We start from the raw sequence: 57,671 nt of genomic DNA, 5'->3' as shown, positions 1-57,671 counted from the left end.
CAAGAGCTCTAGGATTAGGATATCCGGGAGGACCTAAAATAGATAAATTAGCTAAAGAAGGAAATGAAAATGCAATAGAATTTCCAAAAGCTAATTTTCATGATGAAACACTGGATTTTTCATTTAGTGGAGTAAAATCAGCTGTATTAAATTATTTAAATAAATGCAAAATGCAAAATATAGAAATAAATAAAGCTGATGTTGCCGCATCATTCCAAAAGGCTGTTGTTGATGTGTTAAAACAAAATGTATTAAAAACTTGTAAGAAAAAGAAGGTTAATAAAATTGCAATAGCTGGTGGTGTAGCATCAAACTCAGCACTTAGAGCATCCCTTATTAAGGCAGCAGAAGAAGAAGGGATAGACGTATTATTTCCTTCACCAATATTATGTACAGACAATGCAGCTATGATAGGTAGTGCAGCTTATTTTAATTTTATTAGAGGAGAAGATAGTTCTTTAGATATAAATGCAAAGCCAAATTTAAAGCTATAATCTATAAGGGGGAGTGGTATCGTGAAACTTTTACCACATTCAAATGGTGTTTATAAGGTAAATATGAAAAATAAATTAAAGCCAAAGGATATAATAAGAAATGTAGTAGTAGGCATAGGAATATTAATTACTATAGGATTCCTGTATCAAAGAATAAGTAACTTCGTAGCAAAAGAAAAACTTAAGCAAAGAGTAGATTATGCTAGAGTAGACGATAAAAGATTAGATTATAGAATGAGTGGTGAGGGAAAATATACTGTTATATTTGATGGAAATATAGGAGCTAACTTAAATCAATGGAATAGTATAACAGATACGTTAACTACAGATTATAGTGATATAACTACATTTGTTTATAATAGAAGAGGATATGGATATAGTGATGGTGGTAGCATAAGAACTCCAAAAGAACAAGCAGAGGATTTAAGAATATTACTTAGAAAGTCAGCTGCTCCAGCTCCCTATATATTAGTTGGAGAAGAATATGGAAGCTTAGTGTTAACTGAGTTTGCAAAGGCTTATCCAGATTTAGTAGCAGGGGTTGTTTTAGTAAATCCATTAGTTGAAGATAATATTAATACTGATGAATTTAGAAAGAGCCTTATTGTAGAGAATATAAGAAGAGATATAGAAAAGGTTGGTTCAAGCATAGGATTTACTACATTAATATACAAATTGAATTTGGCTTGTGATACAGAAGAATTTGAAAGTAAACTAGATGAAATAAATTTAGAAGAATTTAAAGTACATAGAACAAAAAGAGATTATACAAGTGCAGTTTGCAATGAGTTAGAGAATATAACTAGTGGGAATAATAATAGTCAAGAAGATAGCATATTTAGTGGAAAGCCATATTATTTAATAGCTAAAGAAGGTCAGGAACAGTTAAAATCACTAGGAGATGAATCTTTAACAAAGGTATATAATACTACATCTAAAAGCAATATATTATCTATGTACGAGCCGGACGCAGTTATAACAGGAATAAGGCAAGTTGTTAAGCAAGCAAATGAAATTGAAAGAGCAGAGAAAAAAATAAATAAGAATTAATTACTATAGAGTATATGTCATATAATTGTCACAAAAAAAGGGTATATTAATAACTGTAAAAGTGATTTATAAATGCTTAGGAGGAGTTTGTGATGAGTGATAATAACATATATGATGTAGACAATTATGAAGAGGTTAGTAATGAAAGGTCTTCTTTAGAGAATACTACAAAGGAAGATTATATTGAGGAAGATACATTACTAGAAAAAAATACTACTTTTGATATGAATAAAAGTAATGGGAATAATAAAAAGGAAAAGAAAAAGGGAAGCTTTAAAATAATAGCAATAGCGCTTATAGCAGGTCTTCTAGGAGGAATTATAGGTGGAGGAAGTATATATTATGGAATGAAGGATAGTAATATAAAGAATCAATCTAGTAACCTTACACCTAATCCGCAAACATTTAATACTCAAGAAGGGGCACTAACTGCAAGTGAGGCTTTCGAAAAAGTTGCTCCAGCAGTAGTTATTGTTTCAGCAAATGGAGTAACAGATTATAGTGGAATTATACCTCAACAAGTAGATGGTATTGGATCAGGATTTATAATAAATGAGGAAGGTTACATACTAACTAATTACCATGTTATAAAAGGAGCAAAAGAAGTTGTTGTAACTTTATCTGATGGTAGGGATGTAAAAGCTAAAGTTATTAATTATGATGAAAATCAAGATATTGCAATGTTAAAGCTAAATGATGATAATATTAAGGTACCAGCAATAGTTCAACTAGGTGATTCTGATGTATTAAAACCAGGGGAACAAGTTTTAGCTATAGGAACCCCTTTATCTAAAGATTTTAACCAAACTATAACAGGAGGACTTGTTAGTGCTGTTAATAGAACTGTTGAAACAAGTAATGGAGTTAAACTTAATTTAATACAAACAGATGCAGCTATTAATCCTGGAAATAGTGGAGGACCACTTATAAATACTAAAGGTGAGGTAGTAGGAATAAATACATTAAAAATGTCAGGTGGAGCAGAAGGAATAGGATTCTCAATTCCAATAAATGAAGTTAAAGATAGAATAGATGCTTTATCTAAACCAATATTAAATTTAGGGGTATCAATAAGAGAAATAGATCAAAAACTTGCAAAGCAATATGATATGCAAGAAGGGTTATATATAGTTGAAGTATCAGATTTTTCTCCAGCAGAAAAGGCAGGATTAAAGAGTGGAGATATAATAGTTAAATTCGATGGACAAAGAGTTAAGACATTTAATGAATTAAGAACTATTAAGAATACTAAAAAGGACGGCGATGTAGTTAAAGTAGAAGCTGTTAGAAATGGTGAAAATAAAACTTTCGATGTTCAATTAGAAGCAAAACAATAATAGTTATATAGTATTAATAACTTAAATATTAAAAAGACTAGTATTTAGAAATAAAATATATCTAAAGATAGAGTATATTTTATTAAGACTAGTCTTTTTTTATTAAAACTATTATTACTTAAATCACAATTTATGGATAACGGAATAGATTATACTATGAGAATTTAAAATTTAAACTTAGGAGGCAAAGTTATGAGCGGAAGAATAGCATCATGCGAATTAAAAACAGGGTGTAATGAACAAATAGAAGCAATCGTTAGATTACCAGAGGAGAAGAGATCAGTTATATTTGGAACAGTTTTGGACAGTAACAGAATGCCTGTAGCAGACGCAGTAGTAAAATTATTACAAATAGTTGATGGATGTAGATATCCTTATCCACTAACTCATACCTTTACAGATTGTCATGGTCAATTTTTATTAGGACCTCTATGTCCAAATACAAAATATATGCTAAAAATATATAAAGACAATATAGTGATAAGATGTGCAGAATTAGAAACTTCATCATACAACGGAAAATGTATAGGCAAACCAGATAATGGTGGACACAAATCTCCGAAACTATTTCAAGACAAAACCTCAAGTGAATGTGATTGTTAGATAACTGAATAGGTAGTAACAAAAAAAAGCTTCTTAATTAATTTAAGAGGCTTTTTTATTATTAGAAATTTTGGTAGAATTGTTTTAGATTAATTAAGGGGAGATAATATGGAAAAGATAATGCTATATATAGTAGGGGTATTCTTTGCAATAGGAGTAGTAGATTATATATTTGGAAATAGATTTAATTTGTTTAAAGGAATAGAAGATGGAGTGAAAAGTATGGGATCATTAGCTTTATCTATGATAGGAATACTTTCTATAATACCTATTATTTCAGATGGTATTACTAAATATATGTTACCTATTTTTAAAAATAGTTTAGTAGATCCATCAATAGTGATATCTTCGTTTATTGCCGTCGATATGGGAGGATATAAAATTACACAAGCTATAACTATGGATAAATCAATGATATATTTTTCAGGAATTTTAATATCATCAATATTAGGATGCACTATAAGTTTTACTTTACCATTAGCATTGGGAATTATTGATGAGAAGTATTTAAACATATTATGTAAGGGTATTCTATGTGGAATAGTTACATTGCCAATAGGATTATTTATTGGTGGGATTTTATTAAAGATGAATTTAAGTAATATAATAATTAATCTTTTACCTATTATTGTAATATCTATATTAGTAGCTGTAGGATTATATAGAAAGCCAAATAAAATGATAAAATACTTTACTTATTTAGCAAAAATGATTGTTATATTAGGGGTAATAGGGTTAGGAATACAAGGTTTTTCATCAATAACAGGAATAGTAATAATAAATAATTTGCTTCCACTTGAAGAAACATTAACTATAGTTGGAAAAATAGCAATTTTTTTAGGTGGAGCCAATGTAATGCTAGAGATTATAAAAAGAGTATTTAGAAATAGTATAAGTAATTTAGAAAAAATTTTAGATATTAATTCAGACTCAGTTGCTGCATTAATTGGAAGTTTAGCTTCAGCAGTAATAGTATTCACTGATTTTCATAAGATGGATGATAGAGGAAAACTAATATGTTCAGCCTTCTCAGTTTCAGGTGCTTATGTATTTGGAGGACAGTTAGCATATGTTGCCATAGAGGCTAAAGAAATAGTATTAGTATATGTATTAGTAAAACTAATAAGTGGATTTTTAGGACTAGCATTAGCACTTAAAATAAGTAAAAAAGAGTTAAGAAAAGTTTCTTAACTCTTTTTAGACTAATTAGCTAATGTAAAATCTGTATTAGTTAATTTAAATATATCTCTGATTCCATCAGTAATATAAATTTTATTATCTTTTGTTACAAAGATTGCATCTGTATTTGGTAAAGTATTTACAAACTTCATTCCTTCCTCAACACCCATTGCAAAAACAGAAGTTGATAAAGCATCACCATCAATTGATTTATCACTTACAATGGTTATTCCAGCAATTTCATTATCATATGGATAGCCATTTTGGGGACTTAATATATGGTGATATTTAACTCCATCTTTTTCAATATATCTTTCGTAAATACCAGAAGTAACTATAGATTTATTTTTTACTGTAATGGTACCAATTATATCACCACGATCGGAAAATGGATTTTGAATACCTATTTTCCAGGACTCACTATTAACTTTTTCACCGTGAGCATATATATTTCCACCTAAATCTATAATTGCACTTTTAACATTATTATTTGAAAGTATGTTAGAAATAACATCAGCAGTATATCCTTTAGCTATACCACCAAGATCGATCATCATACCTTTTCTTTTTAGAAATATAGTTTTCTCAGTATCATTTAACTCTAAATCGTTGTAACCAATAAGCGGAAGTTTGGAGTTTATTTCTTCCTGAGTAGGAACTTTAGCCTCTGGTAAGCCGATATTCCAAAGTTTAACTATAGGACCTACTGTTATATCAAATAGTCCATTAGAAAGCTTAGAATACTCTAACCCTTTTTTTATTAATGTGTATGTATCGGAATCTACTTTAATAGGTTCTATTCCAGCAGATTCATTAATTTTATCTACTAATGTACCATTCTCATTAATACTTAAAGTGCTTTCCAACTTTTTAACTTTGTTAAAAACTTCATCTAAAATTTTCTCATCTTTATTATCGTAAAGAGTAACACTAACAACTGTTCCCATTAAAAGTTCGCTTTTAGAAAGGGGCTCAGAGGCTTTGTTATCTTTTGAACAACTAGTCAAAAGTGAAAGAGAAAAAATTAACAAAATAGATATAGTGAAAAGGTTTAAATGTTTTTTCATCATAATTGATCCTCCTAAATAATATGTCGTTTACCATATATATTATAAATAAAAAACTTTAAAAATACAAAAGACTTTAGGTAAAAACCTAAAGTCTAATATGTTACTAATTATTATTTAGCACCTTCTAAAGCTTTTTCAGCTAAAGTTTTGAATTGATTACTTGAATTTGTAGCACCAGTTACTACATCAACTTTAGAAGCATCTTGCTTTTCAACTAATGAAGCTTCTAATTTTGGGAAAGCTTCTTTTGGATTAGTCTTACTTTTTTCTTTCATTGACGTATTGTAGCCTTCATTAGTAAGCTTGCTACCGTCTTTATCACTAGCTTCATCATATTTAACTGTAGCTATTTTTCCATCTTTAACTTCGATTTCTATAGATCCCTTGTATCCTCTGTCATCAGCTTCTGATTCTTTTTTATATGTTCCGTTTTTTAATCCAGCCTCTTTTTTAGCTTCTTCTTTTTTGTCTCCGCATCCTACAAATACAGTAGTAGCTAATGCAGCAACTGCTAATAAGCTTATAATTCTTCTTGATTTCATTGATAAAATCCCCCTTAAACTTATTTTAAAATATTGAAATATTTCCAATTACTAAATAATTATACACAATATTAAGATAAGTTGATATTCAAATTTCTTATAATACATAAGAAAAACTGATAACGTTAAAAAATATACAATCGATACAACTTATTGTAACATAAGGGTTTAAGCTCAAATATAGGTTTATTTTTCTTGAAAAAAATTGTTAAAAAAACCACAAAAAATAATGTGACCTATATAGACATATTATAAAATAGTGTATAGAATTAAATATGCTATTTTAGAATTATTTATAATGAGGGGATGATGTGCAACATGTCAAAAAATAAGATACTTGTTCTTGGTGCTGGATATGGTGGTGTACGTACTGCTAAAAAGCTAGCTAAGAAGTATAAGAAAAACAATGATGTGGAAATTACATTGATAGATAGAAATCCATATCATACATTAATGACAGAATTACATGAAGTTGCAGGGGGAAGAGTTCACCCTGAATCAGTTCAAGTAGAACTATGCAAAATTTTTGGAAAATCAAAAGTTAACGTAGTTACTGACTTTATAGAAAAAGTTGATACAGATAAGAAAGTAGTTAAAACAACACATGGAGAATATTCATATGACTACTTAGTAATAGGTACAGGTAGTGAACCAGCATTTTTCGGAGTGCCTGGAGTAAAAGAAAATGGATTCACTTTATGGTCATTTGAAGATGCACTAAAAATAAGAAAGCATATACAAGACATGTTTGCTAAGGCAAGCTTAGAAAGAAATGCTGGTAAGAGAAAAGAAATGCTTACATTTATAGTTGCAGGATCAGGATTTACTGGTATAGAAATGGCTGGAGAACTTTTAGAATGGAAAAGTAGATTAGCAAGAGAGTATAATGTTGATGAAAACGAAGTCACTCTAAAAGTTGTAGAAGCTATGGGAACTATCTTAAATATGTTAGATAGAAAACAAGCAGATAAAGCAGAAAAATATATGGTTAAGCATGGTATGGAGATTTTAAAGAACTCTCCAATTACAGAAGTAACTGAGGATAAAATAATACTTAAGAGTGGACAAGAAATTAAAACAAGAACATTAATATGGACTTGTGGAATACAAGCAAATCAAGATTCTAAAGAGTATGGATTAGATACAGCTAGAGCAGGAAGATTACAAACTAATGAGTTTATGCAAGCTGTTGGAAAGAAAGATGTATTTGTAGTTGGAGATATGGCTTATTTTGAAGAAGAAGCAGGAAAAGGAACTCCTCAAATAGTTGAAGCTGCAGTTCAAACAGCAGATACAGTAGTTAAAAATATAATTGCATCAATAGAAAATAAAGAAATGCAAAAGTTCTCAGGAAAATATCATGGATTTATGGTTTCAATTGGTGGAAGATATTGTGTTGCTAACTTAATGGGACTTAAATTATCAGGCTTCTTTGCAATGATAATGAAACATTTAGTTAATATACATTATTTATTTGAAGTAAATGATGTTCATGCTATATATAGTTACCTACAACATGAGTTCTTTACTATGGAAGATAGAAGATCTATAATGAGAGGTCATTTATCATCTAAGGCAAATAGATTGTGGTTAGTTCCATTAAGATTATATATAGGATCATTATGGTTAATTGAAGGTTTAAAGAAATTACTTGGTGAAGGTACATGGGATTCAATGTGGAAAGCTAATAACATAAGCGATTTCTTTAACAGAGTAACTATTGGTGCTGATAGCTGGACTAAGGCTGGAAATGTTAAAATGCCATTTACTTGGTTACAAGATGCAACTTCAGGAGCATCAGCAGGAGCTTCAGCTGGAGAAGCTGCAGCAGAATTTGCAAAACCAATTATAAAGGAAATTCCAGGTTGGTATTCAGCAATAATGCAAGTAATGATGCCAAATCCTGAAGTAGCTGTATGGTTCCAAAGAATTGTTGTATTAATGGAAATAGGAATGGGATTATGTTTAATTGCTGGATTATTTACATTTATATGTAGTGGAGTATCAGCTGGTATGGTAGTAAACTTTATTTTATGTGCTATGGCTGGTTGGGATATTTTATGGTTCTTCTTTGGTTCAATTGCATTAATGGGTGGTGCAGGTAGAACATTTGGATTAGATTATTATATAATGCCATGGATTACTAGGCTTGCAGATAATTTCTGGCATGGCAAGAAGCAACCAATATATAAATAGAATGATATAGGGATTATTAGTTAAAAATATTCTCATATTGCATAAAGATTTTATGAGGTAGAGTTTTTGCTCTACCTTATAAAATTACAAAAGTTTATGTTACAAATTCATCCAATTATATTATAATGGAGATGATAAGTTTATGGTTAAAAAATTAGATTTTGTTATAATAGCAGTGCTAATGTTATTATCCTTTTTACCTGAGATTATTTTAGGTGCTTCAGTAGGTAGGGGGTATAGCAATACATATGCAGAAATAACGATTGCTGGAAAACTATATAAGAATGTTCCTTTATCTGAGCATAGAGGTGAGGACATTATAGAATTAAAAACCAAAGAAGGACTAAATATTATAAAGATAAAGGATGATAAAATAGGTATAATAGAGGCAGATTGTGCTGATAAAGTATGTATGAATCCAGAGTATATAGATAAAGCAGGACAAAGCTTAGTATGCCTTCCTCATAAAGTTATGATTGAAATAAAAGGAAAAAGTGAAGATGATATTATACTATCACATTAAGGAGGAGTTATGAAAAAGACTAGTAAAATAGTATATATAGGATTGTTAGTAGCTCAAGCCTTAGTATTACATATTTTTGAGAGAATGATTCCTGTACCTTTTGTAACACCAGGAGCTAAACTAGGATTAGCAAATTTAATTACTGTTATTGCTTTATATACTTTAAATAGCAAAAAAGATGCTTTTTTAGTATTATTTTTAAGGCTTACATTAGCAACAATGTTTGGTGGTAATTTATCATCATTTATGTATAGTGCAACAGGTGGAATTTTAAGTTTCCTTGCAATGGTTTTGGTAAAGGACTTATTTAAAGATAAAGTTAGTATTATAGGTGTAAGCTCAGCAGGTGCAATATTTCATAATGTTGGACAGCTGGTAATTGCATCATTAATAGTTAGAAACATAGGAGTTATGCTATATTTACCTATACTATCAACAGTAGGTATAGTTACAGGTATCTTTATTGGAATAACTGCAAATTACGTTGTGGAACACTTAAAGAAATTACCGATGTTTAGATAACAGGGGAAAATAATTATATTAACTAGGTGAAATAATACTAAATATATTATTTAGATTGTCACTAAGAAGGTGGATTATAATGGACAAGATTTGGAATAAGTATCCTGAATTAAAGCAAGAACTTGTTTGTGTAATAAATTTAATGAAAAAAAATGTTAAATGCAAAGACAAAAGGATTGAAAACTCCATATTAGAATTAATAGAATCAGGTGGTAAGTTATTAAGACCTGCTTTTGTTTTAATAGGATCAAAATTTGGAAATCCTGATAAAGAAAAGTCTATTCCAACTGCAGCAGTAATAGAAATGTTACATATGGCAACATTAGTACATGATGATGTTATAGATGATTCAAAGCTTAGGAGAGGACAAGAAACTATTCAATCTAAGTATGGAAAGGATTATGCTGTTTATATAGGAGATTATCTTTTCTGTGTATGTTTTAAAATCTTAGCAACAAATTCTTCATTACAGGCTATAAAAATGGATTCAAGAGCAATGTCAAAGATTTGTATGGGAGAAGTTAATCAGTTAAATTCAAGATTTTCTATGAAATTATCTGTAAAAGACTATTTGAGTAGAATATCAGGAAAGACTGCTGAATTATTTTCAATATCACTATATTTGGGTGCAGCTGAATGTGATGCAGATAATAAGATTTGTAGGGAACTTGGAAATATAGGACATAATTTAGGGATGGCCTTTCAGATAATAGATGATATTTTAGATTATGAGGGTAGCGATAAAAGTATTAAGAAGTCTGCAGCAAATGATTTAAAGCAAGGAATATATACAATTCCGTTTATATATGCATATAAAAATAATAAATCTGCATTTGAAGAAATTTTAGAAAAAGACTTTTATACTGAAGAAGAGATAGGCAAAATAATAGACTTAGTTAAAGCAAATGATGGAATTAAAATGGCTAAGGATTTAGCTGAAAAGTATATGAAAAAATGCTTTAAGGGTATAGATAAACTTCCTGAAAATGAATATAAGAATGTATTAAAAGAAATAGCAGAATGGCTATTATTAAGAACATATTAAAGGGTTACTTAGGATAAGTAACCCTTTAATATGTTATTTAATGATTTAATAAAGTCTGAATTAGTTTTATAAAATGATTCAGTATAGCTTATGTATATTGGAAGTGAAACTGAAAAGTCTTCTATTTTAATTCTCTTTATATTAGTTGTAGAGCAGTAGTTATTATATATACTCATAGGTATAAAAGCTACAGCTTTACTTGATAATACGCCATTTAAAGCCGAAAAATAAGAATTAGAACTATAAAGAATATTTACATGCTCTAAATCTTCTTCATTAAAGTTTAAGGCTGAATATAGTGAATTTTTTAAGCAACTTTTATTAAAAGTAAATATTAGTGGCAAATCAAATAGCTGTTCCTTTTTTATAGTGTTAATTGGGAAATTAGAATTGCTTATCAAAACGATTTCGTCAAATCCTATTTGCTTTGTTATAATGCCTTCAAATTCTTCAGGCTTTTTATAACATATATAAATATCACAAATATTATTAGGTAAATTCATGTTTGAACAGCATTCAATAGTATCTGAATTTATTGTGTAGAAATCATATACTTTTTTCAGCTTAGATATAGCTACTGGTAAAATAGTCAGACTTATTGATTCCACAGCTTCAATTGATATGTATTTTTTTTTATTAATAGAGCTTAATATCTCTTCTTGCATTTTATTATAAGCACTAAGTATAGTTTCGCAATGCTTAAATAGAATTTCTCCTTCAGTAGTTAGGGTAACACCTTTATTACTTCTATTTAATAGTTTTACATTTAACTCATTTTCTAATTTTAGTATTTGTTGACTTAGTGCAGATTGGGATAGATGTGCATTTTTCGCTACAGTTGAAATACTTTTAGAATTAGCAACTTGGAAAAAATAATTTAAATTATCTATATGCATAACAATCTCCTAACTAATAATCTGTGTATTTAATTATTATAGTATAATAATCTTTAGAAAGCAAAATTATTTAATATTAATAAATGTATAGGAATAGAGTATAATTTTATTAGATATAATTTTAGGATGTGTTAAAAATGAAGATTAGAAAGAAAATAATAGTTTATTTATTAATAATAGTATTTATTATGGGAGGAATAAGTGTATTTATAAGTAAATCTAATACTAGTTTAATAAAAGGAGATATAGTTATATGGACAAACGATAAGTATTTTTCCTATTTTAATTCCATTTCAAGGGAATTCAAAAAGAATAATAAAAGAGTTAATATAGAAGTAGTTAGTATAAAAGAAGAGGATTATCTAGATAAAATTTTAAATACAGAAAAAAAATTGTTACCTAATATAGTTCATTTAAACTTTATGGAGATAGAGAATATAAAGGATAAAATTAATTTTACAGCTGAGAATAAAGAAATAATAGAAACATATAGTAAAAACTTTAATAAAAGTAGGCTGCAAGAAGTGAAAATAGATGACAATTACTACGCAGTTCCTTTTACATCTAATCCAATAGGGTTGTTTTTAAGAAGTGATATATTAAGCAAATTTGGATATAGTATAGAGGATGTTAGTACTTGGGAGCAATTATTAAAAATAGGAGGCGATATATATAATAAGAGTAATGGTGAAATAAGTATATTCTCAAGCAAGGATAGAGACAATATAAATCTTTTATTAGCGGCTCAATTAGTAGATTTACAAAATAAAAATTATTCAAATAGGGAAATTATAGATAATATAAATTCAATATATAATAGTAATTTTACGAATGATAATAATTATATATGTAGATTAGATTCTTTAAATTTTTATAAGGAGTTAAATGATTCAAATATAGATGGGGTATGGGAATGTAGGAACCCTCCAACATTTAATATAGGTGAAAATAGATTTTATGATATAGGTGGTGAAAACTTAGTAGCATTAAAAATTGACAATGAAGAAGCTATAAAAAGTTTTATTTCATATGCTGCTACTAATAAAGAGCTACTTTCCAAGGAATTATTAAATTCTAATTTTGTTCCAAGTTCCTTATATTCATTAAAGATAAAACAGTTAAATAAAAATATGGATAATTCAGGAAATAACCCTTTCTTAGTATTAAGTAATATAGTAGAAAGGGCACCTGAAATAACGAACTATGAGCTTTTTAAAGATATAGTTTATGATATATACCATTAGAGCCTAAGTATTTTTTCATAGGCCTCTAATGTTTTCATGGCAGTTTGTCTCCAAGAAAATTGGAGACTTCTTTCATATCCTTTTTTAGATAAATCTAATTTTAGATCATTATTATTTAGTAGATTTAACAAGGCACTTTCAAGATCAGACATATTAAAAGGATTTATTAATATACAAGCATCTCCAGTAACCTCAGGGATAGAAGTTATATTAGAGGTTATAACAGGAGTCATACAACTCATTGCTTCTAATGGGGGGAGGCCAAATCCTTCATAAAGTGAAGGATAAACAAAAGCTTCAGCTCCATTATATAGTGTAGGTAAAAGGGAATCTTCTATAAATCCTGTAAAGAGTATATTTTCCTTGGATGATAACTTTTCTACCATATTAACAAGTTTTTTTCCTTCATCTTTAATAGAGCCAGCTAAAAGCAATATATGAGGCTCTTTTAAATCTTTATTTATTTTATCAAAAGCTAAAATAAGTTCTCTAGCATTTTTACGTGCACTAAATCCACCTATGTATAGTATATATGGTTTATCAAAATTAAATTTTTCTTTAATATAGTTTCTACATTGGGCTCTATCTAATGGTTTAAAATTTGAGTTAGCGGCTAAAGGAGTAACAATTATTTTTTCTTCAGGAATATGATTAAAAAACTTTAAAATATCCCTTTTAGAATACTCAGAAACTGTAAGTATTCCTTTAGAGTTATCTATTATAGAAGGCATATTTCTTAAAAATCTCTCTAAGTATCCTCTACCAGTAGTTTCTGGTAAAGTATATGGAATTAAGTCATGAATAGTAACTATACAATTATTCTCATAATTTTCACAATATCCAATTCCATTTTGAGGAATATGATGAATTTGGATATCATTATTTTTTATGAAATTGGGAAAATAGTAGTTCTCATAAAATCCACCATGTTTTTTAGAGGTAAATATTATTTTACTATTTTCTTTTTTAAATCTTTCATAGTTTTTCCCTGTCCAAAATAATGAATAATTATTTTTCTTATCTATATTAAGCAATTCGGTAACTAGATTTTCTGTATAAGTTCCAATACCAGTTCCGTTATATAAATTGATACCTCTAGCATCTATAGATATTTTCATAGTAATCCTCCTAAAATTATCCTATATATTATAGATATTATGATTTTCGTTATATATAACAGGATATTATTAATAATTTAATTATGTGATAGTAAACACAATAAAATATGTATTTTCATATAATGGCATAGAATAAGTCTTAAGGAGAATTACATGGAGATTTCATATATAAAAAATAAGATTCAATCTGAGTATTCCTTAAATATAGATAGTATAGAAAAAGTTAAAAATAGTTATAGACTTAAAACAAATGAGGGAGAGTACGGTATTAAAGTAGTTAAGTACCAATTTCCTCATTTTTATTTTATATTTTCAGCTATAAAGCATTTGGAAAAGAGAGGTTTTAATAAAATACCTAAAATTATTAGTACAAAAGATGACTTTGGTTATATAAAACTTGGAAATTGTTATGCATATTTAACAGAATGGATTAACTCTAGAAATTGTAGCTATAAAAATTTAGATGATTTAACATTAGCAGCAAAAAAACTTGGGGAATTGCATAAGTGTAGTGAATGCTTTACTTTAAGCGAAAATATGATGCCTAGAATAGGATGGTATTCTTGGATTACTGTGTTTGAAACAAGATGCAATGAAATACTAGATTTCAAAAATAGAATTTATCAAAAAGCTTATAAATCTGAATTCGATAATATATATTTAAATACTATAAATGAAGAACTGGATAGAGGAAAGAAAGCAATAGATGAGATAAAATCAAATAGATATATAGAGATAATGGATAAAGAGGTGCTAAAAAGAGGCTTTTGTCATCATGATTATGCTAATCATAATATATTGATAGATACTAATGGAGAGTTAAATATAATAGATTTTGATTATTGTATGCTAGATTCACATATACACGATTTAGCATCGCTATTAATTAGAAGTATGAAAGATGGAAATTGGAATAACGATAAAGCTCAATTAATATTAGAAAATTACTCTAAAACGCACCCTTTATACGATGAAGAAATAAGACTTATGAAAGGCTTTATTAGATTCCCTCAAGGTTTTTGGCAAATTGGTCTTCAATATTATTGGGAACAGCAACCCTGGGGAGAGGAATTTTTAGTTAATAAGATAAACAAATATTTAAAAGATAGAAATGAAAGAGAAAAATTTGTTGATAATTTCTTTAGTTGAGGTGATGAAATGCAAAGTTTAGAACTAAAGTCATATCTAGAAGAAAAAAATATTTATATAGTAAATGACAAAGTAAATCAATCTAAGTATAAAAGTTCTGAGGATATATTGAAACAAGTTGAAAATATAATTTGTTTTCATAATAAAATAGGGGAATATAAGGAAAATTTATTACCTAGAATAGGAGCTTCTATTGGAAGAGAGATTGATAATTATACGGCACAGATATTTTTAATTAGTAAGTATCTTAAAGAAATAGAAAATAAAGATAGTTTAAATTCAATAGATTTTTATTTAATAAAAAATGGAGAACTCTTGCTAAATAAAGGTAAGAAAGCATTAAATCATTTATACTCTAATAACTATAGAAAATTAATTGAACGAAGTATGAAAAACTATGAAATTTGCTTAAGTAGAGTAGATGAAAGTAATTTAACTGTATCAGATGATAATAAAATATTTATAGGAACTATAAAATATTTAACATACAACATTAAAGAACATGATATATATTCATATATAAAGAAAATGAAGAGAAAAGATATAGATATAAGTATAGAAAAAATAATAGATTTTTATGTTAATGAGGAAAATTTAGGAGTTGATAGCAGAGAATATTTAAGGGCACTAAGTTCTTATCCAAATGAGGAACTAAGGGTTTTAGAAAAATATATAATTGGAAAAACAAAGTTGAGTGAAAATGAAGTTTTAGAGAGCTTAAGTAAAGCAAAGAGTATGGATTTTAGGTGTTTAATAATTTAATGGGGGATCTAAGAAATGAATAAATTTAGATATGTAGATAAGGATATATTGTGTCAATATGACTTAAATGAAGAATTTTTAGGAAAACTATCCTTAGAGATAGAAGATATAATACCACTAAGAAAGGTATTTGTTTTACTAACTAATAAAGGGAAGAAGATATTAAAGATTACAGATTCAAGTGAAGACAGAATAAAATTTATAAATGAAGCCCTAAAATATATATCTGAAGAATATAGTGATGTACTTAGTTATTATATAAGTGACAAAGGAGATATAACTTATAAATTTGGTGATAAAACTTATGTATTATTAGATATGATAGAAGGAAGAGAGGCTACATTTACTAATCCAGTAGAAATTGAAATGTGCTCAAAAAGTATAGCAAGTATGCATAAAGCTTCAAAGGGAATATTTAATAAATTAAGTGGAGAAGTTATTAAGGGAAACTTAGGAGAATATTTACCATATCAATTTAGTAAAGCTAAGGAAGATTTGGTGAGTATTAAAGGATATGTTGAAAGATTTAGGCATAAAAGTGAATTTGATAAAATATTTTTAGAGAATGTAGATAGCAATATTAATCAAATACAGAAATCTATGGAGCTTTTAGCTATGTGTGAATATAATTTCATTTTAGAAGATTATAATAAAAGAGTTCTATGCCATAATGACTTAGCGCATCATAACTTTATCGTTGATGGAGATAAGATTAAAATAATAGATTTCGATTATTGTAAAATAGATACTAGATCAATGGATATAGCTAACTATTCTATTAAGGTAATAAAAAATAGTTGCTACGAAATTAATAAGTTTAAATCCATAATAGATTCATATAATTCTATAGAAAAATTAGATAAACAAGAGATAAAATTAATATATGCAATTTTATGTTTTCCAAAAGACTTTGTTACAATATCAAGAGATTATTACTATAAACAAAAGAAATGGGAATATGAAGTATTTATAAATAGGCTAAAGGATAAGATTAGCAATGAAAATTATAGGTTAGATTTCATAAATAGTTTTATATTAGAGATGAATGAATATTTTTATTAATAAACTAAAAGGACATCACTTATTATCTTAAGAAGATGTCCTTTTAGTTTTGCTTTATTATTTTAAGATTTAATAACTTTTTCATAAGCTTTTAAGGTAGTTTCAGCAGTTATATTCCAAGAGTAGTTAGAACTCTTAACAAGTCCTTGCTTAATCATTTCTAACCTAAGTGAATCATCTGTCAAAACTTTTTCTATTGCACAAATCAACTCATCTATATTATAGGGATTGATAAGTAGAGCTGAATCATTACAAACTTCTGGGAGAGAAGTTACATTAGAAGCTATCACAGGTGTGCCACAAGCCATGGCTTCTAGTGGAGGCAATCCAAAACCCTCATAAAAGGATGGATATGCCAATAATTCAGATGCATTATAAAAAATAGGCAAACTTTCAAGGGGAATGAAATCAGTAAAAATAACTTCATTTTCTATATCAAGGTCTATAGTTCTTTTTTTGTATATTTCATATGAAATTCCCTTTTTCCCTGTTATAACTAATTTTAAGTTTCTTTTTATGCTTTTAGAAATAAGAGAAAAAGCTTCTATAAGTCCTAATATATTTTTTCTAGGGCTGAATCCACCTACATAAAGAACAAAATCATCCTTTATGCCATATTCCTTTTCGATTATTTTCTTGCATTCATACTTATCTAATGGTCTATATATATCCTCAGCAGCAAGATGTGTAACAAAAATTTTATCTTGTGGAAAATTAAACTCTTTTGATATATCTTGCTTTGAAAATTCAGAAACTGTTAAAATACCATCACAATCATTTATTATTTTAGGTAGTTCGTTATTAAATATATACAGATATCTATCACTAACGGTTTCTGGCATTCTCAATGGGATTATATCATGCAATGTAATAATTTTGTGACAATTTATGTGGGGAGAGAGACCAACACCATTTTGAGGGACATGATAAATATCTATATTCGTATCATTTAAAATATTAGGAATTCTAACTTCATCCCAAAAGTTAGAATTCGAAGTGGCCTTTACTGGTTCAACTTTAAAATTGTCACTTAAATCTAGAGCTGAATGTTCAGGTAGAAAAACTAAGTAGTCATTAATTTTATCAACCTTATTTATACTGTTTATAAGTTGATAAGTATATGTGCCAATTCCAGTCCCTCTATACCATTTTGCAGCCCTGCCATCTATGCCTATCTTCATGATTTAATCCTTTCACATTGTTTTTAATTTATTATATTAAAGATAGGAATAAAATGTTAATAAAAGAATACATATAGTCATATAAATATAAAGGGGGTGAGCGTTATGATGAGAGAATTTGAAATCGAAAGGCAGTTTGACATTAAAATTGAAGTTATAAAAGCGAATAAAGGAGTTTATTATTTAAAAACTAATAAGGGAGAGAGATGCTTAAAAAAGATAAATTATGGGCCTCAAAAGCTATTATTTGTTTATGGTGCTAAAGAACATTTAATAAATAATGGTTTTAAAGGAGTGGATAAGTATTTTTTAAACATAGACGGGGATCCATACGCCCTAGTTAATGAAGATCTTTATACATTATCAGAATGGATAGATGGTAAAGAGTGTGATTTTCATAACATAGACGAGGTGAAATTAGCATCAAAGACTCTTGCTAGCTTACATGAGGCATCAAAGGGATATGATCCTCCGGAAAATTCTAAGTTAAAGAGTGATTTGGGTAGGTGGACTCACCTTATGAATAAAAGAATAAAATCCTTTGATAAAATGAGAGATATGGTAAGAAAGAAGAATAATAAAAATAATTTTGACTTGCTATATTTAAAATCAATGGAATTCTATAAAGATATAGGTAAAAAGGCTCTAAAAACATTAGAAGAATCAGATTATATTAAGTTATGTGAAATAGCAGAAAGTGAAAAAAGTTTTTGTCACCATGATTTCACATATCACAATATAATTATAGATAAAAATGATAACTGTAATGTTATTGATTTTGATTACTGTAAAAGAGAAGTAAGAACCTTTGATATATCTAATTTTATGATAAAAGTTCTTAAAAGGGTTGATTGGGATATTAATTTTGCTAAAGCAATAATAGAGTCCTATAATGAAGTTTCACCGCTTTTAGACTGTGAGTATAAAGTACTATATGCATATTTACAGTTCCCACAAAGATATTGGAGACTTGCAAATAGGTATTATTATAATGAAGTAAATTGGGGCCAAAATACCTTTGGAAATAAAATAGAATCTATAATAAGTGAACAGGAACTTATGCTTAGATTTTTAGAAGAGTTCAAAAAAGAATATAAGTTAGATTAGAAAAAGTGCCGTGAGCACTTTTTTTATGTACAAATAATTAAAATTCGACATAGGATAATATAAAGCAATATACTAAGAGGTAAAAAATGCAGATAGGAGATTTAGTAGTTAGAAAGTCATATGATAAAGATATCACCTTTAAAATAATAGACATCAAAGAAGATGAAAATGGGAGACCAGTTTATGTATTAAAGGGAATTAGTATTAGAATTATAGCAGATTCAAAAAAAGAAGATTTAGAAAAGGTTGATGGGCAATATATTGGAAGTAAAGAAAAAATATTAAATACAAGAGTTGATGAAGCCATAAAAAAAGCGGTATCAATGAGAGGGGATACAGAAGCTATAAGTAAAATGAATAGCCTAACAAGGGGGAGTAAATCCTCTAAAGTGCAACAAAATAAAGAATTGATATTTGGAAGGCCAGGGAAGATATTGCATATAGATGGTGATAGTGAGTATCTAGAAATGTGCCTTAAAGTTTATAAACAGTTGTCTTTAGAGGCAGTAGGTAGATCTATTCCTGAAAGAAAACAGCCTGAAATAATAGTAGATTTAGTTAAAGAAATAAAGCCTGATATAGTTGTTTTAACAGGACATGATAGTGTTTTGAGAAGCACAGATGACTATTTAAATTTAGATAATTATAGAAATTCAAGATACTATATAGATTCAGTTAAAGCTTTAAGAAATTATAATTCAAGTTATGATGAGCTAGTCATCTTTGCAGGAGCTTGTCAAAGCTGTTATGAATGTATGTTAGATGCAGGCGCTAATTTTGCAAGTTCTCCTAATAGAGTATTAATTCATTGCTTGGATCCGGTATTTGTATGTGAAAAAATAGCATACACAAGAATTGATAAAGTTGTATCTATAATAGAGGTTATAGATAATACAATTACAGGAATAAAAGGAGTTGGAGGATTGCAAACCAGGGGGAAGTATAGAGAGGGATACCCAAGATCTCCATATATTTAAAAATATTTTAACTAATTAAAAATCTACTGAAATCTCAGTAGATTTTTAATTTCTGCACTAAAATGTGACTAATTTCTTAGAAATATATATAAAATGTATAAAAAAATTAAAGATAGGTATAATAGTAAATGTATATTAGAGGGTTAAAAAAGGTAAAAGTTTACATTGACAACTTATATTAAAGGTGATAAAATATAAATTTTATTTGACAAAAATAGGGTTTGGGTGTATAATATAATTAAGAAAGAAGGTGTTTATGATGGAAAAAGTAAAGACTATCGCCGCTATAAAGAGGGATATAGAAGATCATATAGGGGATAAGGTTACTCTAAAAGCAAACGGTGGAAGGAAAAAGATCCTAATAAACAACGGAGTAATAGAAAGTGCTCATCCAAGCATTTTTGTAGTAAGGCTAGAAAATGATATTCAAAGGACAGTAACATACAGCTATTCAGATGTATTAACAAAGACAGTACAATTATATTTTGCTTTATAGAGAATAGAGCTTCGAAAAAACGAGGCTCTATATTTTTTTGTAAAAATATAAAAAAAGAAAGATGGTGGGTTTCCATCTTTCAACTATGGTATAAAAGGGTATTGAGAATTTATGAGAGGTTATATGGTCAATAACCATATTTATAATACGACATATTTTAATATATGTCAACATTTTATTTAAAAAAAAGTAAAAAAAACTTAAATTATAATTATAATTCGACATTTATCAATATAATCAATCCCATAATGTAAATAAGAGTAGTAAAATTGTTGAATTTTGAGTTTTTTATTTTAGAAACATTATATAAAAGTTTGAATAAATATATAGCGTTAGAAATATATTTGATAATAGGTATTGTATGGGAGGGATTATATGTCACAAATAGATGTAATAAAAGAAGTCGTTCATTATGAACAATTACTTAGGGAAAACTTAACAAATCATGTACTAAAAGGAGAATATTTAATAAGAGATTCACAATACCCTGATATGAAACAAGTATTGGGGGTAGATGCAAAAGCTACTATAACAAATAAAGAGACTCTTGGAGACAAGGTTATGGTAGAAGGTCAGTTAAATTTTTTAGTATTTTATTTACCAAAGGATGAAGCTATATCAGAATCTCCATCAAATAAAATACACTCAGTTATTTTTACTGATAAATTTGCCAACTATCTTGATCTTAATAATGATGAACATAATATATTATGCGATGTTGAGTGTGAGATAGAACATATTGAAGCTAATTGGATGAATGAGAGAAAAGTGGGACTTGACGGTATAATGACCTTGAGGTGGGAAGTATACAAGGATGGAGAATTTGAATATGTAAAAGATATAGAAGGCAAAGGAGATATACAAACTCAGAAAAAAGAAGAAATGCTTAACGGAGTAAAGGGAGAAAAAGAAGTAGATCTAATGGGTAAATCTATGTTAAAAGTAACAATGGATAAGCCTGAAATAGAAGAAGTATTAAAATGTTCTATGAATCTTCATAAAAAAGAAATAAAGGTTGTAGAAGATAAAGTATATGTTGGATGCTATTGTAGAATTGAGCTTCTATATAAGGGGAAAGAGAATAAAGAACTTGTAACTTTACAAGATGATGTTTATTTATCAAAAGAAGAAGAAATGCCAGGAATATCAGGTGATATGCTTAGTTCATTAAATATGAATATCAAAGATCATCAATATGCTGTTAATTTAGATGACTTAGGGGAAAATAGAGTAGTTGATATAGAGTTCTTGATTAAGGGAAATGTGAAGGTTTATTCAAAGGATAAAATAGAAATGCTGAAGGATGCATATTGTCCAACTATGAATATTGACTTGGAAAAGGATGCAAAAGAGTTTGGAGCAATACATTCGATAACAAATATGGAATCCATGGTTAAAGATAACGTTGAATTAAGCGGTAAAGATGATAGATTAGAACAAATTATAAGTGTAACAGGAACTCCTTTTATAACAGATAAAATGGTTGAAGATAATAAGGTTAAAGTTGAAGGCGTAGTTAAGATATTAGCTATTTATAAGCTTGCAGGAGATGAATTAAATTACGGAATAGCAAATGGAGAAATCTCCTTCATTACAGCAGCTGATATAAAAGATGCTAAAAAGGGAATGAACGCTTTAATTAAGGTAACTTTAGAAAATATAGATGCTAGTATAGAAGGTAATTCAATAGCTGTAAAAGCTAATGTTGGATTAACTATTAAGCTTTGTTATAAAATGAATAAAGAGTGTGTTGTGGGTGTAGTTGAAGGCCCTGCAGAAGCAAAAGATAAAAAGGCTTCAGTAACCATATATGTTGTTGGTGAAGGAGATACTTTATGGAGTTTAGCAAAAAAATATAACACCACTATGGATGAATTAAGTAAATTAAATGAGTTAGATATAAATCAAAACATAAAACAAGGAGATAAGTTAATAATACCAGGAAGAGCTATATTTTAATATTTAAACCTAGATGAGGATGGAAATCTTTTGGATTTTCATCCTCATTTTTAGTTATATCTAAAAATGGCCTCTTAATTACTTTTAATGAATAAGATTATGTGAGTGTGGATAAAATAAAGATGCATGATAAGAGGTGAGTTTATGTCAGAAAAAATTAAGGGAGATTTAATAATAATTGGAGGGGCGGAAGACAAAGAGGGAGATAAAGAAATATTAAAAAAGGTTTGCAGCTCAATAAATAAAGAAAAAGATGTTATTTTAATAGCCACAATAGCAACAGAATACCCTAATGAAGCTTTAGATAAATACACTAAGGTTTTTAATGGGTTAGGAGTTATAAATATAAAAGGATTAAATATAAAAGAAAGGTCAGATTCCTTAAATAAAGAAAACATTAAGATCATAGAGCAAGCGTCACTTATATTTTTTACAGGAGGAGATCAATTAAGGATAACAAGCTTAGTAGGAGGAACTCCTATTTATGATGCTTTAAAAGAAGCAAGTGAAAGAGGTTGTATAATAGTTGGTACATCTGCAGGTGCATCTGTTATGAGTGATACTATGATTGTTAAAGGAGATGATGAAGAGTCTCCTAGAAAATGCACTTTAAAAATGGCACCGGGATTAGGTTTTGTTAAAGGTATAATGATAGACCAACATTTTGCTCAAAGAGGAAGAATTGGTAGGTTATTAACAGGAATAGCTCAAAATCCTGAGGTTTTAGGAATTGGTATAGACGAAGACACGGCAATAGTTGTGAAAGATACTGGAGAAACTCAAGTTATTGGAACTGGAGCTGTATATTTTTTAGATGCTAGAAATATAACTCGTAGCAATGTATCAGAGCAATATTCAGATGAAGTATTAAGTATGTTTAACGTTAGTTTACATGTATTAAAGGAAGGAGACAAATTTAATCTCCTAACTAAGTTACCTTTTGAGGAGGAAAATTGTAAAGATGAAAATAATAGAGACTAAAGTCTTTAAAGGAAAAAATATTTATTCTCATAAAAAATGTATAAGGATAGATGTTGATTTAGAGGGATATAGCGAAACTCCAAGTAAGGATATAGAAGACTTTAATGAAAATTTAATTAATATGATTCCTGAATTAAATACTCATAGATGTGGTATTGATGAAGAAAGAGGTTTTGTAAAAAGACTAAGAGAGGGAACGTATTTAGCTCATATATGCGAGCATATAATAATAGCTATACAAAATAAATTAGGAATAGATATACACTATGGGAAATCTAGAGAAATAAAAAATGATCATTATTATTTAGTCTATCAATATATATATGAAAATGTTGCTTTAGAAACAGCTAAGCTTTCAATAGATATAATAAATGCTTTAATAAAAAAAATACCAATAAATTATGATGAAAGAATAGAGCTTTTAAAAAGTATTTTAAAAGATGAGATTATGGGACCTAGTACAAGGTCTATATGTGACTATGCTTGTAAAGTTGGATTACCAATTACTAAACTTGGAACTGGAGATTTTTATCAAATAGGATATGGTAAGCAAGGTAGAATAATTGAAGCATCAATTGGGTCAAATACAAGGTGTGTATCAGTAGATATATCTTGTGATAAGATGCTAACTAAGGAATTATTAAGAACACAAAATATTCCTGTTGCAAGAGGTGCAAAAGTTAATAATATAATAAGCTTATTAAAAGAAGCAGAGAATATGGGATATCCAGTTGTTTTAAAACCTCAATATGGAAATAAGGGAAATGGAGTAATATTAAATATTAAGAATGAAAAGGAACTATTAGTAGCTTATAAATCATTGCAAGAAAAGTTTAAAGATCTAATTATAGAAAAACATCATAAGGGGAATGATTTTAGAGTTTGTGTAATAAACTATAAAGTTGTAGCAGTATCATTAAGAGTTCCACCTTGTGTAGAAGGTGATGGAAAAGATACAATATTAGATTTAATAAATAAATTAAATGATAATCCTGATAGAGGAGAAGATCATGAAAAGCCCTTAACTAAGGTTAAAATTGATGATGAGGTTATTAAATGTATAAATGAGCAAGGAAAAGAATTGAATCATATATTAAGGGTTAAAGAGAAAATATATTTAAGAAAAAATGCTAACCTATCTACAGGTGGAGAAGCTATAGATTGTACCGATGTAATATGCGATGAAAATATTAATTTGTGTATAAGAGCAGCTAAGGCATTAAATCTTGATATTTGTGGTATAGATATATGTGCTGAGGACATATCTAAACCTATTTTTAATAATGGTATAATAATGGAAGTTAATGCAGCTCCTGGTTTAAGAATGCATCTTAATCCAAGTAAAGGTAAGGCAAGGAATGTGGGAAAAGAAATAGTAAATATGCTATATGACGGTAAGCCTTTCAATATCCCAGTTATATCTGTAACAGGTACAAATGGGAAAACAACAACTACAAGAGTTATAAGTCATACCTTATCTAAGATGGGATACAGTATAGGAATGACAAGTACTGATGGTATTTATATAAATAATGAATGCATTGATTGCGGAGATGATACTGGGTTTGAAAGTGCAAAATCAGTACTATTAAATCCTGATGTAGATATTGCTGTTTTAGAGACAGCAAGAGGTGGAATGATAAGAAAAGGGCTAGCTTATGATTTAGCTGATGTAGCAGTAATTACAAATATAAGAGATGACCATTTGGGAATTGATGGAGTAGATAGCATGGAGAAACTCTGCTATGTAAAATCTTTAGTTGGAGAAGCAGTTAAAGAATGTGGCTATGTTGTATTGAATGCAGATGATTATTGGAGTAAATCTATTTTAAATAGAATAAAAGCTAATATAATATTTTTTAGTAAGAACTGTAATAATCCTTTATTAAAACAAAATAAGATAAGTAGTATATCTGTATATTTAGAAAATAAAGATATAGTTGTTGTTAATGAAGGTAAAAAGCATATAATATGTAAAGTGGATGAGGTTCCAATAACCTTAGATGGAAAATTAGAGTTCAATATTGAAAATATATTAGCTGTTTGTGGAGCTTTGGTTGGTATGAAAGTAGACTATTGTATGATAAAGAATGGTATTACAAGCTACTTACTAAACTCTGATAAAAACTTAGGGAGATTTAATTGTTATGATGTAAATGGAATTAACGTAATTTTAGATTATGGACATAATTTAGATGGATATAATGCAGTTCTTTCAGCTGTAAGAGATATGAATAGAGGGGCTATATATGGAGTTGTTGGAATACCTGGTGATAGAAGTAACGATATGGCTTTAGATATAGGTAAGATATCATGTGAATATTTAGATTATATAATTGTTAAAGAAGATAAAGATTTAAGAGGTAGAAAAAAGGGAGAAATAGCGGAAATAATAGTTAATGGAATATTAAGTAAAAATAGCAAAAAGAAATACGAAGTTGTATTAAAAGAAGAAGAGGCCTTAGTTAAAGCTCTTAATATAGCTCAAAAAGGAGATACTGTTGTAGTGTTCTTTGAGGATATTGAACCTCTTGTTAGTATTATAAAAGAATTTTCTGATTATAAAGATGAAAAAAGTAATCTAAGTTTTGGTTACACCAATTAGTTGATTAATTATTCCTAGTTTACTATATTATTAAAAAAATATATAATTAAAATAAACTTCAGAGTTAAACTCTGAAGTTTATTTTAAAATATTTATATTATAGTTGAAAGGAAACGAAAGTATGAGAATTAAAGCTTATGCTAAGGTGAATATATCTTTAGATATAATAGGGAAAAGAGAAGATGGATATCATTTATTAGAGATGATTATGCAATCTATAGACTTATATGATGAAATTAGCATAGAAGAACAAAAAGAGGGAATCAATATAAAATGTAATAGGCCTTATGTACCAACAGATGAAAGGAATTTAGCTTATAAAGCGGCTAAGTTATTTAAAGAAACATATAATATAGATAGTGGAGTAAATATATACATAAAGAAAAATATACCTGTTTGTGCTGGATTAGCAGGAGGAAGTACGGATGGTGCAGCAGTTTTGAAAATAATGAACAATTTATTTAATATTAATGCATCCGATGAAGAACTAATGGAATTAGGGTTAAAACTTGGGGCAGATGTTCCTTATTGTATAAAAGGTGGGACTGCTTTATGTGAGGGGATAGGAGAAAAGGTAACTGAACTTACAAGATTTAAAGATAAGATTGTAGTATTAGTAAAACCACCATTTGGAGTTTCAACTAAGAGTGTATATCAAGAATTTAATTTAGATAGAGCCAAAAATCATCCTAATACACAAGTTTTAATTAAAGCTATAAAAAATGATGATTTAAAAACAGTATGCAATAATATGAGAAACTTATTAGAAAACGTAACTTTAAGAAAACATAAAGTTTTAATAAATATAAAAGAGGAAATGAGATATTTTGGAGCAGTAGGAACTATGATGAGTGGTAGTGGGCCTACAGTTTTTGCCTTTTTTGATGATATGCTTAAGGCTCAAAAATGCTTTGAGAAGATGAAAGAAAAATATAATGATGTATTTATTACAAGAACAATTTAATTTATAAGTATAAACCTCCTAAAATATGGTAATAATTTAGCTATGAGGAGGTTTTGTAATATGAAGAAGATTATAGTGGTGATTAGTTTAATGTTTTTTATGTTTGGTATCTCAGGTTGTTCAAGTTCTGTTATTGGACAAGGCTTAGAAGAAGATAGGGAATTAGTTTATGAGGATATAGTTAATGAAATAATAAGATTTCATGTAATAGCTAATAGTGATAGTGAAGAAGATCAAAATTTAAAGTTAAAAGTTAGAGATAAGGTTATAGAATATGTTTCAGGAAATTTAAAAAATTGTCAAGATTTAAGTGAGGCAAGAAAGTTTATTATAGATAATAAAGATAATATAGAATATATAGCTAGAAGTGTAGTGAGCGAGAATGGATATTCTTATGAGGTAACGAGTATGCTTTCAAGAGAAAGTTTTCCAGATAAAGCTTACGGAGATTTAATTTTTCCACAAGGTGAATATGAAGCTTATAGAATTCTTATTGGTGAATCTAAAGGACAAAATTGGTGGTGTGTAATGTTTCCTCCTCTATGTTTTGTTGATGGAACTAAGGATGCTGTTGACTCTAAAAATATTGAGGAAATGTTAATTAATGAAAAAAAATACGACAATAAAAAAAGTAAAAATAAAGATAATAATATAAAATTTAAATCTAAAATTTTTGAGTTTTTATCTAAAAATAATGAAGCAGAGGATAAATAAACTTTAAAAGTTAAAATATAAATGTTGATAAATTTTATTAATAAATTTAAACTATATGATAGATATAAATGTCAAGTTTAGGGGGAAATTAAATGACGAGAGCATTAGCTATGATATCTGGTGGACTAGATAGTATTTTAGCGGCAAAATTAATAAAGGATCAGGGGATAGATGTTATAGGTATTTGCTTTAAATCTTATTTCTTTAGTGAAGAAAGTGCAAAGAAAATGACTAAACAAATAAATATACCACTAGAAGTAATTGATTTTTCTAATGAACATATGAGTATGGTTAAAAAACCAAAACATGGCTTTGGTAAGAATATGAATCCTTGTATAGATTGCCATGCGATGATGATGAATTATTCAGGATATATGTTAAAAAAGTTTAATGCTGATTTTATAATTACTGGAGAAGTGTTAAATCAGAGACCTATGTCTCAAAATAGACAAGCATTAAATATAGTTAAAAAAGAATCAGGCTTTAGTGATAAAATATTAAGACCATTATGTGCTAAAAACTTAGAACCTACTGAAATGGAGTTAAATGGACTTGTAGATAGAGAGAAACTTTTAGATATATCAGGAAGATCCAGGAAAATTCAAATTGAACTAGCAGATAAATGGGGAATAAAGGAGTACCCATCTCCAGCAGGTGGATGTAAGCTAACAGAACCTAATTATGCTGTAAGACTTAAAGATCTACTGTTTAGAAATGAAAATATTACTGAGAATGAAATATCATTATTAAGATATGGTAGACATTTTAGAATTGATGAAAATACAAAGATAATATCAGCAAGAACAGCTGAGGAAGCAAAAGAAATAAAGAAATATTTAGATAAAAATTATACGAGGTTCTTAGTTTCAAATTTCTCAGGATCTTTAGTTGTACTTATTGGGGATGAAACAGAAGAAAATATAGAATTGGGTGCTAGAATAGCAGCTAGATATAGTAAGGGAAAAGATGAAAAAGAAATGGAAGTTAAACATGGAAGCTTTGGAAGTAGATTTACTAAATCCAGAATAGTAAATTCTATAGAGGAAAAAGAACTTTTAAAATATTTAATTTCTGTAAAATAAACGGAGGTAGTAAATGAATAAGAATGCGGTTATATCATTAAAGAGTTTTAATGAATTAGATACAGAAGACGTAATAGAAGTTGTAACACCTGGAGAGTTCTTTGTTACTGAAGATGGATTTAAAGCAGTATATGAGGAAACAGAGATATCAGGTATGGAGGGGACGACAACTATTTTAACAATGTTAGATGATGTATTAATTCTTGAGAGAGAAGGAAGTACTAGTGCAAAAATGGACTTTAAAAAGGGTGAAACATCAATATCCCTATATAATACCCCTTATGGAGTTTTAGATTTACAGATACATACTGAGGATTTAGATATTGCTATTGACAAGAATGGTGGAAATATAGTAGCTAAATATTCTCTTGAACTTGCAGGTCAACCTCCTATAACGACTAAATTAGCTGTAAATATAAAAGCTAATTAATAATTAAAAACCTTAGTAATAAAGCTTTATCTTTATTTGCTTTATCACTAAGGTTTTTATTTTATAATAAAGTGTTCTTATTGAATAAATGCTATGAAATATGGTAATAATATAAAAAATAAGAGGTGATATTGTGAATTGTGCAAATAATTTAGACAAAGCGAGTATAGTTATAAATGTTTTATGTGCACACTTAGGAATTGACGCAACAGAAATGAGTAAAATATTAAAAAAGAAAGAAAATAAATATTTATTTCTTTTGTTATTAAAGAATTATAAATGCCTTGATAAAGAGAAAGTAAAGCAAATGTTAGAAATAATTAGTGATAAGAGCATTAATTATAATATTAATAAAGCTCAAGAAAAGTTATTGATTAATAAGGAGTTTAGAGAAATGTATTTTAAAATAGAAGAGGGTTTAAATAAAATAATATAAAATAAATAACAAAAAAACACTAGATTTTATTGTTTATTTGTGATATTATACTACTTATTGAATTTAGGCATTATAAACCCATCATAAATAGTGAGGTAATTATGATTATATCAAACGGGGGATTTAGTGTCAAGAAAATAAATTAAAAATTTTATTTTTTTGGAGGAATAGTATGAAAACTAAATATGTATTTGTAACAGGAGGAGTAGTATCTTCTTTAGGAAAGGGCATAACTGCAGCATCATTAGGTAGACTATTAAAGAATAGAGGACTAAAGGTTTCTATACAAAAATTTGATCCGTATTTAAATGTTGATCCAGGTACAATGAGTCCATATCAACACGGTGAAGTATTTGTAACAGACGATGGTGCTGAAACAGATTTAGACTTAGGACATTATGAAAGATTCATAGATGAAAATTTAAGCCAAAGTAATAATGTTACAACTGGTAGAATATATTGGTCTGTAATATCTAAGGAAAGAAGAGGAGAATATCTTGGTGGAACTGTTCAAGTTATACCGCATATTACAAATGCTATAAAAGAAAGGGTTTATAGGGTATCTAAAGAAAAAGATGTAGATGTAGTAATTACAGAAATAGGGGGAACAGTTGGAGATATTGAGTCCCAGCCATTTCTTGAAGCTATAAGACAAATTAAATATGAAGTTGGAAGAGAAAATGTATGCTTTATACATGTTACTTTAGTTCCATACTTAGGGAAAGCGGGAGAGTTAAAAACTAAGCCAACTCAACATTCAGTTAAAGAATTAAGGAGTATAGGAATACAACCAGACATAATTGTTTGTAGATCACAAAAGGAGTTATCTGAAGATATAAAATCCAAGATAGGATTATTCTGTAACCTAGAAGCTAGATGTGTTATACAAAATTTAGATGCAGAACATTTATATGAAGTTCCACTTATGTTACATAAAGAAGGATTAGATAGGTTAGTTTGCGAAAAACTTGAACTAGGATGTAGAGATATAGATAATTCTGAATGGATTGATATGGTTCAAAAAGTAAAGAACTTAAAAGAACATGTTAAGATAGCTTTAGTTGGTAAATACGTAGAGTTACATGATGCATATATATCAATTGTTGAAGCTTTAAATCATGGTGGTTTAGCTAACAATTGTAATGTAGAAATTAAGTGGATTAATGCAGAGGATGTTAATAGAAATAATAGTAATGAAGCCTTAGGAGATTGTGATGGAATTTTAGTTCCTGGAGGCTTTGGAGATAGAGGAATTGAAGGTAAAATAGAGGCCATAAGATTTGCAAGAGAAAATAAAAAGCCTTTCCTTGGAATATGCTTAGGAATGCAATGTTCAGTAATTGAATTTGCTAGAAATGTATTAGGATATGAAGGGGCAAATAGTGCAGAAATTGATTGTGAAACTAAATATCCAGTAATAGATATACTGCCTGATCAAAAAGATGTAGAAGATTTAGGTGGAACAATGAGATTGGGATTATATCCATGTAAATTAGATGAGAATAGTACAGCTTATAATGTTTATAATGATAAATTAATTTATGAAAGACATAGACATAGATATGAATTTAATAATGAATATAGAAAAGTAATAAAAGAAGCTGGTATGGATATTACAGGAACTAGCCCAGATGGAAGGTTAGTTGAAATTGTTGAAATTAAAGATCATCCATGGTATGTATCTGTTCAATTTCACCCTGAGCTGAAGTCAAGACCTAATAGACCACATCCATTATTTATTGGATTAATAAAAGCTTCATTAATGAAATATAATTAAAAAATGTTGAAAATACTGAGAGATTATAGAACTCTCAGTATTTTTTATTTAAATAATAGATAGACATATATAATATAAATTTAGTAAAATGATTTGTATAAAAGAATGGTAAAGAGGAATAAGAATTTATGAAAATAAAGAGTATAACTTTAAAATTGTGTTTGCTTTTAATTCTATTCATAATAACTATTTCAGTAGTAATAGGAGTTTGGGCAATAAAGGATACTAATAAAATAGTTCAAATAGAAATTGGAAAAATGAATAATGAAATTCTACAAGAAATATCAGATAATATCTCAATACTCTTATCTAATATTGAAGAGATAGGTAATAATATTGTTGAAGATAATAAATTAATTAGTGTATTATCAATTCCTAAGGAAGAAGTAATGAAGAGAGATGAGGATTTTATAAATGCTGATAAGTATGTAGAGGGACTACTTAATGAACAGGTATGGAAATATGGTAAGTATAACATGAAGCCTGAACTATATGTAATTTCTGAAAACGATTTGAATTTTAGTACCTATGCTAAAAATAAATATAACATAAACTCTATAAAAGATGAAATTTGGTATAATGAAATAGTAGAAGCTGATGGGAATACTGTACTTATTAGTACTTTTGAAGATGAAGAGGGTATAGGCCCATACAAATGTATATTTAGAATGGGTAGATTAATAAAGGACTTAATTACAGATGAAACATTAGGCGTTTTAATAATGGATGTAAGTGAAAAAATGTTATATGATAGATATAATAAAATAATAAAAGATGGTAGAAATATATATATAATAGATTTAAAAGGCGATATAATATCAAGTAGAGACAAAAGATTAATAGGTAATAATTATTATAGAGAATTAGATTATGGACAGCATTTAAAAACTGAGGAATGGTACTCTATATTTGAAAGAGACGGTATAAAGTATATGAAAATGGTGTCAACTCTAGACAGGTATGGATGGTCGATAGTAGAAGAAATTCCATTACATATAGTTAGGCAACCTATAAAGCAAATAACACAAAAGTTCTCATTAACTCTAATTTTAGTAATAATTATATCATTTATAGTTATATATAAAATTTCTGTGTGGGTTACTAAGCCAGTTATAAATATAAAAAATACCATGGGAAAGGTTATGAGTGGAGATTTAAAAGCTAAGGTTGAAGTTGATAGAGATGATGAAATAGGTAAATTAGAAGAATCTTTTAACGATATGGTTAAGTGGTTAGATGATTCAATAGAAGAAATAAAGGAAAAAGAGAAGCAAAAACGTATTGCAGAATTAAGCTTTTTACAAGCTCAAATTAATCCTCATTTTTTATATAATACATTAAGTGGTGTTAGATTTTTAGTTTCTATGAATAAAAATGAAGAGGCAGAGGAAATGCTATATAAATTTTCCAAGCTTCTAAGAAATATACTGCCGAGGGCTAGTGAGTTAATTTCTTTAGAGGATGAAATAGAAATAATTAAGACATATGTAGAACTCCAAAAAATAAGATATCCTAATGGATTTACAGTTGATATTGATATAGATAATAAAATAAAAAGTGTGATGGTTCCAGCATTAATATTACAACCAGTTGTAGAAAATGCTATATTTTATAGTATGGAAAGTGAAAATAATAGAGGGATAATAAAAATAAAAGGATATATAGAAGATAAATTTATAAAATTAGAAATAATTGATAATGGCAAGGGTATGAGCAGTAGTCAAATAAATAATTTATTTAACAATAAAGAGTCTATAAATAGAGTTGGATTAATTAACGTACATGAAAGAATACAACTAAATTACGGAAAAGAATATGGAATAGAAGTTATAAGTAAAGAAGGAAATGGAACAAAGGTTATATTTAAATTACCTAAATAAGGAGGATTTATATGTTGAATATATTAGTTGTTGAAGATGAGGCTCCAATAAGAGAGTGGATAGGATATACTATAAAAAATATTTCAGATGAGTTTAATGTAATAGGTAGTGTAAATAATGGTAAAGAAGCTTATGATCTAGCTATAAGTTCCAAGCCAGATGTTATTATAACAGATATAAAAATGCCAATAATGGATGGAATAGAGTTATCTAGAAAAATAAAAGAATTAATGCCAGAAGTATATATAATAATCTTAACTAATTTTGCCGAATTTTCATATGCGAAGGAAGCAATAAGTTGTGGGGTTTACGAATATCTAATAAAATCGGATATTAGACCAAAGGAATTGAAGGAGATACTAAGCAAAATTAATAATAAAATAAAAGTTAAAATTAATAAAAAAGAAGAAGAGGTATTAGACTCCCAAGAAATTATTAAGTCTAAGAAATATTCCAAATCTATAGAAAAGGCCTTAAAGTATATAGATGATAATTATAAGAATCATATTTCATTAATAGATGTGGCTAAACATGTATATTTATCACATGAGTATTTCTCTAGACTTTTCAAAGAAGAAGTTGGTGAAAATTTTAGTACTTACCTAACAATTTATAGAATAAAAAAAGCTAGTGAGCTTATAAAAAAGACAGATATGAAGATATCTCAAATTGCATTAGAGGTAGGATATTCAAATGCAGGATATTTTTCGAAAAACTATAAAAAGTACACTGGAGTTTCTCCAGAGGAAGATAGATATTGATTACATTATAATGAAATGTCAAATAAATTCTGAAAAATCAATATATTACAAGTGTATATTAGAAATTATACTTTAACAGTAAAATTATATCCAAATAATTATAAATAATATCAATATTATTTATATAAAGTAATCGTTTATTTATGTATAATTATATTAACAAAAAAATATTATAGGTTATTATCCAATGCAAAGGAGCGTAAATGATTAAAAAAATAGATACAATATTAATAGTTTCATTAATATTAGCTTTAATAATATTTTTTGCAACATCCTTAGGTGTTAATATGAATAATAATCTAAAGGAAAGAAAAGATTTAGAAACTTTAAAGATAGCAGTAATTTTTACAGGTAGTGGATTGGGTGATAAATCATTTAATGACTTGATCTATGATGGTTTATTAAAAGCTCAAAAGGAGTTAGGTATAGAATTTGATTATGTTGAACCAATATATCCTGAGGAATATGAAAAGAGTCTAATGGAATTTGCGGAAACAGAAGAGTATCAATTAATAATTGCTATTGGTCCTGAACAAGAAAATGATGTGAAAGCGGTTTCAGAAAGATTTCCAAATCAAAAATTTACTTTAATAGACTCTAAGCTTGAAGCAAATAATGTAAGCTCTATTTATACAAGATGGGAAGAACAAGCATTTTTAAATGGTGTTATTTCAGGTATATTAAGCAAAAAAGAGTATGAAGTTAGTGGTTTTATGCCAAAGGCTGGAATAATATTAGGAATGGAAGTCCCTCATTTAAGAGAAGGAGCAATTGGATTTGAGGCAGGATTTAAATATGTTAATCCTGAAGGGGAAGTTATGTCTGCAGTAGTAAACGATTTTAAGAATCCGTTAAAGGCTAGAGAAACTGCACTTTTAATGTATAGTAAAGGTGTTAAATATATTCAACATTTAGCAGGAGCTTCTGGACTAGGAGTATTTTCAGCAGCAAAAGAATCTGGAGGATATGCCTTTGGAGTAGATGAAAATCAGAATTTTTTTGAACCTAATGTTATAATTTCCACAGCTACAAGATATATGAATCAAATTATATTTAATGAAATTAAATATGTAAAGGATAACAGTTGGAATGATGGTGTTCATTTATCGGGATTAAAAGAAGGAATTATAGATATTACTAGAGAAGGGTCGCAAGTGGAATTAGATCCATATGTAATGAAAACAGTTAAAAAAATAAAATCAAAAATAGTAAATGATGAGTTAACTATACCTAAAAGCAAGGAAGAACTTGATGACTGGGTTAAAGTAAATAAATATAAAGATTAAATGGAGGGGTAAACATGAGAGCATTTGATATTATAGCAAAAAAAAGAGATAATAAAGAATTAAGTAAAGAAGAGATAGAATTCTTTATAGAGGGATATACAAAAGGAGATGTAACAGATTACCAAGCATCGGCATTACTAATGGCTATATATATAAATGGCTTCAGCAAGGAAGAAACAGTTAACCTTACTATGGCTATGATAAAATCTGGAGATGTAGTTGATTTAAGTGAAATAAATGGTATTAAAGTTGATAAACATAGTACTGGTGGTGTTGGAGACAAAACTTCTTTAATATTAGTTCCAATGGTAGCAGCAGCAGGTGCAAAAGTAGCTAAGTTATCAGGGAGAGGTTTAGGACATACTGGTGGAACACTTGATAAGCTTGAAGCAGTACCAGGATTTGATATAAATGTAAGCAAGGAGAATTTTATTAATTTTGTTAATAAATCAGGACTTGTTATAGCAGGCCAAACACAAAATATAGTTCCAGCAGATAAAAAATTATATGCACTTAGAGATGTTACTGCAACTATAGATAGTATTTCATTAATAGCTGCAAGTATAATGAGTAAAAAGATTGCATCAGGTTCAGATGCCATATTACTAGATGTTAAATATGGTGATGGAGCATTTATGAAGACTAAAGAAGATGCTGAAAAATTAGCTGAAGCAATGGTATCTATAGGTAAAGGTTTAAATCGTAATACTTCAGCAGCTATAACTTTAAATGGAGAACCTTTAGGACATGCAATAGGAAATGCATTAGAAATACAAGAAGTAATTGAAGTATTAAGTGACAAAGGACCAGAAGATTTAAGAGAATTATGCTTAAGACTTGGTGCTCAAATGCTTAAATTATCTAATGTAGAAGAAGATGTAAATAAGGGTAGAGAAGTATTAGAAGAAGTACTTAGAAATGGACAGGCTCTTGAAAAATTAAAAGAACTTGTTATAAATCAAGGTGGAGATGTAAAAGTAATTGAAAATAAAGACTTATTTACTATTTCAGAAGTAGTACATGAAGTTAAGGCTCAAGAAGAAGGCTATGTATATGAGCTTAATGCAGAAAAAGTAGGAATAGCATCATTACTAGCTGGAGCTGGAAGAGAAACTAAAGATGATTCAATAGATTATGGAGCTGGAATAATATTAGCTAAAAAGATGGGTAGTTATGTTAATAAAGGAGATTTATTAGCTACAATATACACTAGTGATAAAAATAGAATCGAAAAATCTGAAGAAATGTTATTATCAGCATATACAATTTCAAATGAAAAACCATCTAAAAATGAAATAATATATAAAATAATTGAGTAGTTTAATAAATACAAATAAAATAGATAGGAGATAAATAATGGATATAAAAGAAATCTTAAAGACAGTTGATCATACATTACTTTTACAAACATCAACATGGAGTGAAATAAAAGATATATGTGATGATGGAATTAAGTATGGAGTAGCATCAGTTTGTATTCCACCATCATTTATAAAAAGAGCTAAAGAATATGTAAATGATGATTTGAAAATATGCACAGTTATAGGATTCCCTAATGGTTATAATACAACTGAAGTGAAAGTTTTTGAAACTAAGGATGCAATAGAAAAAGGTGCAGATGAAATTGATATGGTAATAAATTTAGGTATGGTTAAAGATAAAAATTATGATTTTATAACTGATGAGATAAAAAAGATAAAGGAAGCATGTGGAGATAAGATATTAAAGGTTATAATAGAAACTTGCCTTTTAACAGAAGATGAGAAAATTGAGTTATGTAATTGTGTAACTAAGGCTGGTGCAGATTTTATAAAAACATCTACTGGTTTTAGTACAGGTGGAGCAACAATAGAAGATATTGAGTTGTTTAGAAAAAATGTTGGTAAAGATGTAAAAATTAAAGCTGCTGGTGGAGTAAAGAGTATTGAGAAAGCAGAAGAATTTATAGACAAGGGTGCTTCAAGGCTTGGAACAAGTTCTATAATAAAGATAATGAATAACGAAGAAGTTAAAGGTTATTAATATCAAAAATTTTAATATAGGATTCCTAATCATCTAAATAATTTGTAGGAGGCATTCTTATGTATAATAATTTAAAAGAACATTCTATAAATATAAGAAAAAATATAATAGAAATGATAGCTGAGTCAAAATCAGGACATCCTGGTGGATCATTATCAGCTGTAGAAATACTAACATATTTATATTTTAAAGAAATGAATATAGATAAAAATAAATTAGATAGTAAAGAAAGAGATTATTTTGTATTAAGCAAGGGGCATGCAGCTCCTGCTTTATACTCAACCTTGATTGAAAAGGATTTAATTGATAAAAATGAAGTGAAAAACTTAAGAAAGATTGGATCCATTTTACAAGGACATCCAGATAGTAAAAAGATAAAAGCTGTAGACATTTCTACTGGATCATTGGGACAAGGAATATCTAATGCAGTAGGTTTAGCTATAGCTTCAAAAATAAATGAAGATAAAAATAGAGTTTATGCTCTATTAGGTGATGGAGAACTACAAGAGGGAATAGTTTGGGAAGCATTTATGAGTGCAGCGCATTATAAGTTAGACAACTTAGTAGCATTTATAGATAATAACAAACTGCAAATAGATGGGAAAAATGATGATGTAATGAAGGTTCAGCCTTTAGATGAAAAGTTTAAGGGATTTGGATGGAATGTAGAAATAGTAGATGGACATAAATTTGACGAAATAGAAAATGCGTTAGAAAAAGCTAGAGAGTCAAAAGGTAAGCCAACCGTTATTATAGCTAATACCATAAAAGGTAAGGGAGTTTCTTTTATGGAAAATAAAGTTGAATGGCATGGAACAGCTCCTAATAGTGATCAAAAAGAAAAAGCATTATATGAAATAGAAAATGAAATAAGGGAGGAATAAATATGGGAATAGCTACACGTGAGGCATATGGAAAAGCACTTCTTCAGTTAGGAGAAGAAAATGAAGATATAGTAGTTTTAGATGCAGACCTTTCTAAATCTACAAAAACATGTGACTTTGCAAAAGCTTATCCTGAAAGATTTATAAATGCAGGAATTGCAGAGCAAAATCTTATAGGGATGAGTGCTGGATTAGCTAGATATGGAAAAATTCCCTTTGCCAGTACATTTGCAGTTTTTGCATCTGGCAGGGCTTTTGAAGTAATAAGAAACTCAGTATGCTATCCTAAGGCTAATGTAAAAATAGCAGCAACTCATGCTGGAATAACAGTTGGTGAAGATGGTGGCTCTCATCAATCTATAGAAGACATAGCACTTATGAGATCATTACCTAATATGACGATATTAGTTCCAGCAGATGAAAAAGAAACTATAGAAGCAGTTAAGTTTGCAGCTAACTATAAGGGACCTATATATATAAGATTAGGAAGACTTAATAGTGAAGATATATTTGATGATGATTACAGTTTTCAATATGGCAAGGGGATTTCTATAGAGGAAGGTAATGATTGTACTATAATCTCTACTGGGATAATGACAGCTATGGCGAAAAAAGCAGTTTCTAACTTAAAAGAAAGAGGAGTTAATGTAAGATTAATTCATATTCCAACTATAAAACCTATAGATAAGGAAATCATAATAAAGGCTGCCAAAGAAACTAAGTTTATACTTACATGTGAAGAACATTCAATAATAGGAGGACTTGGAGAAGCAGTAGCTAGCGTTACGGCAGAATTTGAGCCAACAAAGGTTATCAAGCTTGGAATAAATGATTTGTTTGGTGAATCAGGTACACCTAATGAATTATTAGAAAAGCATGGACTTACATCTGAAAATATAGAAAAAATTATCAAAAGTTATATATAATAAAATTTAGGGCTAGTATAAGTGAATGAAATAGATATATAATATGGATATAAGGGAAATTTTGCTAATCTCATTAAATGTATAAGGAGAATTGAAATGGCAGTAACTATAGATGATATAGCAAAAAAAGCAGGTGTTTCTTCTGCAACTATATCTAGGGTCTTAAATAATTCATCATATGTAAAAGATGAAACTAAGGAAAAGGTTTTAAAAGTTATAGAAGAAATGAATTATGTTCCAAGCGCTATAGCTAGAAGCCTTTCAAGAAGGGAGACTAGCACCATAGGAATAATAGTTCCTGATATAACAAATCCTTATTTTGGAGAAATAATAAAGGGTATAAGTAAAATTGCAGAAGAAGTTGGTTTAAATATAATACTGTTCAATACTAATAACGATATAAAAAGCGAATTAAAGGCATTGGATGAAGTTAAGAAACATAGATTAAAAGGTGTAATAATGACTCCGGGTTTTGGAGACACTAAGTTCGAAGATATATTTATAGATATTATAAAGAGTACAAGTATGCCTATTATACTAGTTTCTGCAGATTTAAATTATATAAATTTAAATGGAGTCTTTGTTGATGATATTAAGGGTGGATTTGATGCAACTGACTTATTAATAAAAAAAGGTCATAAAAAAATAGGTATAATAACAGGAATAATAAGCTCAAGTTCGGCAATAAATAGAGTAAATGGATACAAAAAAGCATTAAAGGAAAATAATTTACCCATAATAACTAAATATATAAAAGAAGGAAAATTTAATCTAGATAAAGCTTATGAAATAACTAAAGAGTTTTTAGAAATGGAAGATCCACCTACAGCATTAATTGCATGTAGTAATATGATGACTTTAGGTGCAATTAAAGCTTTATTTGAAAAAAATAAAAAGATTCCTAAAGATATGGCTTTAGTTGGTTTTAATAAAATTGAATTCATAGATATAGTTGGAATTAATTTAACTTATGTAGAGGATTCACCTATAGAACTAGGAAGGTCAGCTATTAAACTACTTTTAGAGATATTTGAATCAGAAGAAAAAAATAAAATAACTCGTATAAAAATACCACCTAAATTAATTTTAAATGGATCTGAAGAAAAAGTAAGTAAATAAAACTTTAACTTTATTTGTAAGCGGTATCAATCGCAAGTATTATAATTTAAAACGATGCATTTCTTTGTAGATCAAAGATTGCTATATATTATTTTATGGAGGGATTATTATGAAAAAAAAGCTAATAGCACTAACACTTTCAGCACTTATGGTTACTGGTTTAGTAGGTTGTGGTAACAAAGGTGGAGAAGCACCAAAGGAAACTAAAAAAGACTTAAAAGTAGGTATGGTTACTGATGCGGGTACTATTGATGACAAGTCATTTAACCAAGGTACTTGGGAAGGTATAAAGAAGGCACAAACAGATTTAAAGGTTGAAACTAATTATTTAAAACCAACTGGAACAACAGAGGCTGATTATATTAAAGAAATAGGAAATCTTTATGACACAGGATATAAATTTATAGTTACTCCTGGATTTAAATTTGAAACAGCTGTATTTAAAGCACAAGATAAATATAAAGATGCTAAATTTGTAATACTAGATGGTAATCCACATAGTGGAGACTTTAAACCAGTTGTAGCTGATAATACAGTTGCTATATTCTTCGCTGAGCAAGAAACTGGATTCTTAGCAGGTGTTGCAACAGCACTTCAATTAAAAGAAGGAGAACTAGGATTTATAGGTGGTATGGAAATACCAGCACCTCAAAAGTTTAACTGGGGATTCCAACAAGGTGTTAAATATGCTAATGAAAATTTTGGAACAAAAATGAATATAAAGAAAGAAAATGTAGTATATCAAGGATCATTTGATAATGTTGCTGCAGGTCAACAATTAGCTGCAACTATGTTTGATAATGGAGTTAAAGCAATATTTACAGCAGCTGGTGGAGTTGGAGTTGGAGCTATAAATGAAGCTAAAGCTAGAGCTAACGCTGGAAAAGAAGCATGGATAATAGGTGTTGACAGTGACCAATATGCAGATGGTATTTATAAAGACAATAAATCTGTAATATTAACTTCAGCTATGAAAATGATAGATACAGCTGCTTATGATATGATTAAAGCTGAATTAGATGGAAACTTCCCAGGTGGAAAAACTTTAATATTTGATGCTAAAAATGATGGTATAGGACTTCCAAAAGAAAATCCTAATTTAAGTAAAGAAACTTCAGATAAAGTTGATGAAGTACTTAAACAAATTAAAGACGGAAAGATTACTGTATCAGATAAGCAAGGAGATTTAATTAAGTAGTTTTATAAGGAAATTTAAGGGTTTAGCCTTTAAATTTCCTAAATTAAGTATTAATAAGGAGAAAGCGGTGAATTATATGGAATATGTAGTAGAAATGCTTAACATTCGAAAAGAGTTTCCAGGAATTATAGCAAATGATAATGTAACTTTACAGCTAAAAAAGGGAGAAATCCATGCTCTTTTAGGAGAAAACGGTGCTGGTAAATCTACATTAATGGGAATGTTATTTGGAATGTATCAACCAGAGGCTGGAATAATAAAAGTAAATGGAAAAGAAGTGAAAATTTCTAGTCCGAATGTAGCAAATGATTTAGGAATAGGTATGGTTCATCAGCATTTTAAACTAGTTGAAAACTTTACTGTAACAGAAAATATTATATTAGGTCTTGAACCAAAAAAATTCTTAACAGTTGATGTAAAAAGTGCAGCTAAAAGAATAGATGAGTTATCAAAAACTTATGGATTAAATGTTGACCCATATGCAAAGATAGAAGATATATCTGTTGGTATGCAACAACGTGTTGAAATCTTAAAAATGTTATACAGAAACGCTGATGTGCTTATTTTCGACGAGCCAACGGCAGTTTTAACTCCTCAAGAAATAGAAGACTTAATTGAAATAATGAAAAACCTTATAAAAGAAGGTAAATCAATAATATTAATTACACATAAGCTAAAAGAAATCAAAGCCGCTGCAGATAGATGTACTGTTATAAGAAGAGGTAAATGTATAGGAACAGTTGATGTAAAAACTACTACTGAAGCTGATATGGCAAAAATGATGGTAGGTAGACAAGTATCCTTTAAAGTAAATAAAAAACCGTCAACCCCAGGGGAAGAGGTATTAAAAATTGAAAATTTATCAGTTAAAAATAATAAAAAAGTATTAGGATTAAAGGACTTTTCTTTAGAAGTAAGAAAAGGAGAAATAGTTGGTATAGCTGGTGTAGAAGGAAATGGACAGACTGAGATAGTTGAAGCTATAACGGGAATGAGAGAAATAGAAAGTGGAGCAATATTCTTTAACGGAAGGGATATTACTAAAACTTCAATAAGAGATAGAATTGACGATGGAATAGCACATATTCCAGAAGATAGACATAAAAGAGGACTAATTCTTGATTATACTATGGAAGATAACATGGTTCTTAAAGTTTATAAAAATGAACCGTTTTCTAAAAATGGACTTATAAATAGAAGTAAAATAACAGAATATGCAAATAACATTATAGAAACCTTTGATGTAAGATCAGGTGAAGGTGGAAAATCTATGGCTAGATCTTTATCAGGTGGAAATCAGCAAAAAGGAATAATTGGACGTGAAGTTCAATCAAATCCAGATTTATTAATAGCTGTTCAACCAACAAGAGGATTAGATGTAGGATCAATAGAATACATACACAAAAGGCTTGTTGAGCAAAGAGATAGTGGGAAAGCTGTACTTTTAGTATCACTAGAATTAGATGAAGTACTAAACGTTTCAGATAGAATTGCTATTGTTAACAATGGTGAACTAATAGGAGTAGTAAATGCCTCTGAAACAGACGAAAACGAAGTTGGATTAATGATGGCAGGAATAAAGAGAGGTGAAAGCTAATGGAAAAAAATCAAGGTTTAAAATCTGTAATGGCTGTAATCTTAGGTCTTATTGCAGGTGCCATATTAATGGTAATCATGGGATTTAATCCTGTTGAAGGGTACGAGTATTTATTTAAAGGCGGATTAATGAACCTAGAGAGAATAGGTAACACTATAGCTACTGCAACTCCATTAGTACTTACAGGGCTTTCAGTTGCCTTTGCATTTAAAACAGGATTATTTAACATAGGGGCTCCCGGACAAATGCTATTTGGAGGATTTTGCTCAATTGCTGTAGGTTTAACACTGGATTTACCTAAAGCTTTACTTGTTCCTATAGTTGTATTAGTAGGAATCTTAGGAGGAGCATTATGGGCTACAGTTCCAGGATTATTAAAGGCTAAATTCAACGTTCACGAAGTTGTATCATCAATAATGATGAACTGGATAGCTTATTGGATAGTTTACTATAACATCCCAAAATATTTTAAAGGAGAATTCTTAGAAACTGAATCAAGAATGTTACCAGAAACAGCTACTTTAAGAGTTTCTTGGTTATCAAGTATATTTAGTGGATCATATATAAATTTAGGGATTTTCTTAGCAATAACAGCAGTTTTTGTTGTTTGGTTTATATTAAATAAAACAGTTTTAGGATATGAATTAAAAGCTGTTGGATTTAATAGATTTGGAGCAGAATATGCTGGTATGCCTGTTAATAGAAATATAATTGTTTCTATGATGATAGCTGGAGCATTATCAGGTCTTGCAGGTGCTATACAATATACAGGTAACGCAAATATAATGCAAATAGGAGTTATGCCAACTCAAGGTTTTGATGGAATAGCAGTTGCATTACTTGGAGCAAGTAACCCTATTGGAGTTTTCTTCTCAGCGTTATTCTTTGGAGTACTATATGTTGGAAAAGGATTTATGAATGCTGCGGTAAAGGTACCACCAGAACTTGCAGACACTATAATGGCAACAATAATTTACTTTGCAGCAACAAGTATGATAATGGATAAAGTAATAAAAAGATTTAAAAAATCAAAAAAAGATGACGATTCAAAAGGTAAAAATAGTTCTGCTGAAAGGGTGGTGGAAAAATAATGTGGAGCATAATACAACAAATTTTTCCATATGCAATTTCTTTTACAGTGCCTCTTTTAATAACAGCGTTAGGAGCACTTTACTGTGAAAGAAGTGGAGTTATAAATATAGGATTAGATGGACTTATGATAATAGGTTCATTTGCTGGAGCATTAACAGTATCAAAACTACAAGCAAACGGAGTTGCAGGGGCTTTATGGATAGGTCTTTTAGTTGCAACTTTAGCAGGAGTTTTATTCTCCTTATTACATGCATTTGCAAGTATAAACTTAAATGCTAATCAAGTAATTAGTGGTACAGCAATAAATATGATAGCTGGAGCATTAACAGTATTCTTAGCAAGAAATATGACTGGTAGTGGTAATATAAGAGTAACAAATGGATTTATTCCAAAAGATATACCAGTATTATCAAATATACCTGTAATAGGGCCACTTTTCTTTACTAAAACTTATGCAACAACATGGCTTGTAATAGCAATTTTAATACTAAGTGTATTCTTATTATATAAAACAAGTTTTGGATTAAGATTAAGAGCTTGTGGGGAACATCCGCAAGCGGCAGCGGCAGCTGGTATAAGCGTATTCAAAATGAGATATATAGGTGTTATGATATCTGGAGGATTATCAGCTTTAGGTGGAGCTATAATATTAGTAACATATTCTGGTGAGTTTAACGGAAATGTTGCTGGTCTTGGATTCCTAGCTTTAGCAGCATTAATATTTGGACAATGGAAACCTATGGGGATACTAGGAGCAACTTTATTCTTCGGATTTGCTTCAACTATAGCAAACGTATCTCAAGTTATACCATCATTAGCATCTATACCAGGTGTATTATTGAAGATTTTCCCATACGTTGTTACTTTAATAGCATTAGTACTATTCTCTAAATCATCACAAGCTCCAAAGGCTTCTGGTGAACCATTTGATGCTGGTAAGAGATAAGAAAGGATATGGAGGTTTAAGCTATGAAAATATTTATAGATACAGCAAATGTAGATGAAATTATATCTGCAAATGATATGGGGGTGATTTGTGGTGTTACCACAAATCCTTCTTTAATAGCAAAAGAAGGAAGAGATTTTAAGGAAGTTATAAAAGAAATAACTACTATAGTTGACGGACCTATAAGCGCAGAAGTAATTAGTCTTAAATATGATGAAATGGTAAATGAAGCACTTGAGCTATCTAAAATTCATCCAAACATTGTTATAAAGGTACCTATGACTATAGATGGACTAAAGGCAGTTAAAATATTATCTTCTAAGGGAATAAAAACTAATGTTACATTAATATTCTCTACTGCACAAGCTTTATTGGCTTCTAGAGCAGGAGCTAGTTATGTAAGTCCTTTTATTGGAAGAGTAGATGATATAGGAAGTAAAGGTATTGAACTTGTAAAAGAAATTGCATCAGTTTTTAAAACACATAATATAGAGACTGAAATTATAGCTGCAAGCGTTAGAAATCCTATACACAGTATAGAAGCTGCTTTAGCTGGAGCTCATATAGCTACAATACCATACAATGTTTTAGTACAAATGACTAAAAATCCATTAACTGACATAGGGATAGAAAAATTCTTAAGTGATTGGGAAAATAGTAATAAGAAATAGCGAAATATATAATTTTATTATATGGTATGGTCATTAACTGTTAATTTAGTTTTTAATCATATTAATGAAGTAAAAGCATTAATATCATTAAAGTAATAAATTTTAAAACTACTTTTATTAACGACATCTGAAGTATTAACTAGAGATATTATAATTTATATCGAAGTACTTTAGATGTCTATTTTTATGGTTATTATTAATAATAACATAAATAAAAAATTAGGAGGGGTAAAATGAGAATTAAGGGAAACCTAAAAAAATTCTTAGCTTCTGCAGTAGCTTTTACTTTTATAATGGGTAATTTACCAATGAATTTAGTAAAAGCAGCTGCTGAAGAATTAAATACTGAAACAGTTCAAATTCTTGCAACTACAGATTTACATGGAAAATTTGTTCCATATGATTATGCAAGAGCAACAACATCATATGGAGGATTAACTCAAATATCAACATTAGTAGACCAACAAAGAGAGAAAAATCCGAATACTATACTTGTTGATAATGGAGATAACATTCAAGGAAATTACAATCATTTATTTTTAAATGATGAAAAAAATCCTATGATGCTAGCAATGAAAGATATAGGATATGATTCATTTAATTTAGGAAATCATGAATTTAATTTTGGTATGGACAAGTTATTTAAAATAACGAATCAAATCAAAGATAATGTAAAGGTTTTATGTGCCAATTTATACAAGGATGGAAATAGAGTTTTTGATGCATATACAATCAAAGAATTGCCTAATGGAATAAAGGTTGCAACAATTGGCGTTGCTACTCCACATATTGACAAGTGGGATGGACCAAATTTAGTTGGTTATACACCTACTAATCCAACTGAAGAAGTTGCGAAGGTTATCAATGAAATAAAAGCAGCTGGTGGTGCTGATGTATATGTAGTTACAGCACATATGGGGTTCAATGGTGAATATGGCAAGGGAGATTCAGCAAAGGAACTTGCTGAAGCAAATCCTGATGTTGATGTAATTGTTATGGGACATAGTCATGAAACCAATGTTAATAAAACTGCTGGAAATGCAATTTTAATTCAACCAACCAATAATGCTGGAAGTTTAGGTAAAGTAGAAATCACTTTAAAAGCAACTGAAAATAATGGATATGAAATAAAAGATAAAGTAGGATCATTTATATCTGTAAATAAGGATGTAGCTGAAGATAAAATTTTATCAGAAGCTTTAAAAGAATATGACAATAGAGCAAAGGCAGATGCTAGTATCGTTATTGGTAAATTAGAAGGACCAAGTTTAGCAGACAAAAATGAAATAGCTGATATTCCAGAATCTTTGGTTAGAGATCAAGGTATAACTGACTTAGTAAATGAAGTTCAATTATATAACAGCAAAAAACACTTAGAATCAAAGGGGATAGATCCTAATACAGGATATCAAGTGTCTGCAGCAGCATTATTTGATGCAAGTTCAAATATGTTATCTGGAGACATAAAGAAATCAGATGTATCAAATATATATAAATATGATAATAAGCTTTACACAATAAAAACAAATGGAAAGCAACTTAAGAGATTTATGGAATGGACATCATCCATATATAATACATTTAAAACTGGAGATTTAACAGTATCATTAAATCCTGATATAAGATTGTATCAATATGATATGTTTGATGGTATTAGTTATGAAATAAATATTTCTAAGCCAGCAGGAAAAAGAATTGAAAATGTAAAGTTTGAAAAAGATGGAAAAGCTGTTGGAGATAATGATATAGTTTATTTATCAGTAAATAACTATAGATATGATTCAATACTTAATGCAACTACAAATCCTGTATTTGAACCAGGAACACATGAAAAAATATATGATACAAATAATGATAAAATCTCAGATATGAGAGATTTAATAACTGATTATATAGTTAAAGTTAATGATGGAACTATAAAAAGAAATATAGATAACAACTGGAAGTTAACAGGAGTCACTTATGATGAGGCCTTAAGAGCACAAGTAGTAAAACTAGTTAATGAAGGAAAATTACAAATACCTAAATCAGAAGATGGAAGAACTCCAAATGTAAAGAGTTTAACTTGGAATGATGTTTTAAAGGCTCTAAATACAAAGAGAGTTGATATAATGAGTTTCAATGATTTTCATGGAAATGTTGAAGAAAGTGGTAAGAATGTAGGAGCTGCTAAATTAGCAACTGCTATTAAAGATAGAACATCTTTAAATGATTCAACAAATTATGAAGCAATCCCATTATCAGCAGGAGATTTATATCAAGGAACTGCTATATCTAATTTAACTCATGGAGCACCTGTAACTGAGTTCTTAAAGGAAATAAAATTAAAGGGATCAGCAATTGGTAATCATGAATTTGACTGGGGAAAAGAAAATATACAAAAATGGGCTAAAGATGGTGAATTTGAATTCTTAGCGGCTAATATCGTTGATAAGGCAACAGGAAAAGCTGTAGATTGGGCAAAACCTTATAAGATTATTGAAGCAGATGGTTTAAAAATAGGTATAATAGGAATAACAACACCAGAAACTGCTTATAAAACAACACCAGAAAATGTAAAGGATTTAAGTTTCTTAGATCCAGCAGAAGTAGTTAATAAATATGCGAAACAACTAAAGGAACAAGATAAAGTAAATGCAGTAGTTGTACTTTCACATTTAGGAGCTAAACAAGACACTGCAACAAAAGAAGTAACTGGAGAAGCAGTAGATCTAGCTAAGGCTGTAAGTAATGTAGATGGAATAATAGCAGCGCATGACCATCAATTCACTAAAGCAAAAGTAAATAATATAAATATAATTGAAGCTGGATATAATGGAAGAGGATTAGGAACACTTTCATTTGATTTTGATGAAGCTGGTAAGCTTTTAGCAGTTAGTTCTAATTTAGATGAACTATATAAGAGAAGTGCAAATATAGCTCCAGATGAAACTGTTTTAAATATAGTAAATAAGTATAGAAATGAATTAAAACCTATACTAGATGAAAAGATAACTGATTTAAGTATTGATTTAGATCATGATAGTTATAATGGATTAACACCACTTGGAACAGTTATAGCAGAAGCAATGAGAAAAATAACTAATTCAGATATAGCTATAACAAATGGAGGTGGAATAAGAGCTCCATTATCAGCAGGTGTTTTAACAATGGGAAATTTATATACAATAATGCCATTTGATAACACTTTATTTACAATGGAATTAAAAGGTTCAGATATTAAAACTGCTATAGAACATGGAATAATGCCAGGCAATATGGGATGGGGTCAATTCTCAGGAATAAAGGTTTGGTATGATCAAGATGCTAAAGCAGGTGAAAGAGTTACATCTATTAGGTTAGCAGATGGTACACCTTTAGATATGAATAAATATTACAAGGTAGTAACTAATGACTTTATGGCAAGTGGCGGAGATGGATATAACTTTAGTAATGCAAGAAATATGGTAGATACTAACTTAGTTATGAGAGATGAGATAATAAAAGAGTGGAAAGCTAATGGTGTAAATACCAAGATACAAGAACTTTTAATAGCTGGTGTTGATGATACAAAGGATAATACAAAACCTGAAGAAGGCGGAAATACAGGAGAAAATGGAAGTACAGGAGAAACAGATAATAATGGAAATAAGGGGGATAACAATAACCCAAACAATTTACCAGCTACAGGAGGACAAAATCCAATAAATTTATTAATATTTGCTTTATTCATATCTGGAGTTGGATATGTTATGTTTAGAAAGAAGACAGAAGAAAAAGCAAGTTAGTAATAAACAGTTGTTTAATGGACTATCTTATAATTTAAGATAGTCCTTTTAAATATGTAAGTATTAAAATGATAAATTAGGAAATAATAGTAATAAAGCAATTAATAAAATTATCTTGAAAAATTAATTATATTAATTCATAATATAGGTACATATATAAAATCTATGAGATTCATATCTTTAAATTTATATCTGAAAATATCCCAAGTGAAATTAATAAACTATTTAAAACTTTGATTTGTATCATAGTTAATTTTATTAACTATAATTATGCTATAAATAAAAATAATATATGGAGGTGTAGTTTTGACTAAAGAAACATATGAAAGAAAAACTTTAGCAGAATTAAAAGAAATAGCCAAAGAGCTTAATATAAAAAATATAAGTAAGCTTAAAAAAAGCGAATTAATAGATGCAATAATTGAGAATTCACCAAAAAGTATAGAAAAGAATGGTGTAATATTACAAGAAAAGATAACTCCTAAGGTAAGAGTAGAAGATATAAGCGCAACAAATAATCCTTTTACTAAGGAAAATAAAGAAGAAAATAAAGAAGAAAATAAAGAAGAAAATAAAGAAGAGAAAAGAGAAAGATTAAAGGTTATGATAAATGAATCTAATACTGCAAAAGGAGTGTTAGAGATATTAGAAAATAATAGCTTTGGGTTTTTAAGATGTAACAATTATCAAACAGGTGAAAATGATATTTATGTATCTCCTTCTCAAATAAGAAGATTTAATCTTAGAACTGGGGATGAGGTAGAAGGAAAAGTTAGAGAAGCAAAAGAAGGAGAAAAATTCAAGGCATTACTTTATGTTGAAAGAGTAAATGGAGAAAATCCTGAAAGAGCTGTTGGAAGAAAATCTTTTGAGACTTTAACGCCTATTTATCCACAAGCAAGATTACATTTAGAAACTGATAATGAAGGTGATTTATCATCAAGACTTATGGATATAATTTGTCCTATAGGTAAGGGACAAAGGGGAATAATAGTTGCTCCTCCTAAGGCAGGTAAGACTACTTTATTAAAGAAAGTTGCTCAAAATATATCTAAAAATTACCCAGATGTAAAGCTAATAGTTTTACTTATAGATGAAAGACCAGAAGAAGTAACAGATATGAAGAGATCTATAAATGGAGATGTTATTTATTCAACTTTTGATGAGGAGCCTCAAAACCATGCTAAGGTTTCTCAAATGGTATTAGAAAGAGCTAAAAGAATGGTTGAACAAGGAAAAGATGTAGTTATATTATTAGATAGTTTAACAAGATTATCTAGAGCATATAATTTAACTATTACTCCAACTGGTAGAACTTTATCAGGTGGATTAGATCCAGGAGCGTTAATAATGCCTAAAAAGTTCTTTGGAGCAGCAAGAAACATAGAAGAAGGTGGAAGTTTAACTATACTTGCAACTGCTTTAGTTGATACAGGTTCTAGGATGGATGATATGATATTCGAAGAGTTTAAAGGAACAGGCAACATGGAAGTGCATCTAGATAGAAAGCTTCAAGAAAGAAGAATCTTCCCAGCAATAGATATATACAAGTCAGGAACTAGAAAAGAAGACTTAATTCTATCAGAAGAAGAAAAAGAAGTTGCATATTCTATAAGAAGAGTTATGTATAGAGATGGAAATGTAGAAAATGTAACAGAAAAATTAATAAATATGCTTTCTAAAACTAAAAGTAATAAAGAGTTTATAAGTATATTTACAAAAAGTGAAATAGAAAAGAAATAATAAAATGCGTATAAGGGAATTACTCTTATACGCATTTATTACTTTAATATTAATTTATCAGCTAAATCTACTATACTTTGTTTAGAATAACAAGAAGATAATTTAGATAGTTTAAAACGCATTTGTTCTAATTCTTTAGGGCTAGAAATTAAATTATCTATTTCTAAATTTAATTCAAGTAGATTATCTACATATAGGGCATAGCCGTTAGAAGTTAAAAATTCTACGTTTTCTGTTTCTTGTCCAGGAATAGCAAATGGAATTAATAAAGGTAAGTTTTTATTTATAGCTTCACTTACTGTCAAACCACCAGGTTTACTTATTATTAAATCAGAGTATTCCATTAAAGAATCTATATCTTTAGAAAAACCTAATATGTGAAGTTTTTTATCTTTAATTGAATACTTATATTCATTTAGTAAAGTTTCTTTTAGATTTTCATTTCTACCACAAACTACCGTTATCCTAAGTTTATTTGAATTATTTAACAATTCTTTTAAAACGTAAGAAATATTTTTTAGTCCCATGCTACCACTCATTAATAAAATATTAAAGTAATCATCATTTTTAGCAGTTTTAACGTCAAAATTATTTTCTAAAAATTCATCTTTTACAGGAATTCCAAATGGAAAAATTATTCTAGAATCTATTCCTCTATTAGATAACTCTTTTCTTGTATATTCACTTGCTGTTATATACGCATCTATATTCTTATCAATATAAGTTGAATGAGCTTTAAAATCCGTTACTATAACTATAGTTGGTTTATCTAGGCCTTTTCTTTTAAGAGAGCCCATTATATTTACAGCAAATGGATGAGTAACCAAGATAATGTCGGGATTAGTAGAGTTAATAAGCTTTAATAATTTTTTTCTAGTAAAAGAAAATACTATAGATAGTAATTTATTTGTAAACTTTGTATCTGTAATTTTGTATCCAACCCCATAAGTTTTAGGAAATAATGAAGCTGATATTTCATATCCTGTAATAAATAATCTAGTTAGAATTTTACTATTGTTCTTTAAAAAGTCATGACGTATTATTTCGTAACCAGACTTTTCAAAGGAACTAGATATAGAACTTGCTGCTTGATTATGACCTTCTCCTGTAGAAGTAGTTAATATTAAAATTTTCTTCATGATCATATAACACTCACTTTTCTAAAATAACATAATAAATAATTACCATTATATTATAATACAAATTTTAAAATAAAGCATAGAAAAGTAAAATTCTAAGAGAAATTTAAGAAACAAAAGAAAAATTTAAGAAATAAAAGAAAAATGGGAAAGACTAAGTCTTTCCCAGAATTTCTATTTGTTAAGATTAAATCTCTTATTGAATTTGTCAACTCTTCCGCCAACATCAATGATTTTTTGTTTACCAGTGAAGAATGGGTGGCATTTAGAGCATATTTCTACTTTAAGTTCATCTTTAACTGAACCAGTTGTAAAAGTATTTCCACATGCACACTTAACTACAGCTTCGTGGTTGTATTTTGGATGTATGCCTTCTCTCATATTTTTCACCTCTTTCGACTACTTAAATAACCATTTGAGTATATCATAGGAGCATAGTTGAGTCAAGTTGGTTACATAATAAAAATATCTTTGATTAGTTGTAATATAAAATGCTATAATCGTAATATATCTAAGGAAAAGGAGACGTATTATGAGTAAATTATATTTTAGATATGGAGCTATGAATTCTGGAAAATCAACACATCTTATGCAGGTAGCACACAATTACGAGGAAAGAGGAATGAAAGCTATACTAATGAAACCTTCTACTGACAAAAAGGGTGGAGAAAATTTAGTTTCTAGATTAGGTGTTGAGAGAAAAGTAGATTTAGTTATTTTTAATGATGACAATATATTGGAAAAGGTTCAAGAATATAGAGATATCAACAAAGATATAGATTGTATATTAGTAGATGAAGTACAATTTTTAAAATCAAATCAAATAGACCAGCTATTTGAATTAGCAGTTGTATTAGATATACCGGTGATTTGTTATGGTTTAAGAACTGATTTTAAAATGCAAGGTTTTGAAGGAAGTACAAGACTACTATTACTTGCTCATAGCATAGAAGAAATGAAAACAATATGTAAGTGTGGAAGAAAAGCTGTGCTGAATGGAAGAAAAATTAACAATAGATTTGTTTTTGAAGGGGAACAAATTGCTATAGATAATGTAGATGATGTAGAATATGAATCTTTATGTGGACACTGCTATTTTAAATACAAAAATAATTTATAAATAGGAAGAGTGGTAAAATGAAAAAGTGTGATGTTGGAGGACAAGCTGTTATAGAAGGTGTTATGATGAGAGGGAGTAAAGGCCAAGCTACTGCTGTTAGAACACCTAATAAAGAGATCGAAATAGATTTTAAAAAGATAATTCCTATAACTAAAAAATATAAATTTTTAAATATTCCTTTTATTAGAGGCATATTCGTACTTGTTGATTCATTAATTACAGGAATAAAAACATTAAATTATTCAGCATCTTTTTTTGAAGACGAGGATGAAGGTGAATCAAAATTTGAACTTTGGCTTAAAAATAAGTTTGGCGAAAAAAGTAATGACTTAATAATTGGTGGAACTATGATTTTATCTTTTGCCATTGCTATAGGACTATTTGTAGCTTTACCTACTGCAATTGCATCCTTGTTTAAATTATTAAACTTATCTCCTATAGCTCTAAATTTAATAGAAGCTATAATTAGAATAATTATATTATTAGTTTATATGTACTCTATAAGCAAAATGGATGATATATATAGAGTATTTCAATATCATGGAGCAGAGCATAAATCAATATTTTGCTATGAGGCTGGGGAAGAGTTAACTGTAGAGAATGTAAAAAAATTTAGTAGATTTCACCCTAGATGTGGGACTAACTTTTTATTTTTAATTATGTTTGTAAGTATAATAATATTTACCTTCACAGGATGGGGAGGATTTTTAGAAAGATTAACATTAAGAATATTACTAATTCCTGTGGTATCTGGAATTACGTACGAGTTAATAAGATGGCTTGGTAAAAATAATAATAAATTATCTAAAGTAATAGCATATCCAGGTTTAAAGCTTCAAGAACTTACAACAAAAGAACCTGATGATGATCAAATAGAAGTTGCTATTGCAGCTCTTATGAGTGCAGAGGGAATAAAGCCAAAAGAAAATACCATAGGTGAGTTACTTCAAATAGGCTCAAAGAGATTAAAGAGGAAAAAAATAGAAAACTATATGTTAGATACACAATTATTATTAGGAAATGTTTTAGCAAAGGATAAATTGTATATAATAACAAATAGAGACAAGAAAGTTTCTATTAATGACGAAAAAGAATTTTTTAAGTTAATAGAAAAAAGGGAAAATAGAATGCCTATTAAGTATATTTTAGGTGAAACTGAATTTATGGGTTTAGATTTTAATGTAAAAGAAGGAATTTTAATTCCAAGAGGAGATACAGAAGTTTTAGTTGAAGAGTTATTAAAGCTTATTCCAGAAGATAAAAGTTTAGATGTTTGTGATTTATGTTCAGGAAGTGGTGCTATCGGAATAGCTCTTGCTCATTACAGAAAAAATATAATGGTTGAAGAAATAGATTATTACAAAACTCCAGAAGAAGTAACCAAGGAAAATATTATTAAGCAGGGTTTAGAAGATAGAGTTAAATTTGTTAAAAGTGATTTATTAAAAGAGCCTATAGCTAAAGGAAAAAAATATGATATTATTGCATCAAATCCACCATATATAAGAGAAGAAGAAATAAGTAATTTAATGAATGATGTTAAAGAGTATGAGCCTCATACAGCTTTAGATGGAGGGGTAGATGGATTAGACTTTTATAGAAGAATAATAGAAGAAAGTAAACTTGTTTTAAAAGAAAATGGAATACTTGCATTTGAAATAGGTCATGATCAAGGTGAGGAAGTTACAAAACTGATGAGTTTATCAGGCTTTAATAGATTGAAAGTATTTAAAGATTTGGCAGAATTAGACAGAGTTGTACTTGGTTACTTTACTTATTGATAAATTTCTATCTTTTGTGATATAATAGGTAGATGTTAAAAAATATAGTACGGAGTGATATTTATGTTATTAGATAAATTGGCTTTTATAGAAAATAAATATGATGAATTATCTGTAAAGATATCAGATCCTTCAATTATGGCTAATCAAACAGAATGGAGAAAGCTATGTAAGGAACACGCTGATTTAGAAATTATAGTTAATGCATATAAGGAATATAAAACTGTTGTAGAAGATTTAAGTGCAAATAAAGAGATGTTATCAGAAGAAAGCGATAGAGAAATGAGAGAAATGCTTTCAGAAGAAATATCAATGCTAACAGCTAGAGAAGAAGAGTTAGAGAAGCATATACAAATACTTCTATTACCTAAAGATCCTAACGATGACAAGAACGTTTTTGTAGAAATCAGAGGGGGTGCAGGTGGAGATGAAGCTGCTTTATTTGCAGCAAATCTTTTTAGAATGTACACAAGATATGCTGAAACTCAAAGATGGTCAGTAGAATTAATGAGTGCAAATGAAACTGATATAGGTGGATTTAAAGAAGTAGTATTTATGATTAAAGGTAATGGAGCTTATTCAAAACTTAAGTATGAAAGTGGAGTTCACAGAGTACAAAGAGTTCCTGATACAGAATCAAGTGGTAGAATTCATACCTCAACAGCAACAGTAGCAGTTTTACCAGAAGTTGATGATGTTGAAATAGAAATAAGCGAAAAAGATTTAAGAATAGATGTTTATAGATCTTCAGGTAATGGAGGACAATGCGTTAATACAACAGATTCAGCGGTAAGAATTACACACTTACCAACAGGAGTTGTTGTTGCTTGTCAAGATGAAAAGTCTCAATTAAAAAATAAAGAAAAAGCTATGAAGGTTTTAAGATCTAGATTATATGAAGCTGCAGAAGCTGAAAGAAGTGCTGGTATAGCAGAAGATAGAAAAAGTCAAGTTGGCTCAGGAGATAGAAGTGAAAGAATCAGAACTTACAACTATCCTCAAGGAAGAGTTACTGATCACAGAATCGGATTAACACTTTATAAGTTAGAATCATATTTAAATGGTGATATAGAAGAAGTGATTAATGCATTAATTACAGCTGATCAAGCTGAGAAAATGAAGAATATGGGTAATACTGACGCTATTTAATAAAAAAAGCCTTGCATTTAATTATGTAGGGCTTTTAAAGTAGGTGGGAAGAATGAAAATAAACAAAGCATTAAAAAAAGAAAAGAACCATAAAAAGCAATTCTTTATATTAATGTTAATATTATTTACAATACTTCCTTTAGTAGCTTTCTTATCACAAATTAATGGTATATTTTTATGGATATATTTAGCTATAATAGAATGTTTAATAATAATAGCTTGTATAACAAAGCTAAATTATCATAGGCTAAAATTTACTTGTAACAACAATAAGCTTAAGTTTAAAAGTGGATTGTTTTTTAAAGAGTCAGTAATTATATGTGATAAAGTGGCAGTGGTACATACAGATAGAACTAAGGAAGATATGGATATAATACTAATAACTACTGTTAAGTTTAGAAATAAATATTTAAAAAAAATAACAAAAGGATTTATTAAAAGGTATCCAGAAGCTGCAGAAGAATATTTAAAGGCTAAAAAAATAAATCCAGAAGAAACATACTATTTCCAAGTTATAAAAAGAGGTGCTCTTAAAAAGTATAATTTATTAGATGAAATATATAAAAATTGTGTTAGGGCATCCTACACATCTTCAGCTATAGAAAATATAAAGATAGCTAGAGAGCAAATAGAAATATAAAAAGAAAGAAGGTAAGACTTTTGGAAACAAAGGTAGCTATTATAAAAGATATTAATGATGATATTAAATACATAGAAGAAGCAGCTAAAATTATAAAGGATGGAGGAATTGTTGCATTTCCAACAGAAACTGTATATGGATTAGGAGCTAATGCGTTAAATGTTAAAGCTGTAGAAAAAATATTTAATGCGAAAGGAAGACCGCAAGATAATCCTTTAATAGTTCATGTTTCATCAAAGGATATAAATAATTTGGTAAAGAATGTACCAGAAGTAGCACAAAAGCTTATAAATAAATTTTGGCCAGGGCCATTAACAATAATATTAAATAAAAAAGAAATAATTCCTAGTAGAACTAGTGCTAATCTGGATACAATAGGTATTAGAATGCCTGATAATGATATCGCATTAAAGCTTATAGAGTTATCAGGATGCCCGATTGCAGGTCCT

At 28.7% G+C, this 57,671-nt stretch carries 52 protein-coding genes (2 of these 52 running past the window's edge); 45 read left to right on the top strand and 7 right to left on the bottom strand.

Annotated elements, in window-relative coordinates:
- From tsaD to eutH, 5 genes are all read left to right on the top strand, one after another.
- On the top strand, positions 1-494 hold the final stretch of the coding sequence (gene tsaD / locus ACH36K_RS18505; RefSeq protein ID WP_411169040.1) for a tRNA (adenosine(37)-N6)-threonylcarbamoyltransferase complex transferase subunit TsaD. It extends 517 nt beyond the left edge of the window; 494 of the gene's 1,011 nt are visible here — the last part of the coding sequence; its start codon lies off the left edge, out of view; its stop codon occupies positions 492-494.
- Between the two features lie 21 nt (positions 495-515).
- Positions 516-1,544 (top strand): alpha/beta fold hydrolase, encoded by a 1,029-nt coding sequence (locus tag ACH36K_RS18500; protein ID WP_411169039.1) that lies wholly within the window; start codon positions 516-518, stop codon positions 1,542-1,544.
- A 92-nt stretch (positions 1,545-1,636) separates the two neighbouring features.
- Entirely contained in the window at positions 1,637-2,881 is a 1,245-nt protein-coding gene (locus ACH36K_RS18495) for a S1C family serine protease (RefSeq protein ID WP_411169038.1), read from the top strand.
- 192 nt (positions 2,882-3,073) lie between these two features.
- Positions 3,074-3,484, top strand: a complete 411-nt coding sequence (locus ACH36K_RS18490) for a carboxypeptidase regulatory-like domain-containing protein (RefSeq protein WP_322459093.1) — start codon at positions 3,074-3,076, stop codon at positions 3,482-3,484.
- Positions 3,485-3,592: 108 nt separating this feature from the next.
- Positions 3,593-4,675 (top strand): ethanolamine utilization protein EutH, encoded by a 1,083-nt coding sequence (gene eutH, locus ACH36K_RS18485; RefSeq protein ID WP_411169037.1) that lies wholly within the window; start codon positions 3,593-3,595, stop codon positions 4,673-4,675.
- Positions 4,676-4,686: 11 nt separating this feature from the next.
- Here the strand turns inward: eutH and ACH36K_RS18480 are convergent, their stop codons facing one another.
- Positions 4,687-5,730: an FAD:protein FMN transferase gene (locus tag ACH36K_RS18480; RefSeq protein ID WP_411170730.1), complete on the bottom strand. Its 1,044-nt coding sequence runs from the start codon at positions 5,728-5,730 to the stop codon at positions 4,687-4,689.
- Positions 5,731-5,843: 113 nt separating this feature from the next.
- Positions 5,844-6,275, bottom strand: a complete 432-nt coding sequence (locus tag ACH36K_RS18475) for an FMN-binding protein (protein ID WP_411169036.1) — start codon at positions 6,273-6,275, stop codon at positions 5,844-5,846.
- Positions 6,276-6,593: 318 nt separating this feature from the next.
- Here ACH36K_RS18475 and ACH36K_RS18470 point away from each other — a divergent pair, with 318 nt between their 5' ends.
- The 4 genes from ACH36K_RS18470 (at position 6,594) to ACH36K_RS18455 (ending at position 10,561) form a co-directional block, all read left to right on the top strand.
- Complete coding sequence (locus ACH36K_RS18470) at positions 6,594-8,471, top strand: FAD-dependent oxidoreductase (RefSeq protein ID WP_411169035.1); 1,878 nt, start codon at positions 6,594-6,596, stop codon at positions 8,469-8,471.
- Positions 8,472-8,613: 142 nt separating this feature from the next.
- Complete coding sequence (locus ACH36K_RS18465) at positions 8,614-8,994, top strand: NusG domain II-containing protein (RefSeq protein ID WP_411169034.1); 381 nt, start codon at positions 8,614-8,616, stop codon at positions 8,992-8,994.
- Between the two features lie 9 nt (positions 8,995-9,003).
- Positions 9,004-9,516: a Gx transporter family protein gene (locus ACH36K_RS18460; protein ID WP_322458523.1), complete on the top strand. Its 513-nt coding sequence runs from the start codon at positions 9,004-9,006 to the stop codon at positions 9,514-9,516.
- Between the two features lie 79 nt (positions 9,517-9,595).
- A complete protein-coding gene (locus tag ACH36K_RS18455; protein ID WP_411169033.1) occupies positions 9,596-10,561 on the top strand; it encodes a polyprenyl synthetase family protein in 966 nt (321 codons plus the stop codon).
- 8 nt (positions 10,562-10,569) lie between these two features.
- On the opposite strand, the gene ACH36K_RS18450 is transcribed toward ACH36K_RS18455, so the two are convergent.
- Positions 10,570-11,457, bottom strand: coding sequence for a LysR family transcriptional regulator (locus ACH36K_RS18450; protein WP_411169032.1), 888 nt, complete (start codon positions 11,455-11,457; stop codon positions 10,570-10,572).
- A 137-nt stretch (positions 11,458-11,594) separates the two neighbouring features.
- On the opposite strand from ACH36K_RS18450, the gene ACH36K_RS18445 reads away from it, so the two are divergent.
- Entirely contained in the window at positions 11,595-12,701 is a 1,107-nt protein-coding gene (locus tag ACH36K_RS18445; RefSeq protein WP_411169031.1) for an ABC transporter substrate-binding protein, read from the top strand.
- On the opposite strand, the gene ACH36K_RS18440 is transcribed toward ACH36K_RS18445, so the two are convergent.
- On the bottom strand, positions 12,698-13,819 hold the full coding sequence (locus ACH36K_RS18440; protein ID WP_411169030.1) for a glycosyltransferase family 4 protein: 1,122 nt from the start codon (positions 13,817-13,819) through the stop codon (positions 12,698-12,700). The two genes, ACH36K_RS18445 and ACH36K_RS18440, sit on opposite strands and share 4 nt — an antisense overlap.
- Positions 13,820-13,972: 153 nt before the next feature.
- Here ACH36K_RS18440 and ACH36K_RS18435 point away from each other — a divergent pair, with 153 nt between their 5' ends.
- From ACH36K_RS18435 to ACH36K_RS18425, 3 genes are read left to right on the top strand one after another with little or no spacing between them, the layout of a single operon-like run.
- Complete coding sequence (locus ACH36K_RS18435; protein WP_411169029.1) at positions 13,973-14,968, top strand: CotS family spore coat protein; 996 nt, start codon at positions 13,973-13,975, stop codon at positions 14,966-14,968.
- Positions 14,969-14,977: 9 nt separating this feature from the next.
- Positions 14,978-15,730, top strand: coding sequence for a hypothetical protein (locus tag ACH36K_RS18430; RefSeq protein WP_411169028.1), 753 nt, complete (start codon positions 14,978-14,980; stop codon positions 15,728-15,730).
- Between the two features lie 15 nt (positions 15,731-15,745).
- Positions 15,746-16,792 (top strand): CotS family spore coat protein, encoded by a 1,047-nt coding sequence (locus ACH36K_RS18425; RefSeq protein WP_411169027.1) that lies wholly within the window; start codon positions 15,746-15,748, stop codon positions 16,790-16,792.
- Positions 16,793-16,854: 62 nt separating this feature from the next.
- Here the strand turns inward: ACH36K_RS18425 and ACH36K_RS18420 are convergent, their stop codons facing one another.
- Positions 16,855-17,973 carry a glycosyltransferase family 4 protein gene (locus ACH36K_RS18420; protein ID WP_411169026.1) on the bottom strand — a complete coding sequence of 373 codons (1,119 nt, stop codon included), beginning with the start codon at positions 17,971-17,973 and terminating at the stop codon, positions 16,855-16,857.
- Positions 17,974-18,078: 105 nt separating this feature from the next.
- Here ACH36K_RS18420 and ACH36K_RS18415 point away from each other — a divergent pair, with 105 nt between their 5' ends.
- The 27 genes from ACH36K_RS18415 (at position 18,079) to rho (ending at position 51,393) form a co-directional block, all read left to right on the top strand.
- A complete protein-coding gene (locus ACH36K_RS18415; protein WP_411169025.1) occupies positions 18,079-19,080 on the top strand; it encodes a CotS family spore coat protein in 1,002 nt (333 codons plus the stop codon).
- Positions 19,081-19,166: 86 nt separating this feature from the next.
- Positions 19,167-20,057 carry a sporulation peptidase YabG gene (yabG, locus tag ACH36K_RS18410; protein ID WP_411169024.1) on the top strand — a complete coding sequence of 297 codons (891 nt, stop codon included), beginning with the start codon at positions 19,167-19,169 and terminating at the stop codon, positions 20,055-20,057.
- A gap of 259 nt (positions 20,058-20,316) precedes the next feature.
- The gene (locus ACH36K_RS18405; RefSeq protein ID WP_322413704.1) at positions 20,317-20,553 is read left to right on the top strand and encodes a Veg family protein; all 237 of its coding nucleotides are present in this window, start codon (positions 20,317-20,319) and stop codon (positions 20,551-20,553) included.
- Positions 20,554-20,928: 375 nt separating this feature from the next.
- Entirely contained in the window at positions 20,929-22,512 is a 1,584-nt protein-coding gene (locus ACH36K_RS18400; RefSeq protein ID WP_411169023.1) for a DUF3794 and LysM peptidoglycan-binding domain-containing protein, read from the top strand.
- Positions 22,513-22,656: 144 nt separating this feature from the next.
- Complete coding sequence (locus ACH36K_RS18395) at positions 22,657-23,493, top strand: cyanophycinase (RefSeq protein WP_411169022.1); 837 nt, start codon at positions 22,657-22,659, stop codon at positions 23,491-23,493.
- Entirely contained in the window at positions 23,474-26,098 is a 2,625-nt protein-coding gene (gene cphA, locus ACH36K_RS18390; protein WP_411169021.1) for a cyanophycin synthetase, read from the top strand. Before ACH36K_RS18395 ends, cphA begins: the two co-directional genes overlap by 20 nt.
- A gap of 121 nt (positions 26,099-26,219) precedes the next feature.
- Positions 26,220-27,062, top strand: a complete 843-nt coding sequence (gene ispE, locus ACH36K_RS18385) for a 4-(cytidine 5'-diphospho)-2-C-methyl-D-erythritol kinase (protein ID WP_411169020.1) — start codon at positions 26,220-26,222, stop codon at positions 27,060-27,062.
- Positions 27,063-27,122: 60 nt separating this feature from the next.
- Positions 27,123-27,776 carry a stage II sporulation protein R gene (spoIIR, locus tag ACH36K_RS18380; protein ID WP_411169019.1) on the top strand — a complete coding sequence of 218 codons (654 nt, stop codon included), beginning with the start codon at positions 27,123-27,125 and terminating at the stop codon, positions 27,774-27,776.
- A gap of 92 nt (positions 27,777-27,868) precedes the next feature.
- The gene (locus ACH36K_RS18375; RefSeq protein ID WP_411169018.1) at positions 27,869-28,858 is read left to right on the top strand and encodes a tRNA 4-thiouridine(8) synthase ThiI; all 990 of its coding nucleotides are present in this window, start codon (positions 27,869-27,871) and stop codon (positions 28,856-28,858) included.
- Positions 28,859-28,871: 13 nt separating this feature from the next.
- Positions 28,872-29,288: a DUF1934 domain-containing protein gene (locus ACH36K_RS18370; RefSeq protein ID WP_411169017.1), complete on the top strand. Its 417-nt coding sequence runs from the start codon at positions 28,872-28,874 to the stop codon at positions 29,286-29,288.
- Between the two features lie 133 nt (positions 29,289-29,421).
- Positions 29,422-29,724 carry a hypothetical protein gene (locus ACH36K_RS18365; protein WP_411169016.1) on the top strand — a complete coding sequence of 101 codons (303 nt, stop codon included), beginning with the start codon at positions 29,422-29,424 and terminating at the stop codon, positions 29,722-29,724.
- 172 nt (positions 29,725-29,896) lie between these two features.
- Complete coding sequence (locus ACH36K_RS18360) at positions 29,897-31,501, top strand: CTP synthase (protein WP_411169015.1); 1,605 nt, start codon at positions 29,897-29,899, stop codon at positions 31,499-31,501.
- Between the two features lie 128 nt (positions 31,502-31,629).
- Positions 31,630-33,381 carry a sensor histidine kinase gene (locus tag ACH36K_RS18355; RefSeq protein ID WP_411169014.1) on the top strand — a complete coding sequence of 584 codons (1,752 nt, stop codon included), beginning with the start codon at positions 31,630-31,632 and terminating at the stop codon, positions 33,379-33,381.
- An 11-nt stretch (positions 33,382-33,392) separates the two neighbouring features.
- Positions 33,393-34,142 (top strand): response regulator, encoded by a 750-nt coding sequence (locus tag ACH36K_RS18350; protein WP_411169013.1) that lies wholly within the window; start codon positions 33,393-33,395, stop codon positions 34,140-34,142.
- 203 nt (positions 34,143-34,345) lie between these two features.
- Positions 34,346-35,428, top strand: a complete 1,083-nt coding sequence (locus ACH36K_RS18345) for a BMP family lipoprotein (RefSeq protein ID WP_411169012.1) — start codon at positions 34,346-34,348, stop codon at positions 35,426-35,428.
- A gap of 14 nt (positions 35,429-35,442) precedes the next feature.
- Positions 35,443-36,747, top strand: coding sequence for a pyrimidine-nucleoside phosphorylase (locus ACH36K_RS18340; RefSeq protein WP_411169011.1), 1,305 nt, complete (start codon positions 35,443-35,445; stop codon positions 36,745-36,747).
- A gap of 37 nt (positions 36,748-36,784) precedes the next feature.
- Entirely contained in the window at positions 36,785-37,450 is a 666-nt protein-coding gene (gene deoC / locus ACH36K_RS18335) for a deoxyribose-phosphate aldolase (protein WP_411169010.1), read from the top strand.
- 59 nt (positions 37,451-37,509) lie between these two features.
- Positions 37,510-38,334 carry a transketolase gene (locus ACH36K_RS18330; protein WP_411169009.1) on the top strand — a complete coding sequence of 275 codons (825 nt, stop codon included), beginning with the start codon at positions 37,510-37,512 and terminating at the stop codon, positions 38,332-38,334.
- 2 nt (positions 38,335-38,336) lie between these two features.
- A complete protein-coding gene (locus tag ACH36K_RS18325) occupies positions 38,337-39,260 on the top strand; it encodes a transketolase family protein (protein ID WP_411169008.1) in 924 nt (307 codons plus the stop codon).
- Between the two features lie 96 nt (positions 39,261-39,356).
- A complete protein-coding gene (locus tag ACH36K_RS18320; protein WP_411169007.1) occupies positions 39,357-40,379 on the top strand; it encodes a LacI family DNA-binding transcriptional regulator in 1,023 nt (340 codons plus the stop codon).
- Between the two features lie 109 nt (positions 40,380-40,488).
- Complete coding sequence (locus ACH36K_RS18315) at positions 40,489-41,577, top strand: BMP family ABC transporter substrate-binding protein (RefSeq protein ID WP_411169006.1); 1,089 nt, start codon at positions 40,489-40,491, stop codon at positions 41,575-41,577.
- A gap of 76 nt (positions 41,578-41,653) precedes the next feature.
- Positions 41,654-43,174: an ABC transporter ATP-binding protein gene (locus ACH36K_RS18310; protein WP_322412477.1), complete on the top strand. Its 1,521-nt coding sequence runs from the start codon at positions 41,654-41,656 to the stop codon at positions 43,172-43,174.
- Complete coding sequence (locus ACH36K_RS18305; RefSeq protein ID WP_411169005.1) at positions 43,174-44,265, top strand: ABC transporter permease; 1,092 nt, start codon at positions 43,174-43,176, stop codon at positions 44,263-44,265. Before ACH36K_RS18310 ends, ACH36K_RS18305 begins: the two co-directional genes overlap by 1 nt.
- Positions 44,265-45,212 (top strand): ABC transporter permease, encoded by a 948-nt coding sequence (locus ACH36K_RS18300; protein WP_411169004.1) that lies wholly within the window; start codon positions 44,265-44,267, stop codon positions 45,210-45,212. Before ACH36K_RS18305 ends, ACH36K_RS18300 begins: the two co-directional genes overlap by 1 nt.
- A gap of 23 nt (positions 45,213-45,235) precedes the next feature.
- Positions 45,236-45,883 (top strand): fructose-6-phosphate aldolase, encoded by a 648-nt coding sequence (fsa, locus tag ACH36K_RS18295; protein ID WP_411169003.1) that lies wholly within the window; start codon positions 45,236-45,238, stop codon positions 45,881-45,883.
- 233 nt (positions 45,884-46,116) lie between these two features.
- Positions 46,117-49,650, top strand: coding sequence for a 5'-nucleotidase C-terminal domain-containing protein (locus tag ACH36K_RS18290; RefSeq protein WP_411169002.1), 3,534 nt, complete (start codon positions 46,117-46,119; stop codon positions 49,648-49,650).
- Between the two features lie 306 nt (positions 49,651-49,956).
- Positions 49,957-51,393, top strand: a complete 1,437-nt coding sequence (gene rho, locus ACH36K_RS18285; RefSeq protein WP_411169001.1) for a transcription termination factor Rho — start codon at positions 49,957-49,959, stop codon at positions 51,391-51,393.
- 38 nt (positions 51,394-51,431) lie between these two features.
- On the opposite strand, the gene ACH36K_RS18280 is transcribed toward rho, so the two are convergent.
- Both ACH36K_RS18280 and rpmE read right to left on the bottom strand, forming a co-directional pair.
- Positions 51,432-52,532, bottom strand: a complete 1,101-nt coding sequence (locus ACH36K_RS18280) for an MGDG synthase family glycosyltransferase (protein ID WP_411169000.1) — start codon at positions 52,530-52,532, stop codon at positions 51,432-51,434.
- A 174-nt stretch (positions 52,533-52,706) separates the two neighbouring features.
- Positions 52,707-52,913 (bottom strand): 50S ribosomal protein L31, encoded by a 207-nt coding sequence (gene rpmE / locus ACH36K_RS18275; RefSeq protein ID WP_008676589.1) that lies wholly within the window; start codon positions 52,911-52,913, stop codon positions 52,707-52,709.
- Between the two features lie 151 nt (positions 52,914-53,064).
- On the opposite strand from rpmE, the gene ACH36K_RS18270 reads away from it, so the two are divergent.
- The 5 genes from ACH36K_RS18270 to ACH36K_RS18250 form a co-directional block, all read left to right on the top strand.
- Positions 53,065-53,652 (top strand): thymidine kinase, encoded by a 588-nt coding sequence (locus ACH36K_RS18270; protein WP_411168999.1) that lies wholly within the window; start codon positions 53,065-53,067, stop codon positions 53,650-53,652.
- 17 nt (positions 53,653-53,669) lie between these two features.
- Positions 53,670-55,433, top strand: a complete 1,764-nt coding sequence (prmC, locus tag ACH36K_RS18265) for a peptide chain release factor N(5)-glutamine methyltransferase (protein ID WP_411168998.1) — start codon at positions 53,670-53,672, stop codon at positions 55,431-55,433.
- A 63-nt stretch (positions 55,434-55,496) separates the two neighbouring features.
- Entirely contained in the window at positions 55,497-56,582 is a 1,086-nt protein-coding gene (prfA, locus tag ACH36K_RS18260; RefSeq protein WP_411168997.1) for a peptide chain release factor 1, read from the top strand.
- Between the two features lie 52 nt (positions 56,583-56,634).
- Positions 56,635-57,222 (top strand): hypothetical protein, encoded by a 588-nt coding sequence (locus tag ACH36K_RS18255; RefSeq protein ID WP_411168996.1) that lies wholly within the window; start codon positions 56,635-56,637, stop codon positions 57,220-57,222.
- A gap of 20 nt (positions 57,223-57,242) precedes the next feature.
- On the top strand, positions 57,243-57,671 hold the start of the coding sequence (locus ACH36K_RS18250; RefSeq protein ID WP_411168995.1) for an L-threonylcarbamoyladenylate synthase. It continues 621 nt past the right edge of the window; only the first 429 of its 1,050 coding nucleotides appear in the window; it begins with the start codon at positions 57,243-57,245; its stop codon lies off the right edge, out of view.

The sequence above is a fragment of the Clostridium sp. MB05 genome (assembly GCF_046581255.1).
GTDB lineage: Bacteria > Bacillota > Clostridia > Clostridiales > Clostridiaceae > Clostridium.
Note: the sequence above shows the minus strand (reverse complement) of the source record. Positions and strands in the feature narration are given on the sequence as shown.

What these genes read in the sequence shown, in the direction of transcription:
- fsa (WP_411169003.1), top strand. Translation starts at nt 45,236, where the DNA reads ATGAAAATATTTATAGATACAGCAAATGTAGATGAAATTATATCTGCA.
- eutH (WP_411169037.1), top strand. Translation starts at nt 3,593, where the DNA reads ATGGAAAAGATAATGCTATATATAGTAGGGGTATTCTTTGCAATAGGA.
- ACH36K_RS18425 (WP_411169027.1), top strand. Translation starts at nt 15,746, where the DNA reads ATGAATAAATTTAGATATGTAGATAAGGATATATTGTGTCAATATGAC.
- ACH36K_RS18300 (WP_411169004.1), top strand. Translation starts at nt 44,265, where the DNA reads ATGTGGAGCATAATACAACAAATTTTTCCATATGCAATTTCTTTTACA.
- ACH36K_RS18400 (WP_411169023.1), top strand. Translation starts at nt 20,929, where the DNA reads ATGTCACAAATAGATGTAATAAAAGAAGTCGTTCATTATGAACAATTA.
- ACH36K_RS18415 (WP_411169025.1), top strand. Translation starts at nt 18,079, where the DNA reads ATGATGAGAGAATTTGAAATCGAAAGGCAGTTTGACATTAAAATTGAA.
- ACH36K_RS18395 (WP_411169022.1), top strand. Translation starts at nt 22,657, where the DNA reads ATGTCAGAAAAAATTAAGGGAGATTTAATAATAATTGGAGGGGCGGAA.
- ACH36K_RS18310 (WP_322412477.1), top strand. Translation starts at nt 41,654, where the DNA reads ATGGAATATGTAGTAGAAATGCTTAACATTCGAAAAGAGTTTCCAGGA.
- ACH36K_RS18330 (WP_411169009.1), top strand. Translation starts at nt 37,510, where the DNA reads ATGTATAATAATTTAAAAGAACATTCTATAAATATAAGAAAAAATATA.
- ACH36K_RS18460 (WP_322458523.1), top strand. Translation starts at nt 9,004, where the DNA reads ATGAAAAAGACTAGTAAAATAGTATATATAGGATTGTTAGTAGCTCAA.
- ACH36K_RS18320 (WP_411169007.1), top strand. Translation starts at nt 39,357, where the DNA reads ATGGCAGTAACTATAGATGATATAGCAAAAAAAGCAGGTGTTTCTTCT.
- ACH36K_RS18345 (WP_411169012.1), top strand. Translation starts at nt 34,346, where the DNA reads ATGATTAAAAAAATAGATACAATATTAATAGTTTCATTAATATTAGCT.
- ACH36K_RS18270 (WP_411168999.1), top strand. Translation starts at nt 53,065, where the DNA reads ATGAGTAAATTATATTTTAGATATGGAGCTATGAATTCTGGAAAATCA.
- ispE (WP_411169020.1), top strand. Translation starts at nt 26,220, where the DNA reads ATGAGAATTAAAGCTTATGCTAAGGTGAATATATCTTTAGATATAATA.
- ACH36K_RS18290 (WP_411169002.1), top strand. Translation starts at nt 46,117, where the DNA reads ATGAGAATTAAGGGAAACCTAAAAAAATTCTTAGCTTCTGCAGTAGCT.
- ACH36K_RS18490 (WP_322459093.1), top strand. Translation starts at nt 3,074, where the DNA reads ATGAGCGGAAGAATAGCATCATGCGAATTAAAAACAGGGTGTAATGAA.
- ACH36K_RS18465 (WP_411169034.1), top strand. Translation starts at nt 8,614, where the DNA reads ATGGTTAAAAAATTAGATTTTGTTATAATAGCAGTGCTAATGTTATTA.
- rpmE (WP_008676589.1), bottom strand. Translation starts at nt 52,913, where the DNA reads ATGAGAGAAGGCATACATCCAAAATACAACCACGAAGCTGTAGTTAAG.
- ACH36K_RS18450 (WP_411169032.1), bottom strand. Translation starts at nt 11,457, where the DNA reads ATGCATATAGATAATTTAAATTATTTTTTCCAAGTTGCTAATTCTAAA.
- ACH36K_RS18475 (WP_411169036.1), bottom strand. Translation starts at nt 6,275, where the DNA reads ATGAAATCAAGAAGAATTATAAGCTTATTAGCAGTTGCTGCATTAGCT.
- ACH36K_RS18470 (WP_411169035.1), top strand. Translation starts at nt 6,594, where the DNA reads ATGTCAAAAAATAAGATACTTGTTCTTGGTGCTGGATATGGTGGTGTA.
- spoIIR (WP_411169019.1), top strand. Translation starts at nt 27,123, where the DNA reads ATGAAGAAGATTATAGTGGTGATTAGTTTAATGTTTTTTATGTTTGGT.
- ACH36K_RS18440 (WP_411169030.1), bottom strand. Translation starts at nt 13,819, where the DNA reads ATGAAAATATCTATAGATGCTAGAGGTATCAATTTATATAACGGAACT.
- ACH36K_RS18375 (WP_411169018.1), top strand. Translation starts at nt 27,869, where the DNA reads ATGACGAGAGCATTAGCTATGATATCTGGTGGACTAGATAGTATTTTA.
- ACH36K_RS18360 (WP_411169015.1), top strand. Translation starts at nt 29,897, where the DNA reads ATGAAAACTAAATATGTATTTGTAACAGGAGGAGTAGTATCTTCTTTA.
- ACH36K_RS18340 (WP_411169011.1), top strand. Translation starts at nt 35,443, where the DNA reads ATGAGAGCATTTGATATTATAGCAAAAAAAAGAGATAATAAAGAATTA.
- ACH36K_RS18445 (WP_411169031.1), top strand. Translation starts at nt 11,595, where the DNA reads ATGAAGATTAGAAAGAAAATAATAGTTTATTTATTAATAATAGTATTT.
- ACH36K_RS18370 (WP_411169017.1), top strand. Translation starts at nt 28,872, where the DNA reads ATGAATAAGAATGCGGTTATATCATTAAAGAGTTTTAATGAATTAGAT.
- ACH36K_RS18355 (WP_411169014.1), top strand. Translation starts at nt 31,630, where the DNA reads ATGAAAATAAAGAGTATAACTTTAAAATTGTGTTTGCTTTTAATTCTA.
- ACH36K_RS18430 (WP_411169028.1), top strand. Translation starts at nt 14,978, where the DNA reads ATGCAAAGTTTAGAACTAAAGTCATATCTAGAAGAAAAAAATATTTAT.
- ACH36K_RS18435 (WP_411169029.1), top strand. Translation starts at nt 13,973, where the DNA reads ATGGAGATTTCATATATAAAAAATAAGATTCAATCTGAGTATTCCTTA.
- ACH36K_RS18480 (WP_411170730.1), bottom strand. Translation starts at nt 5,730, where the DNA reads ATGAAAAAACATTTAAACCTTTTCACTATATCTATTTTGTTAATTTTT.
- ACH36K_RS18405 (WP_322413704.1), top strand. Translation starts at nt 20,317, where the DNA reads ATGGAAAAAGTAAAGACTATCGCCGCTATAAAGAGGGATATAGAAGAT.
- ACH36K_RS18455 (WP_411169033.1), top strand. Translation starts at nt 9,596, where the DNA reads ATGGACAAGATTTGGAATAAGTATCCTGAATTAAAGCAAGAACTTGTT.
- ACH36K_RS18325 (WP_411169008.1), top strand. Translation starts at nt 38,337, where the DNA reads ATGGGAATAGCTACACGTGAGGCATATGGAAAAGCACTTCTTCAGTTA.
- ACH36K_RS18280 (WP_411169000.1), bottom strand. Translation starts at nt 52,532, where the DNA reads ATGAAGAAAATTTTAATATTAACTACTTCTACAGGAGAAGGTCATAAT.
- yabG (WP_411169024.1), top strand. Translation starts at nt 19,167, where the DNA reads ATGCAGATAGGAGATTTAGTAGTTAGAAAGTCATATGATAAAGATATC.
- deoC (WP_411169010.1), top strand. Translation starts at nt 36,785, where the DNA reads ATGGATATAAAAGAAATCTTAAAGACAGTTGATCATACATTACTTTTA.
- ACH36K_RS18420 (WP_411169026.1), bottom strand. Translation starts at nt 17,973, where the DNA reads ATGAAGATAGGCATAGATGGCAGGGCTGCAAAATGGTATAGAGGGACT.
- ACH36K_RS18495 (WP_411169038.1), top strand. Translation starts at nt 1,637, where the DNA reads ATGAGTGATAATAACATATATGATGTAGACAATTATGAAGAGGTTAGT.
- prfA (WP_411168997.1), top strand. Translation starts at nt 55,497, where the DNA reads ATGTTATTAGATAAATTGGCTTTTATAGAAAATAAATATGATGAATTA.
- ACH36K_RS18255 (WP_411168996.1), top strand. Translation starts at nt 56,635, where the DNA reads ATGAAAATAAACAAAGCATTAAAAAAAGAAAAGAACCATAAAAAGCAA.
- cphA (WP_411169021.1), top strand. Translation starts at nt 23,474, where the DNA reads ATGAAAATAATAGAGACTAAAGTCTTTAAAGGAAAAAATATTTATTCT.
- ACH36K_RS18305 (WP_411169005.1), top strand. Translation starts at nt 43,174, where the DNA reads ATGGAAAAAAATCAAGGTTTAAAATCTGTAATGGCTGTAATCTTAGGT.
- ACH36K_RS18315 (WP_411169006.1), top strand. Translation starts at nt 40,489, where the DNA reads ATGAAAAAAAAGCTAATAGCACTAACACTTTCAGCACTTATGGTTACT.
- prmC (WP_411168998.1), top strand. Translation starts at nt 53,670, where the DNA reads ATGAAAAAGTGTGATGTTGGAGGACAAGCTGTTATAGAAGGTGTTATG.
- ACH36K_RS18350 (WP_411169013.1), top strand. Translation starts at nt 33,393, where the DNA reads ATGTTGAATATATTAGTTGTTGAAGATGAGGCTCCAATAAGAGAGTGG.